Source organism: Streptomyces sp. NPDC002125 (assembly GCF_053593715.1).
In genome coordinates, this window is the sequence record NZ_JBSFDD010000002.1 from 1 (window position 1) to 57,671 (window position 57,671).

Below are 57,671 nucleotides of genomic sequence, written 5' to 3' on the forward strand. Positions count from 1 at the left end.
GTTGATAGGCCAGATGTGGAAGCCCGGTAACGGGTGGAGCTGACTGGTACTAATAGGCCGAGGGCTTGTCCTCAGTTGCTCGCGTCCACTGTGTTAGTTCTGAAATAACGAACGGCCGTGTTTACACCGGTGTTGGTTAATTTCATAGTGTTTCGGTGGTCATTGCGTTAGGGAAACGCCCGGTTACATTCCGAACCCGGAAGCTAAGCCTTTCAGCGCCGATGGTACTGCAGGGGGGACCCTGTGGGAGAGTAGGACGCCGCCGAACAAATATTACGGACTAGCCCCGTGCCCTTGTGGCACGGGGCTTTTCTGCGTTTCCAGGGATGTATGGAGGCCCCTGACGGGGGCCGGTCGAGCATGCCCTCCTCGGACGACGGGTGTTGGGCGGCGTCTACAGTCGGCCGGCTGCCTTGAGGGCGAGGTAGGCATCAGCCAGCGCGGGGGCCAGGTCGTCCGGGCCGGCATCGACAACCGTGACGCCATGGCGCCGAAGCTGGTCCGCAGTGCGGCGGCGCTGGGCCTGGGTCTGTTCGCCGGCTGCGGCCTCGTAGGTGGCGTCCACTGTTCCCCGTGCACCTGTCATCGCTTCGACCTGCGGGTCTGCGACCGCGGCGACGAGGACCGTGTGTCGCTGGGTGAGCTGAGGGAGGACGGGGAGGAGGCCCTCCTCGATGGGCGCGGCGTCCAGGCTTGTCAGCAGGACGATGAGGGACCGCCGGGGGGCGCTCGCCAGTGCGGCGGTGCTGAGCCCGCGGGCGTTGGTCTCCACGAGCTGCGGTTCCAGCGTGGCAAGGGCACCGACGACCGTAGAAAGGACATCCCCGCCCGCGGCCCTGCCCTGCACCTGGGCCCGGACACGGCGGTCGTAGGCGAGCAGGTTCACGCGGTCGCCCGCACGCGTGGCAAGGGCGGTGAGGAGCAAGGTCGCGTCCATGGCGGCGTCGAGCCGCGGTACGTCGCCCACTCGGCCCGCCGATGTGCGGCCGGTGTCGAGAACGATGAGAATGTGCCGGTCCCGCTCGGGCCGCCAGGTGCGCACGGCGACTGCCGACTGGCGTGCGGTGGCCCGCCAGTCGATGGAACGGGTGTCGTCCCCGGGCACGTAAGGGCGCAGGCTGTCGAACTCGGTGCCTTCCCCACGGGTGAGCACGCTGGTCCGTCCGTCGAGTTCGCGGAGCCTGGCGAGGCGCGAGGGGAGGTGCTTGCGGCTCGTGAAGGGCGGCAGGACCCGGACCGTCCAGGGGACACGGTGATATCCCTGGCGGGCCGCGAGTTTCAGGGGGCCGAAGGACCGGACGGTGACGCGGTCGGCTTGGCGGTCTCCACGCCGTGACGGACGGAGGTACGTGGTGAGTCGTCGTCGCTCGCCGGCAGGCACGGTGAACTGGTGCCGGGAGGAGGTCTGCTCAGTCTCCGACGACCAGCTGCTGGGGGGCCAGGCGTCGCGGAGATGTGCGCGGAGCCGCCGCCGGGAAGGATTGGTCACTGTGAGTTGCACCGTCGCAGTGTCACCGAGTCGAACGGATGTATCACCGGTTCGGGTGAACTGCAGCGTACGTACTGGCGCTGCCAGGGCGTAGTCGCACAGAATTGCCAGTGAGAGCGGCGCGTTGACCGCGAGCATGCCTGTCCAGCTCGGCGCCAGGATGCCTACAGGGAGTGACCCCAAAGCAGCCAGGAGTGCAGTTCTTCCGGTGAGGGCCATGGTCACCGCCTCACCGGGGGACGGGGACGTGAGCCAGGACAGCGGTGATGACGGAGTCGGCGGTGACTCCCTCCATCTCGGCTTCGGGCCTCAGTTGGATGCGATGACGGAGCGTGGGCAGGGCGAGGGCCTTCACATCGTCCGGGATGACGTAGTCCCGGCCGGTAAGCCAGGCCCAGGCGCGCGCGGTGGAGAGCAGTGCGGTGGCTCCTCGGGGGGAAGCGCCGAGGGTGAGTGAGGGGGAATCACGAGTGGCACGGCAGATATCCACGACATAGGCGGCGATCTCGGGAGAGACCGAGGTCTTGGCGACGGCGGCGCGTGCCGCTTCGAGGTCGGCCGTGCCGGCCACGGGCTTAATGCCTGCTGCTTTGAGATCGCGCGGGTTGAACCCGTCCGCGTGGCGGGTGAGCACGTTGATCTCGTCCTCGCGCGTGGGCAGGGGCACGGTCAACTTGAGCAGGAAGCGGTCCAGCTGGGCCTCGGGCAGGGGGTAGGTGCCCTCGTACTCGACCGGGTTCTGGGTTGCTGCGACCAGGAAGGGGTCGGGCAGCGGACGCGGGGAGCCGTCGATGGTGACCTGACGTTCCTCCATGGCTTCCAGGAGGGAGGACTGCGTCTTCGGCGGGGTGCGGTTGATCTCGTCCGCGAGAAGGAGATTGGTGAACACCGGGCCGGGCTGGAAGGAGAACTCTGCGGTGCGGGCGTCGTAGACGAGCGAGCCCGTGACGTCGCTGGGCATCAGGTCGGGGGTGAACTGGACGCGTTTGGTGTCCAGTTCGAGAGAGGCGGCCAGTGCTCGGACGAGCAGTGTCTTCGCGACTCCAGGGACGCCCTCGAGAAGGACATGGCCCCGGCAGAGAAGCGCGACAACTAGTCCTGTGACAGCCGGGTCCTGGCCGACCACGGCCTTCGCGATCTCGGAACGCAGAGCTTCCAGGGATGCGCGGGCACGGTCGTCGTGCACCGGGGCCGCGAGGGTCCCTGAAGTGACTGCGGGCCCGGCGTGCTCCGGGGTCGGGACGCTCATGAAGTGCGTACCTCTCTTTCGAGGGCGTCGAGTTGATCGGTCAGAAGGACTAGCGCGGCGTCGTCGGCCGGAGCCGGGCCGAAGAGAAGGGCACCGAGATCACCGTCCGGCGTGCGGAGACGCGCGGCGACGGCGGGCAGGAGTACCTCGCGGGAATCGGTGTCACGGGGGGAGATACCGACGAGGGGTGAGATGCGGGCGCGAGTGGCGGAGCGCAGCGTCGCGGCTGCGCGGTCGCGGGCGTCGGCCTTGCGGTAGAGACGGGCTCGTCCCTCGGTGGATTCGGAGGCCCGGATGACCACCGGCAGGTGCTCGGTGACAAGGGGGCCGAGACGGCGTGCGCGCCAGATGGCTGCGAGGGCGGCGGCGAGGGCGAGTTGGAGGGTGCCCCAGAGCCAGCCGGAAGGGATGAGACCGATGAAGCCGCTTTCTCCTGAGGCTTCTTCGTCACTGCCGTCGTTTCCGCTGCCGGTACCAGTGCCGCCTTCGTTGGCGGAAGGATCGTCGAGAGAGGGGAGGTACCAGACTAGATGTGGGCGGGATCCGAGGAGCTGCAGGGCCAGCGACGCGTTGCCCTGCTGGTCGAGACGGTCGTTGTAGAAGATGTCGGGGGAGCCGAGCAACACGGTGTCGCCGGCTTCCTGTTCAGGCATGACGAGGAGGGTGGCCGGGCCGCTGTCCGGGTAGCAGGCGGTGGCCCGGCGTGCGTCCGTCGTGTAGCGGATGCCGCCCATGTCAGCGGTTCCCGCGGCGCGGGCGGCGGGGAGGTCGCAGCGCGGTGGGCGTGCGATCACGGGGCCGGACGCATCACTGTGTGCGCCGGGGGCGAGCCGGGGAACGGATGTGCCGCCCGCAGCGATGAGGACGGTACGGCCCAGGGAGCCGGCGGTCGCCATGCGGAGGCGTTGTTGCTGGTAGGGGGTGAGCACGTTGGGGCCGGCCACGAGCAGGGTGGTGTCGGGGCCCGCGGCACCGGCGGCCTCGTCGAGGGTCGTGGCTACGTCGACGGATATGCCGCGCGCCTCGAGGAGTTCGGCCACGGCGCGGCTGCCGTAGGGGTCCGGGGAGCGGGGATCGAGCCGGCCGTGCTGTCCGCCGGAGCGGAGCGCGGCGAGCGCCAGCCCTGCGATGACGAGGATGAGCACGGCGAACAGCAGTCCCCGGGTGCGTTGCCAGATCTGGTGCGGGGTGCGGGACGCCGACGTGGCAGGGACGGCGGTGATGGTGGTCATCCGGCGGCCCCCCGTGCTGGTGCGGCGGTCATCAGAGGCTTGGCGGCTTCGAGGTCCTGGTCGAGTGTGCACAGGCTCAGATACGCGTTCTCGTCGGCGGTCCGGCCGCCGTACGTGACGTCGTCGAAGACCCGGGCGGCAGCTCGCAGCCTGTCGGCGTGTGCGGGCAGCAGCCGGCCTGCTTCGGAGGCTGCCTCGTCGGCGGTCCGGCCGGGCCGCGGGTCGAGCACGGCTCGGTCCTCCAGCGAGCGTACGAGGGCGCGCATCCGCTCCTGGACGGCTTCGGTCCAGCGGTGGGCCTCGGCGTGCGCGGCGGCGGCGTCCCGGTGTCCGGCCGCGCTGAGGGCCGTGCCTCCGAACAGGGTTTCCGCAGAGCGGACGGGGCGCTGCGGTGTGCCGAGCCTCCACCAGAGGGCGGCGCCGAGGCTGATGACCGCCAGGATGATGACGATGAGACCGAGCGGGCCGCCGGGGGCGGCTCCGGCGGCGCCGTCCATGAGGTCGCCGACCCAGTCCCAGAAGCGGTCCAGGCCTCGTTCGAGAAGATTCGGATCGTGCTCGTGGTACATCGGGTCGGACAGTTCGTCCTCCGCCGCTTCGCGGGCGGGGACGCGCGGGATGTCCACGGGTATGTCCTCGCCCGCGCCGATGAGCCGTGCCGCCAAGGTGGTGCCCCCCGCCCCCGTCACCGCATCAGCTCGTGGGGGTGTCGTAGCCGGGTACCCCGGCGGCCCGGGCGAGGTCGAGGTCGAGCGCCTCGCGACGGATGCGCTGGTCGACGTAGAGCAGGGCCATCACTCCCGCGGTGAAGGGGTAGGCGAGGGTCGAGATGATCACTTCGCCGATGCCGGTGACGATGAGGAAGGGCCAGCCGAAGTCGGTCGAGCTGCTGTTGAGGAATTCGGTCAGCCCGTCGCTGTCCACGGTCATGGCGATGATGCCGAACGGGATGGTGATGATCAAGGTGAGGACGATGACCAGCACGTAGGTGAGCGCCAGGATGCCGAAGGTCCTCCACCAGCTGCCCTTGACCAGCTTCGCGGACCGGCGCAGCGAGGTGACGACGGGCTGTCGTTCCAGCATCAGGGCCGGTGCCGCGAGCGTGAAGCGGACCATCAGCCAGATGACCACGACGAAGGCGGCGATGAAGCCGAGGAGGGTCAGTGCGAGGCCGGTGGGGCCGCTGCCCAGCAGCAGCCCGGGGAGAATGCCCACGGCCATGATTCCGACGCTCATCAGGCTGATCAGGAGCGTCAGTCCGAGCAGCGGAAGGATCCGGGGGCGTGCCTCGGACCAGGCTTCGGAGAGGGTCACGCCGCGGCCGAGCACGGAGCGGCTGATCACCACGGTGAGGACCGAGGTGGTGATGAGCGTGGCGATCATCGCGACGAGTGTGCTGGGGGCGCTCGTGATCAGCTGCGACTGCGCCGAGTCGGTGGCCTGACGGAGGGCCTCGGCACCGACGGCGTTCGGGTCGATCGACTCGGGCTGGGGCAGCAGATAGCGCTGCACCAGGATGATCACGATCTCGGCGATCACGGAGACGGTGAGGCTGACTCCGAGGACCGTGCGCCAGTGGGTGCGCATGGTGGACACCGCGCCGTCGAGGATCTCACCGACCCCCAGCGGGCGGAGTGGGATCACGCCGGGCTTCGCTGCCAGGGGGGCGCCGCCCCATCCGGGTCCTTGCTGTGGTGCTCCTCCCCAGCCCGGCGCTGGCGGCGGCGCGCCCGGGCCCTGGCCGGGGGCGCTCGGAGGGGACCACTGCCCTGGTGGGGGCTGTGCAGGAGACCACTGACCGGAGGGGCCGCTTCCGTCAACGGGCGAGGAGGGGCGGGGGATGCCCGTCTCCTGGCCGTCGGAGGGGGCGGATCCGGGCGAAGCCCAGCCCGGAGAGTCGTTCATCGTCGCTCCTTCACAGTCCTGCCCGCTCATCGGGGCGGCAGGTTGCCAGCCATCGTGCCACGCGCCGGTCCGGTGCGGGCCAGGCCTCGTATCTCCTTCTTGCCTTCGTGTGCGGGCGGTTCAGCGGGCAGACTGGGCGGATGGCTGATCAGGAAGCGCAAACAACGGCGGGCATCGAGCCCCCGGCTCTCTCCGTGCTCCGCTGGGACGAGCCTCCGGAAGGCCCTGCGGTGGTGCTTCTCGACCAGACGCGGCTGCCCTCGGAGGAGGTGGAGCTCGTGTGCGCCGATGTGCCCGCGCTGGTGCGGGCGATCCGGTCGCTGGCAGTCCGGGGTGCGCCGCTGCTGGGCATCGCCGGGGGGTACGGGGTGGCGCTGGCGGCTGCCCGGGGCGAGGACCCGACCGTGGCCGCGAGGCTGCTGGAGGGGGCGCGGCCCACCGCGGTGAATCTCGGGTACGGGGCGCGGCGGGTCGAGCGGGTGCACCGGTCCGCCGTCGAGAGCGGGGCCGCTCCGGGGGCTGCCGCCGCCGCGGCGCTGGCCGAGGCGCGCGCTCTGCACCGGGAGGACGCGGCGGCCAGCGGGCGGATGGCGCAGTACGGCCTGGCGCTGCTGGCGGAGCTCCTGCCGGGGTCCGGGCATCGGCTTCTCACCCACTGCAACACCGGGGCGCTCGTGTCGGGTGGTGCGGGCACGGCCTTCGCGGTGGCTCTGGAGGCGCACAGGAAGGGGAGGCTGCGGCAGCTGTGGGTGGACGAGACACGCCCTCTGCTCCAGGGTGCGCGGCTGACGGCGTACGAGGCGGCGAGGAACGGGATGCCGTACAGCTTGCTCACGGACAGCGCGGCGGGTTCGCTGTTTGCGGCTGGGGAGGTGGATGCCGTACTCATCGGGGCGGACCGCATTGCCGCGGACGGCTCGGTGGCCAACAAGGTGGGGAGCTATCCGTTGGCGGTGCTCGCGAAGTACCACCATGTTCCGTTCATCGTCGTGGCTCCGACGACCACGGTCGATCCCGAAACGGTGGACGGTACATCGATCGTGATCGAGCAGCGCTCCGCGGCCGAGGTGACGGAGGTCACATCGGTGCTCGGTGTGGCAGCCGGTGGCGAAGGGGGTGGGACGGCCGTCGCACCCCCGGGAACCAAGGCGTACAACCCCGCATTCGACATCACGCCGCCCGAACTGGTCACGGCGATCGTCACGGAGGAGGGCGTCATTTCCCCGGTCACGGGGGTCGGACTGGCAGAGCTGTGTGCCAGGTCATCGCAGGTAACGATTAGCTAATGGGATGATGTCGTTTATGAAGGGACGCGTCCTTGTCGTCGACGACGACACCGCACTGGCCGAGATGCTCGGCATCGTGCTGCGGGGAGAAGGTTTCGAGCCGTCGTTCGTAGCGGACGGCGACAAGGCACTGGCCGCATTTCGTGAGGCCAAGCCGGACCTGGTGCTGCTGGACCTCATGCTGCCCGGTAGGGACGGCATCGAGGTCTGCCGGCTGATCAGGGCCGAGTCGGGTGTGCCGATCGTCATGCTCACTGCCAAGAGCGACACGGTGGATGTGGTGGTGGGCCTGGAATCCGGGGCCGACGACTACATCGTCAAGCCGTTCAAACCGAAGGAGTTGGTCGCCCGGATCAGGGCGCGTTTGCGGAGGTCCGAGGAGCCCGCGCCGGAGCAGCTGACGATCGGTGACCTGGTCATCGATGTCGCCGGCCACTCGGTGAAGCGGGAGGGGCAGTCCATCGCCCTCACCCCGCTGGAGTTCGACCTGCTGGTCGCCCTCGCCCGCAAGCCGTGGCAGGTCTTCACCCGTGAGGTGCTGCTCGAGCAGGTGTGGGGTTATCGCCACGCCGCCGACACCCGTCTGGTGAACGTGCATGTCCAGCGGCTCCGCTCGAAGGTCGAGAAGGACCCCGAGCGGCCGGAGATCGTCGTGACCGTCCGCGGTGTCGGCTACAAGGCCGGACCGAGCTGACATGACCCTGGGCAGCGCTGCTCCGCCTCCCGGGGGTCCCGGGGCCCGTACGGAGCGGGCTGCCGGGCCGGTGCGGAGTACTCCCCGTTTCGGCCGGGTCCTGCGGGGCGGCCGGTTGTTCCGCGACCGGGCGCCCGGCGGCCCCGTGCCCCGGCTGCTGATGCGCTGGATCCGCGGGCCGCTCCTGCCCGCCGTCCGGCTCTGGCGGCGAAATCTGCAGCTCCGCGTCGTCGCGGGCACGCTGCTGATGTCGATCGCCGTGGTGCTGCTCCTGGGCTTCGTCGTGATCGGGCAGGTCCGCAACGGCCTGCTCGAAGCGAAGGGCAACGCCGCCCAGACCCAGGCTGCCGGAGGCTTCGCCGCCGCCCAGACGAACGCGAACGCGCCCCTGGTGCCGGGAGACCAGAGCGAGGAGGGCGCCGACGGCATGACGGCCAACACCTCCTGGCGTACCGAGCTCGTCGACCAGCTCGCCAGCGGTGGCACCAACGCGTTCAACGTGGTGGCGCTCAGCGTGGACTCCGCCGACAGCGGTGTCACCAGCCGTGCCCCCCGGGGTTCCGGCAGCGTGGAGGCATCCAGTGTCCCGCAGAGGCTGCGGGACGACGTGGGCAAGGGACAGGGGGCGTACCAGACGTACTCGCTGATCCGGTACTCGTACGGAAAGGACCCGGAGCCCGGTCTCGTCGTGGGCAAGAGGCTCTACGACGTCGACCACAATCCGTACGAGCTGTACTACCTCTTCCCGCTCACGCAGGAGGAGAAGTCCCTGACGCTTGTCACGACGACGCTGGCCACGGCCGGTCTGTTCGTGGTCGTGCTGCTCGGGGCCATCGCCTGGTTCGTGGTGCGGCAGGTCGTCACACCCGTACGGATGGCGGCGGGGATCGCCGAGCGGCTCTCCGCGGGCCGGCTCCAGGAGCGGATGAAGGTCACGGGCGAGGACGACATCGCGCGCCTCGGTGAGGCCTTCAACAAGATGGCGCAGAACCTCCAGCTGAAGATCCAGCAGCTGGAGGAGCTCTCCCGCATGCAGCGGCGCTTCGTCTCCGACGTCAGCCATGAGCTGAGGACCCCGCTGACGACGGTGCGGATGGCCGCCGACGTCATCCACGAGGCGCGTGTCGACTTCGACCCGGTGACCGCCCGTTCGGCGGAGCTGCTGGGGGACCAGCTCGACCGTTTCGAGTCGCTCCTGTCCGACCTTCTGGAGATCAGCAGGTTCGACGCCGGAGCCGCGGCCCTCGAAGCCGAACCGATAGATCTGCGGACGGTCGTCCGGCGCGTGATCGGCGGAGCCGAGCCGCTGGCGGAGCGGAAGGGCACCCGGATCCGGGTGGTCGGTGACGAGCAGCCCGTCGTCGCGGAAGCCGATGCCCGCCGTGTCGAGCGTGTCCTGCGCAACCTCGTCGTCAACGCCGTCGAGCACGGCGAGGGCCGGGACGTCGTCGTGCGGATGGGCGTCGCGCAGGGCGCCGTGGCCGTGGCGGTCCGGGACTACGGCGTGGGACTCAAGCCCGGCGAGGCGACCCGGGTCTTCAACCGCTTCTGGCGTGCGGACCCGGCACGCGCCCGCACGACGGGCGGTACCGGCCTCGGGCTGTCGATCGCCGTCGAGGACGCCCGGCTGCACGGAGGGTGGCTCCAGGCATGGGGCGAGCCCGGTGGCGGTTCGCAGTTCCGGCTGACCCTGCCGCGTACGGCGGACGAGCCCCTGCGCGGCTCGCCGATACCGCTGGAGCCCGAGGACTCACGGCGTAACCGGGAGGAGCGCGAGCGTGCGGAGGCGGTGCCGGCAGCGGCCGATCACCGGTTGATGTCCGTGCCGAGCCAGGCCGGTTCCGCGGCCCGGTCGCAGCTGCCCGCGCCGGTGCACGGCGCGGTGGCGTCGCGTACGCAGGCGTCGGTCGATCCGGCCGCACTGCCGGGCAACGGGGCGCGTGTGGTGTCGCGTCCGGCCGGGGAACGGCCGGGAGCGGGCGGCGACCCGGAGACGCAGTACCCAGAGACGCAGGACCCGGAGCGGGGGGACACGGCACGTGGACACTGACCGTCGTCGGGGCGGCCACGGCCGGGCGGTGCGGCTGACCGCGCTGCTCGGCTGCGGCGTCGTGGTGCTCGCCGGATGCGGAGCGATGCCGGTCACCGGTGATGTGAAGGCGGTCGACGCCTCGCAGCCGGGTGACTCCCAGGTGCAGGTCTACGCCGTGCCGCCCAGGGAGGGTGCGTCGCCCCTCGAGGTCGTCGACGGCTTCCTGGAGTCGATGACGAGCGACGACCCCGATTTCCGTACGACGCGGAAGTATCTGACCGCGGAAGCGGCGCGTACCTGGCAGCCGAGCGAGGGCACCACGGTGCTGGCGAAGGCCCCCAACCGCAACGGGCCGACCATCCACGACAAGGCGCGCAAGACCACCGAGACCACGTACACCCTGACCGGCGACCAGGTGGCGTCGGTCGACGCGCAGAGTTCGTACCGGCCGCTGGCCCCGTCTGAGTACGCCCAGACGTTGCACCTGGTCCGGGAGAAGGGGGCGGACGGCAAGCAGGAGTGGCGCATCGACATCGTGCCGGACGGCCTGGTGCTCGGGCAGTCCGACTTCAAGCGTCTCTACCGTTCCGTGAACAAGTACTACTTCGCGGCGGGGCGTACGGACGAGAAGCCGGCGCTCGTCGCCGACCCCGTCTACGTGCGCAACCGTACGGACCCCGTGACGCGGATGGACACGGCCACGCAGACGGTGCGGACGCTGCTCGCGGGGCCGTCGAACTGGCTGCGTCCGGTGGTCGACTCGCGCTTTCCCGCCGGCACGGCGCTGAGGAAGGGGGTCACCTCGCTGGCACCCGACGACCAGAACGTCCTGAAGGTGCCGCTGAACAAGAAGGCCGACAAGGCCGGGCAGGGTGCCTGCCGGATGATGGCCGCCCAGGTGCTCTTCACCCTGAGGGACCTGACGTCCGCCCGGGTGGGACAGGTCGAGCTGCAGGGTGCGAGCGGTCCGCTGTGCTCCCTCGGGGCCGACGAGGCCGAGGACTTCTCCTCGGACCACGGGTCCGACGCTCCCGACAGCCAGTACTTCGTCGACGACAAGGGCCATGTGCAGCGCATCCCCGGCAGCAGCAAGGGCAGCGGTGACCCGGAGCCGGTGACCGGACCGCTCGGCGACGGGGCGGTGGCCCTGAGCGCCGTCGGTGTGGCCCGGGACGAGCAGCTGGCCGCCGGGGTCTCCGAGAACCAGCAGAACCTCTACGTGTCCTCCCTCGTCGTGGAGAGCGAGCCGGCGGCTCCGGTGGTGACGAGCAAGGCCAGGAAGCCCGGGGACCGGCTGTCGGCGCCCAGCTGGGACGGCAACGGCGATCTGTGGGTCGCCGACCGCGATCCGGCGGATCCCCGGCTGCTGCGCCTGGCCGACGGCGCGGGCGAACCGCAGGAGGTCGCGGTGCCCGGCCTGAACGGCGGGCGGATCGAGGCGCTGAGGATGTCGGCCGACGGCGTCCGGATCGCCCTGCGGGTGTCGAAGGGCGGGCACACGACGCTGCACATCGGCCGGGTCGAGCGCCACGGTTCGGGTGAGTCGGAGCAGGTCTCCGTGGAGGACCTGCGCCGGGCGGCACCCCAGCTGGCGGACGTGTCGGCGGTTTCCTGGTCCGGTCGCAGCCGTCTCGTGGTGGTCGGCAAGGAGGAGGGCGGTGTACAGCAGGTGCGTTATGTGCAGGCCGACGGCTCCACCTCGTCCTCCGGGGTCCTGCCGGGTGTGAACCAGGTGACCGCGGTCGCGGCGGCGGACGACGAGCAGCTGCCGCTGATGGCGGACACCGAGAGCGACGGAATCGTCAAGCTGTCGCCGGGCGACAACTGGCAGACGGTCCTCAAGGACGGATCCTCGCTGGTCTACCCGGGCTGAGGCGGGCAGGCGCGTCGGCCGGGTCCCGGCCGGGCTCGCTGCCGGGCTGTTGCCGCCGGGCGGGTCCCGGCCGGGCGGCGGCACCGGGCTGTCGCCCTCCGCTGTCCGGTGCTCTTGCAGGGCGTCCTCATCGGCCCTGTCGTGCGGCCGATTCCGGTTGTCCACAGGGGTTTTCCACAGGGGTGGCAGGGCCTCCGCTGCCCGGGCACAGTGGGATGGTGCGGGGATGGCGACGCGAGTTCGTGGGCCTGGTCCTGCCCGTGGCCTGCGGTGGCTGCGGCAGGCCACGGGCGCTGCTGTGCGAGGAGTGCGCGGAGGATCTGGCGAGGGCACCGCGCAGGGTGAGACCGGCGCCCGAGCCGGCGGGTCTCCCCGTGGTCCACGCGGCCGCGCCGTACGAGAACGCGGTACGCGCCGTGCTGCTGGCCCACAAGGAGCGAGGGGCACTCGGCCTTGCCGGGGCGCTCGGAAGGGCGCTGGCGGGCGCCGTGCGGGCCGGAGCGGGGCAAGTGGGTGGCGCTGACCCCCTGCTGCTGGTGCCCGTGCCCTCGGCGAGACGCGCGACGGCCGCGCGCGGGCATGATCCCGCCCGCAGGATCGCGGTCGCGGCGACGGCAGAGCTGAGGCGCGGGGGGACGAGGGCCCGGGTGCTCCCGGTGCTGCGGCAGCGGCGCGCGGTGGCCGACCAGGCGGGGCTGGGCGCGCGCGAGCGGCAGGCGAATCTGGCGGGCGCGCTGGTGGTGGCGGAAGGCGGCCGGAGACTGCTCGGCGGCGGTCGGGTGGTGCTGGTGGACGACCTGTTGACGACGGGGTCCTCGCTGGCCGAGGCGGCACGCGCGGTCCGCGCGGCGGGGCCGGCCGCGGACACGGCGGCGGCAGGGCTTCGAGCTGCGGTGGTAGCGGCTTCTCCGTCTGCTTTCGAATTAAACCGGAACTGACAGATTACTTCCATCGTTGCAGGTGGTGAGTGGGTAATGGGCCCTGATCGGAGGTACGCGTGAGTAGCGGGTGCCGACACGGCGGTGGGCAGGCTATGTTCGGTTGTGAGGCACGGTGAATGCCGCACCTCGACGAATGCACCACCAGGTTTCGGGCAGGTAACTCACCGGTACGCCAGAAGCATGGAAATCGGTGGGGGTGGATTCCCTGCCGACGGGGGAGGAGGAGGTGAACGTCACCGAGTCCGATGCTCCGGCGATCACCGGAGTCTGGTGCAAAAGGGAGATGCTCCGCCGCCGAAGCGGAGCGATCCGGGAACGGAGTTCTGCGTGGACATCGTCGTCAAGGGCCGCAAGACCGAGGTGCCCGAGCGGTTCCGCAAGCACGTGGCCGAGAAGCTGAAGCTGGACAAGATCCAGAAGTTCGACGGCAAGGTGATCAGCCTCGACGTCGAGGTGTCCAAGGAGCCGAATCCCCGTCAGGCCGACCGTGCGGCAAGGGTGGAGATCACGCTCCGCTCGCGTGGGCCGGTCATCCGGGCGGAAGCGGCGGCAGGCGACCCGTACGCAGCGCTGGACCTGGCCACGGACAAGCTGGACGCACGGCTGCGCAAGGAGCACGACAAGCGTTACAGCCGGCGCGGCAACGGCCGGATCTCCGCGTCCGAAGTGGCGGAGGTCGTACCCGGCGCCGCCTCGTTCAACGGGGACGGTGAGCTGATCCCCGAGGAGCCGGCGTCGTCCGTGCCCACCACCAGGATGGGTTCGCTCGAGGTCCAGGGCGAAGGCCCTCTCGTGGTGCGCGAGAAGACGCACGTCGCAGCACCGATGACGCTCGACCAGGCGCTCTACGAGATGGAGCTGGTCGGACACGACTTCTACCTGTTCGTCGACTCCGAGACCAAGGAGCCCAGTGTCGTCTACCGGCGACATGCCTATGACTACGGTGTCATCCACCTGAGGACCGATCCGCTTGCCTCCGACGGGGCGGGCGGCGCGGGCGGTGCGCTCGGCGGCTGACACGCCACCATCCACAGCTGGTACACGGTGCCCCTGGAAGCGTCTGCGCGCCCCCGGGGGCACCGCGCGCGACCACGCGGGGCACCGCTTCGGCGGCCGGGCATGAAAGCATGGCGTCCCAGGCCAATCGGTGCTCTGCGCACTGGCGTTGGCGGACAGCTTGTGACCTCGGGCAGTGGCCTTCAGGGGGAGGAACGATGGCGGACACCTTCGGGCCCGTGCGCGGGGCGAAAGATGCCGACAGCGCTGCCGGTGCGGAAGCCGTGGCGGACGACGGGAGTTCCCGCAAGGAACCCATCAGGGTGCTGGTCGTCGACGACCACGCGCTTTTCCGCAGGGGGCTGGAGATCGTCCTCGCGCAGGAGGAGGACATCCAGGTCGTCGGGGAGGCGGGGGACGGCGCCGAGGCGGTCGACAAGGCCGCGGACCTGCTGCCCGACATCGTGCTGATGGATGTGCGGATGCCCAAGCGCGGCGGGATCGAGGCCTGCACCTCCATCAAGGAGGTGGCGCCCAGCGCGAAAATCATCATGCTGACGATCAGCGACGAGGAGGCCGACCTCTACGAGGCGATCAAGGCGGGCGCCACCGGTTATCTCCTCAAGGAGATCTCCACCGACGAGGTGGCCACGGCCATTCGCGCGGTGGCCGACGGGCAGTCCCAGATCAGCCCGTCGATGGCGTCCAAACTGCTCACCGAGTTCAAGTCGATGATCCAGCGCACCGACGAGCGCCGGCTCGTGCCCGCGCCGCGTCTGACCGAGCGGGAGCTGGAAGTCCTCAAACTCGTGGCCACGGGCATGAACAACCGCGATATCGCCAAGGAATTGTTCATTTCCGAGAACACCGTGAAGAACCACGTCCGCAATATCCTGGAGAAGCTCCAGCTCCACTCCCGCATGGAAGCGGTGGTCTATGCCATGCGGGAGAAGATCCTCGAGATCAGATAGCGCGGTAGCCGCAGGCCGAGGGCTCAGCCGAGGGTGCGCGCGATCTCCGCGAGGAGCGGCTCGCGGAGCTCCGGTGCGTCGACACGCTCCAGCCGCACATCCGTGCAGCCGACCCAGGACGCCGCTTCGACGAGCGCCTCGGCCATCGGCGCCACGGACTTCACGCCGTCCAGCGACACCTGGCGTGCGACGAGCGTCGTCCCCTCTCTGGCCGGGTCGACCCGGCCGCGCAGCCGTCCGCCCGCCAGCAGGGGCATCGCGAAGTAGCCGTGGATCCGCTTGGGCCGCGGGACGTACGCCTCCAGGCGGTGGGTGAAGCCGAAGATCCGCTCCGTACGCGCCCGTTCCCAGATGAGGGAGTCGAAGGGCGACAGCAGCGTCGTGCGGTGCCGGCCGCGGGGCTCGGTGGCCAGCGCCTCCGGGTGCGCCCAGGCGGGCTTCGCCCAGCCCCGTACCGTCACCGGGACGAGCCCGGAGTCCGCCACGACGGCGTCGAACTGTTCGCCCTTGAGCCGGTGGTAGTCGGCGATGTCCGTGCGGGTGCCGACCCCCAGTGAACGCCCGGCCAGGGCCACCAGGCGCCGCGCGCATTCGGCGTCGTCGAGGTCGTCGTGGAGCAGGGCGTCCGGGATGGCCCGCTCGGCCAGGTCGTAGACCCGCTTCCAGCCGCGCCGCTCGGTGCACACCACCTCGCCGTACATCAGGGCGCGTTCGACAGCGACCTTGGACGCGGACCAGTCCCACCACTCCCCGCCGTTCTTCGCGCCGCCGAGCTCGGTCGCCGTCAGCGGGCCCTCGGCGCGCAGCTGCTTGATCACCGTCTCGTACGCCCCGTCGGGCAGGTCGTGGTGCCAGTGCGGCCGGGAGCGGTAGGAGCGGCGGCGGAACGCGAAGTGCGGCCACTCCTCGACCGGCAGGATGCACGCGGCGTGCGACCAGTACTCGAACGAGCGGCCGCCCGACCAGTACGCCTCCTCGACCGTACGGCGGCCGAGCGCGCCGAGGCGGGCGTAGGGCACGAGCTCGTGGGACCGGGCGAGGACGGAGATCGTGTCGAGCTGGACGGCCCCGAGGTGGCGCAGCACTCCAGGGACCCCGCCCCGGCGGTCGGGGGCGCCCAGGAGGCCCTGGGCGCGCAGGGCGATCCGGCGTGCCTGGTCGGCGGAGAGTTCCAGAACGGGCTGCGGCACAGACGTCATGCGTCGAACCCTAGAGCGCGCCACTGACATCGCGGGCCGGCAGATGGGGAAGCGTCCCGGGCAGCCCCATGTCGGCCGGGAGCAGTGCACCGGTCCAGGTGTCGCGGCGTACGCCCTTGTTGAGCAGGGCCGCCCGTTGCTCGCCCTCCATGCGGAAGCCCGCACGCAGGGCGACCGCCCGTGACGGGGTGTTGCCGATCTCCGCCCGCCACTCCACCCGGTCCGCGCCCAGGGCGGTGAAGGCCCAGCGTGCCGCGCCGATCACCGCTTCCGTCGTGAAGCCGGAGCCCCGGTGCTCCCTGGCCGTCCAGAATCCGATCTCGTACGTTCCCGGGTGGTCGCGGCGGGTGAGCCCGAGCGCGCCGACGAGGGGACCGCCGTCGCGCGGCAGCACCGCGAAGTTGTACATCGAGTCGTCCTGCCAGCCCGCGGGCGACAGCTTCCGTGTCCAGAGCTCCGCGTCGGCACGGGTGTACGGGGAGGGGACGACCGTCCAGCGCTGGATCGCCGGATCCTGGCATTCCGCGAACACCGCTTCCGCGTCGCCGGGCTCGAAGGGCCGGAGGAGCAGGCGCTCGGTGGTGACGGCAGTGGGTTCCATGGAGGGATTCTGGTGAGGACGGAGGCGGGATGCGAGCTCTTTTCGGGCTGCCCGGCACCTTCCGTCCCCTCTGTCCGTTGTCCTGGGAGGGTGCGGCGGGGACAACGCGGCAGCAGCCCTCCCGGCGTGGTGGGGTCCTCGCTTACGATGGCCGTTGCGGTGGGGCCTACCTGCCGTGCCCGCGCCAGAGTCCATCACACGACCCAGTGCCAGGCCCGACCGGCAAGGAGACCAGCCTCAGTGTCCGTCTTCAACAAGCTCATGCGTGCAGGCGAAGGCAAGATCCTGCGCAAACTGCACCGCATCGCGGACCAGGTCAGCTCCATCGAAGAGGACTTCGTCAACCTCTCCGACGCCGAGCTGCGGGCGCTCACCGACGAGTACAAGGAACGGTACGCGGACGGCGAGAGCCTGGACGACCTGCTTCCCGAAGCATTCGCGACCGTCCGTGAGGCCGCGAAGCGCGTCCTCGGACAGCGCCACTACGACGTACAGATGATGGGCGGCGCCGCCCTGCACCTCGGCTATGTGGCCGAGATGAAGACCGGTGAGGGCAAGACCCTCGTCGGCACCCTGCCCGCGTATCTCAACGCGCTCTCCGGCAAGGGCGTGCACCTGATCACGGTCAACGACTACCTGGCCGAGCGCGACTCCGAGATGATGGGCCGGGTGCACAAGTTCCTCGGCCTCGAGGTCGGCTGCATCATCGCGAACATGACTCCGGCCCAGCGCCGTGAGCAGTACGCCTGCGACATCACGTACGGCACGAACAACGAGTTCGGCTTCGACTACCTCCGCGACAACATGGCGTGGTCCAAGGACGAGCTCGTCCAGCGCGGCCACAACTTCGCCATCGTCGACGAGGTCGACTCGATCCTCGTCGACGAGGCCCGTACGCCGCTGATCATCTCCGGCCCGGCCGACCAGGCCACCAAGTGGTACGGCGACTTCGCCAAGCTGGTCACGCGTCTCACCAGGGGTGAGGCGGGCAACCCGCTGAAGGGCATCGAGGAGACCGGCGACTACGAGGTCGACGAGAAGAAGCGGACCGTGGCCATCCACGAGCCCGGCGTCTCCAAGGTCGAGGACTGGCTCGGGATCGACAACCTCTACGAGTCGGTGAACACCCCGCTCGTGGGTTACCTCAACAACGCGATCAAGGCCAAGGAACTCTTCAAGAAGGACAAGGACTACGTCGTCATCGACGGCGAAGTCATGATCGTCGACGAGCACACCGGCCGTATCCTCGCCGGCCGCCGCTACAACGAGGGCATGCACCAGGCCATCGAGGCGAAGGAAGGGGTGGACATCAAGGACGAGAACCAGACCCTCGCCACGATCACCCTCCAGAACTTCTTCCGCCTGTACGACAAGCTCTCGGGCATGACCGGTACGGCGATGACCGAGGCGGCCGAGTTCCACCAGATCTACAAGCTGGGCGTCGTGCCGATCCCGACGAACCGGCCGATGGTCCGTGCCGACCAGTCCGACCTGATCTACCGCACCGAGGTCGCGAAGTTCGCCGCGGTCGTCGACGACATCGCGGAGAAGCACGAGAAGGGGCAGCCGATCCTGGTCGGCACGACCTCCGTCGAGAAGTCCGAGTACCTCTCGCAGCAGCTCTCCAAGCGCGGTGTCCAGCACGAGGTCCTCAACGCCAAGCAGCACGACCGTGAGGCGACGATCGTCGCCCAGGCCGGCCGCAAGGGCGCGGTCACGGTCGCCACGAACATGGCCGGCCGAGGCACCGACATCAAGCTCGGCGGCAACCCGGACGACCTCGCCGAGGCGGAGCTGCGCCAGCGCGGTCTCGACCCGGTGGACCACGTCGAGCAGTGGGCCGCCGCGCTGCCCGCCGCGCTGGAGAAGGCCGAGCAGGCCGTGAAGGCCGAGTTCGAGGAGGTCAAGGAGCTCGGCGGCCTGTACGTGCTGGGCACCGAGCGGCACGAGTCGCGGCGTATCGACAACCAGCTGCGCGGTCGTTCCGGCCGTCAGGGCGACCCGGGCGAGTCCCGGTTCTACCTCTCGCTGGGTGACGACCTGATGCGGCTGTTCAAGGCGCAGATGGTCGAGCGTGTGATGTCGATGGCCAACGTGCCCGACGACGTCCCGATCGAGAACAAGATGGTGACCCGGGCGATCGCCTCCGCGCAGTCGCAGGTGGAGCAGCAGAACTTCGAGACGCGTAAGAACGTCCTGAAGTACGACGAGGTGCTCAACCGGCAGCGTGAGGTCATCTACGGCGAGCGTCGGCGCGTCCTGGAGGGCGAGGACCTGCAGGACCAGATCCGTCACTTCATGGACGACACGATCGACGACTACATCCGCCAGGAGACGGCGGAGGGCTTCGCCGAGGAGTGGGACCTGGACCGGCTGTGGGGCGCCTTCAAGCAGCTCTACCCGGTGAAGGTCACCGTCGAGGAGCTTGAGGAGGCCGCGGGCGACCTGGCCGGGGTGACCGCCGACTTCATCGCCGAGTCGGTGAAGGACGACATCCACGAGCAGTACGCGGAGCGTGAGAAGACGCTCGGCTCGGACATCATGCGTGAGCTGGAGCGGCGCGTGGTGCTGTCCGTCCTGGACCGCAAGTGGCGCGAGCACCTCTACGAGATGGACTACCTCCAGGAGGGCATCGGCCTGCGGGCCATGGCGCAGAAGGACCCGCTAGTCGAGTACCAGCGCGAGGGCTTCGACATGTTCAACGCCATGATGGAGGGCATCAAGGAGGAGTCCGTCGGCTATCTGTTCAACCTGGAGGTCCAGGTCGAGCAGCAGGTCGAGGAGGTCCCGGTGCAGGACACGGCGGACCGTACCTCGCTGGAGAAGCAGGGTGCTCCGGTGGCGGCCGCGGCCGGGCGTCCGGAGATCCGGGCCAAGGGCCTGGACGCGCCGCAGCGTCCGGACCGGCTGCACTTCTCCGCTCCCACGGTGGACGGCGAGGGCGGGGTCGTCGAGGGCGACTTCTCCAACGGCGACGCCGCCCGGTCCGAGAGTGACGGGCTGACGCGTGCGGAGCGCCGCAAGGCGCAGAAGAGCACGGGCGGACGGCGCCGCAAGAAGTAGCGCGCGGCTCGTCCGATGACGACGGCCCGGCCCGGACACCACTCGGTGTCCGGGCCGGGCCGTTTCCACGGCCTTTGCCGGGCGTCTCCTGGCTTCTCCCGGCTCAGGGTGGGTGACCGGACAGCTCGGGGCGGAAGGGGCGTCAGCGGCCCGCTGGAGCCGTTCTGCGGCGTTGGCGGGGTTGTGCCCTGGGTCGAAGGGCGGGCTCGGTCCGTGACCGAGGACTGGGCGGCGGATCGGTCCGCCGTCCGGCCGACCCCGGCCCCGGGTTGGGATCGGTCCGCCGTCCGGCCCCGGGTTGGGATCGGTCCGCCGTCCGGCTGCCGGGTGGGCCGGGTCCGCCTCGGCGGCCGAGGACTCGGGTTGCCGCCGGCCGCGGGGTGGGCCGGGTCTTCGTCCTTCGCGGCCTGGGTGCGGCCGAATCTTCGTTCTCCGGCGTCCGGGTGCGGCCGAATCTTCGTTCTCCGGCGTCCGGGTGCGGCCGATCTTCGTCCTCCGGCGCCAGAATGGGCCCCAGCGGGCAGGACGTGCTTGACCGTCCTGCCCGCCTGGGGCCCGGTCCGCTACCTGACCGCCGGGAGGCGCTCGCCGCCCAGGTCGATGGCGGCGCAGCGCCAGCGGAGGTCGCGGCCCTGTTCCAGCCGGAAGGCCATGGCGCGGACCTGCTCGCCCGTGGCGATGCTGGCGAAGGCCTCGACCACGCCGTCGGCCGGCTGGCTGCCGTAGCAGGTGCGTACGACCGGGCGCCTGCAGCCCACCCCCAGCGGGGCGTTCGGGGCGAGCTCGGCGAGCTGGTCGTAGGCCTCGCCGATGGTGTGGCCGAGCATCCAGTGCACGGGCCGCTGGCCGCTCAGGACGGCGAGCAGGCGTTCCGCGAACCACTGGTGCGGGCGCAGGGGCCGCCGGGGCCGTTGCACCGGCACGGTGCCCGGCCTGCTGCGGTCGTGTCGTCCGGCCGGCCTGGTCCTGTCCTTGATCATGCGCGTAGCCCCCGTGGCTGCTGTCCGGTGCCCGTACGAGTACCGGGCGGTAACTTCTGCTGGGGATCTTCTACGGGGCCCGTCGGGGGCCCCGCAAGCGCGGCGGCGACACGGCAGGGCGCCCGGCGGGATCACCTATCCAGGTGATGGGCCCGGCGCCGCAAGGGATCGGCGGGGGTGACGGCCGCCGCGCGGTGGACGGCAGGGGGTGGATCGGCAACCCCGAAGGGGGACGCCGCACGTATCCTGAGGGCGTCATCGACTACGAAAGCGGTCAGCCATGCGTGTGTACGTCCCCCTGACACTCTCCGGTCTCGCCGCGGTGCACGGGGCGGGCGAGGTCGGTCCGGGGCCGCTGACCGCCTATGCGGTGACTCCCGGACTGCGTGAGTGGTACGTCTCCGACGACATCGAGGAGCTGGAGTACGCGGCGCTCAACCGGGCCGCGGCTGCCTCGCTGCGGCTGATCGCGGGCAAGCCGGACGAGACGCGGCGCCGGGTCGTCGTAGCGCTCGACGTCCCGGACGGGGCCGCGGTCGCCGATCCGGACCACGTCCTGGACACGTCGTCGCTCGGCGAGGTGCGGATCGCGGACCCCGTGGCGCTGTCCAGGGCCGCCGCCGTGCACGTGGACGCTGACGACGCCGAGAAGGCTGTCGCCGCCGCGGCCGCGGCCCTGGGTGCCGCGGATCTCGGGGACGACGACGCCCGGTTCACCGTGGACGGCGCGGAGGACCACGAGCTGCTGTGGTTCGGTATCCAGGAGATCCCCGGTCTCATTGCCTGAAGCACCCGGAGCCAGACGCATCCGGAGCACCCGGAGCCGGATACATCCGGAGCCCGAAGCGCCCGGAGCCCGAAGCGCCCGGACCGTCTGTCGGACCCGGCGGGTATTTTTCTGTGCATGGCGACATCCGGGAAGCACCGCACCCACCTGGTCTGGGACTGGAACGGCACTCTGCTCGACGACATCGAAGCGGTCCTCGGGGCGACGAACGCCGCGTTCGCCGAGGTCGATCTCGCTCCGCTCACGCTGGAGCAGTACCGCGAGACGTACTGCGTGCCGATACCCAAGTTCTACGAGCGGCTCATGGGCAGGCTGCCCACCCCCGCCGAGTGGGAGCGGATGGACGGTCTCTTCCACCGCCACTACACCGAGCAGCGGGCAGCCTGCGCACTGACCGCGGGTGTCGAGGAGCTGCTCGCCGGGTGGCTGCGTACGGGCGGCAGCCAGTCGCTGCTGAGCATGTACGGCCATGAGCACCTGGTGCCCGTGGTGCGGGCGTACGGCATCGAGCGTCACTTCCTGCGCGTCGACGGCCGCACGGGCCCCTCGGGCGGCAGCAAGGCGCAGCACATGGAGCGGCACTTCGAGGTGCTCGGCGGCATCGCTCCCGAGCGCGCTGTCGTCATCGGAGACGCGGTCGACGACGCCGTCGCGGCGGCGCACGTCGGGGCGCGTGCCGTGCTCTACACCGGCGGTTCCCACAGCCGCAGCAGTCTGGAGGCGGCGGGTGTGCCCGTGGTGGACACCCTGGCCGAGGCCGTCGCCCTGGCCCGGCTGATGGCGGACTGAGCGGCCCGGGCGGGCCGGCTCCCGGTCACCTTCCCCGCCGACGGGACCCGGGGACCGGGCGCGCGGATGCCGGTCGCGACGTGGACCGGGCGAACGGATGCCGGTCGCGACGTCGGGGCCGACCGGACCGACGCCTGGTCGCGACGACGCCGGAGCAGCCCCTTCTGCCGAACGCCGCGCTCGCTTCACCCCCGGTATGTGTCCGTTACGTGTCGCGAAGGTCCCCTGCGATGTCCAGAGTGTCAAAGTTCGGGTCCTTCTTTTGTACATATGCGGCTCATGACGTTTGTGGGTGAGAGAGGGATAGCCTGGGGCCGTGATCAGCGCGATACGCCTCGGGGGCAGCGAAGCCCCCGGCCTGCGCCCGGAGTGCCACAGCACCCGGGCCATCCGTGATCTCCGTGTCCCGGGCGGTCTGCCGAAAACGGCCGATGCGGTCCCGGGCGTCTCCCCAGGCGGCATGGCGTCGATCCAGACCGGAAACCCCGCGTCGTGGCGTTACGTCGCCTTTTACACCTACGTCACGCAACGGCGCGCGACAGGAGCCAGAGGACATGCAGACCAAGCTGGACGAAGCCAAGGCCGAGCTGCTCGCACGGGCGGCCCGGGTAGCTGACAACAGTCCGGGCGGTGGTGCCGGTGCCCCGGGAGGTGGCCTCCGGGTGCACCTTGCCGAAGCGCAGACCGGTACCGGAGCGGAGACCACCGAGGCCGGCCGGGGTGAGCCCTCGGCCCGGGACATGCTGCTCGCCTATCTCCAGCGCTACTACCTGCACACCGCTCCGGAGGACGTCACCGACCGCGACCCGGTCGACATCTTCGGTGCCGCTTCCTCGCACTACCGGCTCGCCGAGAGCCGCCCCCAGGGCACCGCGAACGTCCGGGTGCACACCCCGACCGTCGAGGAGAACGGCTGGACGAGCAGCCACTCCGTCGTCGAGGTCGTCACCGACGACATGCCGTTCCTGGTCGACTCGGTCACCAACGAGCTGTCCCGGCAGGGCCGCGGCATCCACCTCGTGATCCACCCGCAGGTCGTCGTACGCCGCGATGTCACCGGCAAGCTGATCGAGGTGCTCCCCGAGGACCGCCCCCGGCGCGAGGCCGCCAAGGGGCCCGGAGGCTGCAAGGAGACGCGTGCCGAGCTGCCGCACGACGCGCTCGTCGAGTCGTGGATCCACGTCGAGATCGACCGGGAGACGGACCGCGCGGATCTGAAACAGATCACCGCTGATCTGCTCCGCGTCCTGTCCGACGTACGGGAGACCGTCGAGGACTGGGACAAGATGCGCGACGCCGCCCTGCGGATCGCCGACGACCTTCCGGGGGAGCCGCTCGACGAGCTCGCCGACGAGGAGGTCGAGGAGGCCCGGGAGCTGCTGCGCTGGCTCGCCGCCGACCACTTCACCTTCCTCGGGTACCGCGAGTACGAGCTCCGCGACTCCGACGCCCTGACCGCCGTCCCCGGCACCGGACTCGGCATCCTGCGCTCCGACCCCAAGCACAGCGAGGACGAGGCCCACCCCGTCAGCCCGTCCTTCGACCGGCTGCCCGCCGACGCCCGGGCCAAGGCGAGGGAGCACAAGCTCCTCGTCCTGACGAAGGCGAACAGCAGGGCGACCGTGCACCGCCCCAGCTACCTCGACTACGTCGGCGTGAAGAAGTTCGACGCCAAGGGCAATGTCGTCGGGGAGCGGCGCTTCCTCGGGCTGTTCTCGTCCGCCGCGTACACCGAGTCGGTGCGCCGGGTGCCCGTGGTGCGCCGCAAGGTCGCCGAGGTGCTGGAGGGCGCGGGCTTCACGCCCAACAGCCACGACGGCCGCGACCTGCTCCAGATCCTGGAGACGTACCCGCGCGACGAGCTCTTCCAGACGCCCGTCGACCAGCTGCGCTCCATCGTCACCTCCGTGCTGTACCTCCAGGAGCGCCGCAGGCTGCGGCTCTACCTGCGCCAGGACGAGTACGGGCGCTACTACTCCGCCCTCGTCTACCTCCCGCGCGACCGCTACACCACCGGTGTGCGGCTCCGGCTGATCGACATCCTCAAGGAGGAACTGGGCGGCACCAGCGTCGACTTCACCGCCTGGAACACGGAGTCGATCCTCTCCCGGCTGCACTTCGTCGTCCGGGTCCCGCCGGGCACCGAGCTCCCGCACCTCACCGACGCGGACGCCGACCGCATCGAGGCGCGCCTGGTCGAGGCCGCCCGCTCCTGGGCCGACGGCTTCCAGGAGGCGCTGAACGCGGAGTGCGGCGAGGAGCGCGCCGCCGAACTGCTGCGCCGCTACGGGCAGTCCTTCCCCGAGGGCTACAAGGCCGACCACTCGCCGCGTGCGGCCGTGGCCGACCTGGTCCATCTCGAACAGCTCAAGAGCGCGCGCGAGGACTTCGCGCTCAGCCTGTACGAGCCGGTCGGCGCGGGTCCCGCCGAGCGCCGCTTCAAGATCTACCGGACCGGCGAGCAGGTCTCGCTCTCCGCCGTCCTCCCCGCGCTCCAGCGGCTCGGTGTCGAGGTCGTCGACGAGCGTCCGTACGAGCTGCGCTGCTCGGACCGCACCCACGCCTGGATCTACGACTTCGGGCTGCGTCTGCCCAAGAAGGCCACGGGCAACGGCGACTACCTCGCCGACGACGCGCGGGCCCGCTTCCAGGAGGCCTTCGCGGCCATCTGGACCGGTGAGGCGGAGAACGACGGCTTCAACTCCCTGGTCCTGGGCGCCGGGCTCGACTGGCGCCAGGCCATGGTGCTGCGCGCCTACGCGAAGTACCTGCGCCAGGCGGGTTCGACCTTCAGCCAGGACTACATGGAGGACACCCTCCGCAACAACGTCCACACCACCCGGCTGCTGGTCTCCCTCTTCGAGGCCCGGATGTCCCCCGCCCGCCAGAAGGCGGGCACGGAGCTCATCGACGGCCTGCTGGAGGAGCTGGAAGGGGCCCTGGACCAGGTGGCCTCGCTGGACGAGGACCGGATCCTGCGGTCCTTCCTCACGGTCATCAAGGCCACGCTGCGGACCAACTACTTCCAGCTGGCCGACGACCACGAGCCGCACAACTACGTCTCGATGAAGTTCGACCCGCAGGCCATCCCGGACCTCCCCGCGCCGCGCCCGGCGTACGAGATCTGGGTCTACTCGCCGCGTGTCGAGGGCGTCCACCTGCGCTTCGGCAAGGTCGCCCGCGGCGGGCTGCGCTGGTCGGACCGGCGGGAGGACTTCCGTACGGAGATCCTCGGCCTGGTCAAGGCACAGATGGTCAAGAACACCGTGATCGTGCCGGTGGGCGCCAAGGGCGGCTTCGTCGCCAAGCAGCTGCCGGACCCGGCCGTGGACCGCGACGCCTGGCTCGCCGAGGGCATCGCCTGCTACAAGATCTTCATCTCGGCCCTCCTCGACATCACCGACAACATGGTGACGGGCGAGGTCGTGCACCCCGCGGAGGTCGTGCGCCACGACGAGGACGACACGTATCTCGTCGTCGCCGCCGACAAGGGGACCGCGAGCTTCTCCGACATCGCCAACGACGTCGCCGTCGCGTACGGCTTCTGGCTCGGCGACGCCTTCGCGTCCGGCGGCTCGGCGGGCTACGACCACAAGGGCATGGGCATCACCGCCCGCGGTGCCTGGGAGTCCGTGCAGCGGCACTTCCGGGAGCTGGGCCACGACACACAGACCGAGGACTTCACGGTCGTCGGCGTCGGCGACATGTCGGGTGACGTGTTCGGCAACGGGATGCTCCTCTCCGAGCACATCCGGCTGGTCGCGGCCTTCGACCACCGGCACATCTTCATCGACCCGACCCCGGACGCCGCCACCTCGTACGCCGAGCGGCGCCGGCTGTTCGAACTGCCGCGCAGCTCCTGGGCGGACTACAACACCGACCTGCTGTCCGCGGGCGGCGGCATCCACCCGCGTTCCGCCAAGTCGATCCCGGTCAACGCGCACATCCGCGCGGCGCTCGGCATCGACGCCAAGGTCACCAAGATGACGCCCGCCGAGCTGATGCAGAACATCCTCAAGGCGTCGGTCGACCTCCTGTGGAACGGCGGCATCGGCACCTACATCAAGTCGTCGGCCGAGTCGAACGCCGATGTCGGCGACAAGGGCAACGACGCGATCCGGGTCAACGGCGCGGACCTGCGGGCCCGTGTCGTCGGCGAGGGCGGCAACCTCGGGGCGACCCAGCTGGGCCGCATCGAGTTCGCCCGGGCCGGCGGCCGGATCAACACCGACGCGATCGACAACAGCGCCGGTGTGGACACCTCCGACCACGAGGTGAACATCAAGATCCTGCTCAACGGTCTCGTCAGGGACGGCGACCTGACCGTGAAGCAGCGCAACAAGGTGCTCGCGGAGATGACCGACGAGGTCGGACAGCTCGTCCTGCGCAACAACTACGCGCAGAACGTCGCGCTCGCCAACGCCTGCGCCCAGGCGCCGTCGCTCCTCCACGCCCACCAGCGCTTCATGCGCAGGCTCGGCCGCGAGGGGCACCTGGACCGGGCGCTCGAATTCCTCCCGAACGACCGTCAGATCCGTGAACTGCTGAACCACGGCAGGGGCCTCAGCCAGCCCGAACTGGCCGTGCTGCTGGCGTACACCAAGATCACGGCGGCCGACGAGCTGATCTCCACCAGCCTGCCGGACGACGCGCATCTGCAGAAGCTGGTGCACGCCTACTTCCCCAAGCAGCTGAGCGAGCGGTTCCCCGAGGCCGTCGACGGGCATGCGCTGCGCCGCGAGATCATCACGACGGTGCTGGTCAACGACACGGTGAACACCGGTGGTTCGACGTTCCTGCACCGGCTGCGCGAGGAGACGGGGGCGTCGCTGGAGGAGATCGTGCGGGCCCAGTTCGCCGCCCGTGAGATCTTCGGCCTGTCGGCGGTGTGGGACGCCGTGGAGGCGCTCGACAACAAGGTCGCCGCCGATGTGCTGACCCGCATCAGGCTGCACTCGCGCCGGCTCGTCGAGCGCGGTTCGCGCTGGCTGCTCGGCAACCGGCCTCAGCCGGTCGAGATCTCGGAGACCGTCGAGTTCTTCCGCGACGGTGTGGAACGCGTCTGGAACGAGCTGCCCAAGCTGCTCAGGGGCGCCGACACCGAGTGGTACCGCTCGATCCTGGAGGAGCTCACCTCGGTGGGGGTCCCCGAGGAACTGGCGGTGCGGGTGGCCGGATTCTCCTCGGCCTTCCCGGCGCTGGACATCGTGGCGATCGCGGACCGTACGGACAAGGACCCGCTGGCCGTCGCCGATGTGTACTACGACCTCGCCGACCGGCTGGGGATCACCCAGCTGATGGACCGGATCATCGAGCTGCCGCGGGCCGACCGCTGGCAGTCGATGGCCCGCGCCTCCATCCGTGAGGACCTGTACGCCGCGCACGCGGCGCTCACCTCGGACGTGCTCTCCGTCGGCGACGGGGCGTCGACGCCCGAGCAGCGGTTCACGGCCTGGGAGGAGAAGAACGCGGCGATCCTGGCGCGTTCGCGCGCCACGCTGGAGGAGATCCGGAGCTCGGAGGCCTTTGACCTGGCGAACCTGTCGGTGGCCATGAGGACCATGCGGACGCTGCTGCGTACGCACGCCTGACCCGGAGCGGCCGAGCGGGCCGCGACGGAAAGCCGTCCGCCGGACGGGCCTCCTCGGCCCGTCCGGCGGACGGCTTTCACGGCTTTCAGGACAGTCCCGGGTTCACTTCTTGGCCTTCCTGGGCTTCACGGGCCCGGTGAACTCCTCGTACGCCGCCACGACCTCCTTGGCGGGCCCGTCCATCCGCAGCGTGCCCGCTTCGAGCCAGATCGCCCGGTCGCAGGTCTCGGTGATCGACCTGTTGCTGTGGCTGACCAGGAAGACCGTGCCGGCCTCCTGGCGGAGCTCCATGATCCGGTCCTTGCTGCGCCGCTGGAACTTCGCGTCGCCGGTGGACAGGGCCTCGTCGATCAGCAGGACGTCATGGCTCTTGGCCGCCGCGATGGAGAAACGCAGCCTGGCCCCCATGCCGGAGGAGTAGGTGCGCATCGGCAGGGTGATGAAGTCGCCCTTCTCGTTGATGCCGGAGAAGTCGACGATGTCCTGGTAGCGCTCGCGGATCTGCTCGCGGGTCATGCCCATGGCCAGGCCGCCGAGCACGACGTTGCGCTCACCGGTCAGGTCGCTCATCAGGGCCGCGTTCACGCCGAGGAGCGAGGGCTGGCCCTGGGTGTGGACCCGGCCCTTCGACGGGGGCAGCAGGCCCGCGATCGCCTTGAGGAGCGTGGACTTCCCGGAACCGTTGGAGCCGATCAGGCCGATGGCCTCGCCCTTGTACGCGGCGAAGCTGACGCCCTTCACGGCGTGCACCTGGCGTGCGCCCCGCGGCTCCCGGCGCGAGACGATCCGGTTCAGGGCGGAGGTGGCGCTCCCCCTGCCGGTACGGGCGCCGTTGACCGTGTAGGTGATGTGGACGTCGTCGACGACGACGGTGGGCACACGGGAATCGAGGGTGTCAGCCACGTCCGTACCTCTCCTCGGCCTTCCAGAAGTAGACGAAGCCGCCGATGCCGCAGAGCAGCGCCCAGCCCGCCGCGATGGCCCACACGTGCGGGGGCAGCTGCGCGCCGGTGAAGCTGTCGATCAGGGCGTAGCGCATCAGGTCGATGTAGACGGCGGCCGGGTTGCACTCCAGCGCCAGCAGGGCGAGGCGCGGCACCCGGTCGGCGGTGAGCAGGGTGTCCAGGCTCCACATGACGCCCGAGGCGTACATCCAGGTGCGCAGGATGAAGGGCGTCAGCTGGGCGATGTCGGGGGTCTTGGCGGCCAACCGGGCCATGACCATGGAGACGCCCGTGTTGAACAGCGCCTGCAGGGCGAGCGCCGGGATCGCCAGCAGCCACGACGGCCGCGGGTACTGGCCGAAGACCAGCAGGATCATGAAGAGCGCGCCCAGCGAGAACAGCAGCTGCTGGAGCTGCTGGAGCGCCAGGGCGATCGGCAGGGACGCGCGGGGGAAGTGCAGGGCCCGGACGAGTCCGGTGTTGCCGCTGATGGCCCGGGTGCCGGCGGTGATCGAGCTGGCGGTGAAGGTCCAGATGAAGACGCCGGTGACGAGGAAGGGCACGTAGTCGGGGACTCCGTGCTTGGTGTTCATCAGGACGCCGAAGATGAAGTAGTAGACCGTCGCGTTGAGCAGCGGGGTCATGATCTGCCAGATCTGGCCCAGCTTCGCCTGGCTGTACTGCGCGGTCAGCTTGGCCGTGGCGAAGGCGGTGATGAAGTGCCTGCGCCCCCAGAGCTGCCGGACGTACGCCCCGAGGGTCGGCCGGGCCCCGCTGACGGTCAGCCCGTGCTTCGCCGCGAGTGCGGCCAGCTCGCCGGGTTCGTACACGGGGAGGAGGGCGGAGGGCGCGGGGTCCACCGGGGCCGGCGGGGCTGCTGTCTGGCTCACCACGATCGCTTTCGACGGGGGCGGGGGGAACAGGGCGGACGAACCAGGGCCCGATGGGACGGCACCGTATCGTCGCAACGCTGAGACTAGGACGTTTGTGCGTCGCAACGCAACCGTTTCGTCGTTACGGTCTATCATTCGGGCCATGACCACCGAACGGCGAACCGGGCGCCGCACCCCGGCAGGTGCCGCGGTGCTGCGCGAGGACGTGACCGACGCGATCCGCGGCGCCGTCTTCGAGGAGCTGGCCGCCGTGGGATTCGCGCGGATGTCGATCGAGGGCATCGCCCGGCGGGCGGGGGTGGGCAAGACCGCCGTCTACCGCCGCTGGAAGTCCAAGCTCCATCTCGTCCTGGACCTGGTCGCCGCGGTGGCCGCCCAGGGCATGCCGGCGCCCGCGACGGGTTCGCTGTACGGGGATGTGCGCGCCGTGCTCGAACTGGCCTCGTACGCCCTGCGCCACCCCGTGGCCTCGCAGGTGATCCCGGACCTGCTCGTCGAGGCGGCCCGCAACCCTGAGATCTCCGACGCCATCAAGGCGGCGCTGCTCGACCAGCAGCAGGGTGTGGCCGCCGTGCTCGTACGGGCGGCGGTGGAGCGGGGCGAGCTGCCCGAGGGCAGCGACCCCGACCGGGCGCTGGATCTGATCGTCGGCCCGCTGTACTGGCGCCTGGTCGTGGTCCGGGGCGATCTGCCGAAGGGGTATCTGGACGACCTCGCGGCCTCGGCGGTCCGGGCGCTCAAGGTCTGAGGGGCGCCGTCCCGCGGAGGCCCCGGGCCTCGTCGAGGAGCCGGTCCGCGACGCGGCGGGCCGCCATGCCGTCGGCCGGGCCGCAGTGGTCGCGGCGGAAGCTCTCGTACGCCTCCGCGTGCGCCGCCGCCGACCCGGGCAGGGTCCGCAGCGCCTCGGCCACCTCCTCGGTGGTGACGAGCAGGGGGCCGGGGGCGCGGGTCTCGAAGTCCAGGCAGAAGCCGCGCACGGTGTCCCTGTAGTGCTCCAGGTCGTAGGTGTGGAAGAGCATCGGGCGACCCGTGTGCGCGAAGTCGAACGCCAGCCCCGAGTAGTCGGTGACCAGCACGTCGGCGATCAGCAGCAGTTCGGCCGCGTCCGGGTGCCCGGACACGTCGCGCAGGGCGGGGTGCGCCGGCACACTGCCCGTCACCCGGGGGTGCCTGCGGACCAGCACCGTGGTGCGCCCGTCGAGGGCGTGCGCCAGCGCGGCCGGATCGAGCGCGGGATCCCAGCGGTACAGCGGCGCCGAACCGGTGGGCACGCTGCCCGGCGGGTGCGCGAGATGGTCGCGGTACGTCGGCGCGTACAGCACCACGCGGTGCCCCTCGGGGACACCCAGCCTCCGGCGGACCCGCTCGGCCGTCTTCTCCCCGCCCGGTGCGCACAGCAGGTCGACGGCGGGGGAGCCCGCCTCCAGCACCTCGCCGCCGTAGCCCAGGGCGCGGCGGAGGTGCGGGGTGGCGAAGCCGCTCGGGGAGACCAGGACCGACCACTGGGCGGAGCGGTGCGCGAGCCCGGCGAGGTGCTGGTGGTCGGCGTACAGGCTGCCCGAGAGGTCCAGGCCGAAGCGGCCGAGCGGGACACCGGGCCAGGTCCGCACCACCGTCTGGTCCTGGCGGCGCTCGAACCAGGCGGGCAGCGGACCGCCCGCGACGATCCGGCGGGACCGCGCCAGCGCCTCGTACCAGGCGGTGCCGCCCTCCACGACGGGTACGGCCGTCGGCGGGACCCGGGCCGCGGCCCCCGCCGATCCGTCGGTGACCCAGAGGTGCTCGACATCGGTGCTCCGGCGCACGAGCTCGGCGTGCACGGCGCGCGAGGAGCCCTCCCCGGTGTAGAGCACGGTGTTCCGCAGGGGGAGCGCGCGCTGCGCCGGGTAGTGCTCCGTCCGCAGCCGGGCCTGCCGGTACGCGCTCCGTTCGGCGTCCCCGAGCGCCGGAGCGCACCGCACGGTCAGCCGGTCGCCGTGGCGGCGGTCCAGCCGGAAGCGCGCTCCGGCGGCGCCCACCGGCAGCCGTGCGGCGAGCGCGGCACCCACGCGCACGGGCCTGCCGTCGAGGAGCACCTCCCAGTCGCCCTCACGCGGCGGCTGGGCGAGCAGGGCGGCGAGGCGGCCCTGCCCCTCGTGTACGACGGGGACGGTCACCGTCTCGCCCAGGGCGCTGTGCCGCAGGACGAGCGCGCCGGCCCCGGGGGCGCCGCCGGGGCCGGGACCGTCGTCCGTCCCGGGCGCGGCTCCCGGCCGGGTCGTGCCCCCGGGGGCGCCGCCACCCCCGACCTCGATGCGGAGCCCGCCGTCCGGCGCGGGCCCCGCGCCCGTCAGGAGCGGGTCGCCGGTCACGTCCACCACCAGAAGGCCCTCCGGGTCCGCGAACACCGGCGGCGGCAGGTCCGGGCCCGCGGCGAGCGGCACGCGGGTGCCGTCGGCCGTCCGGAGCGCGGCCCGCCAGCGCCCCCGGGCGAGGCCGGCCGCATCACCGGGCTCCACGGGCGGCACCCCGGGCTCCACGGGCGGCACCCCGGGCTCCACGGGCGGCCCCCCGGCCTCCACGGGCCCGGCCGCCGAAGACGACGCCACCGGAGACGACGTCACCAGAGCCGGCAGCGGAATCCGGGCGGTGAATCCGCCCCCGTCCGTCACCCGCACCGGGCAGACGCGCTCCGCGGCCCCCTCGCGGGTCAGCACCAGGTCCGTGGGCCGCGTGGTCCCGTACAGCTCGCCGGTCAGCTCCAGGTCGCCGCTCCCGCTGTCGTGGGCGACGGCCAGCGCGGGCAGCCGCGTCACCGCCAGTTCGAGCCGCCCGTCCCGGTAGCCGAGCACCGCGCGCAGCCCGCCGCCCAGGTCATGGACCAGCGGGTGCGCTACCGCCGCCTCCACCGCCCGGAGGGCCGCCCGCCGTACGACGCCGTGCCCGGCCACCACCACGCCCACCAGCCAGTCGCCCGGCCCCAGGCGGCGGGGGTCGAGGACCGCCTCGAAGCCCGCGTGGTCGTAACAGTGCAGCTCCTGGCCGGAGTCGGCGGTGGCGCGGTCCGACCGGACCGTGCGGACCCGCACGGCCCGCGTCCGCCCGCTCGTCGCCTCCCGCACGAGGCCCGCCTTCAGCGACTGCCGGGCCGTGGCTGCCGGGAGGTTGCGGATGTACGCGTACCCACGCAGCCGCAGCAGGCCGTCCTCGCCCCAGGACGACTCCACCAGCCGCGCCACCGCCGGGAGATCGCCCCGGCCGAGCCGCGCCGGGACGCCCCGGCCCGCCAGTGCCCCGGGGTGCGCCGCGCGCCGCCGCCCCGGCACGCCCTCGACGGCGAACGTCCCCGTGCCGTTGGCCCGTTCGAACTCAAGGACAGCCAGCAGATCGTCGAGCCTGCGCTCCCGCACCAGCCGCCACCGGATGCGCGCCTCGGCGGGCAGCCCGGCCAGAGCGGCGTCGCCCGCCCGGTCGAGGAAGGCGCCCGCGTCCTCCATGAACGCCGAGCGGTAGGCGGGGCCGCCCATCGGCAGCCCCTCCAGGAAGTACACGAAGTCGTCGCGCAGGCACGAGGCGTCGTAGCGCAGCCGCTGCGCGGGGTCGCGGTCCGCGAGGAACGCGCTGACCTGCTCGCAGGCCGCGATCCGGTCCCGTACGCCCCGGACGTCCGTGCGCCGGCGGGTGATCGAGCCCTCCCGCACCCGCCAGTGGTAGACGTGCCGGTGCAGCACGTCGACCGATCCGGCGAGGTAGTGCGCCGGGATCATCACGGGGGTGTCCTCGTAGAGCTTGCCCACCGGGAAGGCGAAGGCGTGCCGGTCCCAGAACGAGCGCCGGAACACCTTGTTCCAGGCGACACGGTCGGCCAGCAGCCCGGTGTCCCTGGTGATGTGGGTGCGCGGGCGGTCGGCCGTCAGCCAGCGGTACTGCCAGGCCTGCTGCCTTCCCTGGTCGTTCAGCCGCCACACATTGCCCGTGACCAGGTCCGAGCCGGTCGACTCCAGCGAGGCCACCATCCGTTCGTACGCGTCGGGGACGACCAGGTCGTCGCTGTCGGCGAACGCCAGATAGGGAACGCCCGGGGTGGTGTGGGCGACCCCCGTGTTGCGGGCCGCGCTGAGGCCCGCGTTGGGTTGGCGGACGCAGCGGAAGCGGTCGTCCCGGGCGGCGAAGTCCGCCGCGATCGCGCCGCTCCGGTCCGTCGACCCGTCGTCGACGAGCACCACCTCGATGTCCCTCAGGGACTGGCCGGCCAGCGAGCCGAGGCACTCCTGAAGGTAGTCCTCTACGTTGTGCACGGGGACGACGACGCTGAGGCGTGGCTTCATGTACGGCTCAACCCGGGGGAGCGCCCCGGGTCACGCCGTTGACCCGAACGGGTGAAGGAACCTGGGGGAGTCCACGCACCGCGCATTACGCTCGGCTGCCATGCTCCTCAGTGTCGTCATGACCGTCCACCGCGTTCAGGGGTATCTGCGGGCGGCCCTGGAGTCCGTGACCGGGCAGCCGGCGGCGCGCGACTTCGAGGTGATCGCCGTCGCCCCGGCCGATGGCGGCGTGGACCTCGGCATCGCGCGGGAGTTCGAGGCGCGCGACCCCCGGGTGCGGGTACTTCTCCTCGACCGGCCCTGGGACAGGGGCGCCGCCCGCGACGCCGGCGCCGCGACGGCGCGGGGGACATATCTGCTCTTCCTCGACGGGGACGACCTGCTCCTGCCGGGCGCGGCCGGGGAGATCGCCGCGCGGCTGAGGACCGGCCGCCCCGACGTGCTGCGCCTGGGCCACGACAGCACCGACCACTGGGGCGGCACCCGGCCGGGCGACGCGCTCCCCGACGCCCGGAACCAGGTCCTGCGCAGGGCCTTCCTGGAGGCCCACGCCCTCCGCTTCACCGAGGGCCCGTACGACGACGTCGTGCCCGTCCACCGCGCCCTGTTCCTCGCGGCGGACGCGGGCACGCTCGAAACCCTCGACCGGATCTGCGTCCGCCACCGGCTGCGCCGCGCCGGCCCCTCCGCCCCCGCTCCGGGCCGCGCGCACTTCGCCGTCATCGGCGCGTACGAACGGCTGGCCGACGAGACGGGCGGGGACCCACGCGTCCCCGCCGCCCGCACCGCGCATCTGACGGCCGTCCTCGACGACCCCGGGCGGATCGCCCCGGGGGACCGCGCCGCCTTCTTCCGCGCCGCGGGGCTGCCCGGCAGCTACCTCGCCCATCGCGCCCGCGAGGCCGTCCGCGCCGTGCGCACCCGGGCGCGGAGCGCCGTGCGCGCGGGCCGGAAGTCGCTGCGCGCCCGCGTGATGAAGGCGGTCTACCGCGCGGATCTGCACCGGCCGCTGGACCCCTGCCTCGCGGTCTACGGCGCCTACTGGAACCGCGGTGTCGCCTGCAACCCCGCCGCCGTCTACGCCAAGGCCCGTGAACTCGTCCCGTACATCCGCGGGGTCTGGGTCGTGTCCTCCCGCCACCGCGACCGGATGCCGCCGGGTGTGCCGTACGTCATCGAGGGCTCCCGCGCCTACTGGCGGACCATGGCCACGGCGACGTATCTCGTCAACAACTCCAGCTTCCCCGGGGGCTTCACGAAGCGGCCCGGCCAGATCTACCTCCAGACCCATCACGGGACCCCGCTGAAGACCATGGGTCTGGACCAGCTCCCCTACCCCGCGCTCACGGGCGGCGTCAGCTTCGAGCGGATCGTGGCCCACACCGACCAGTGGGACTTCAGCCTCTCCTCCAACCCGCACAGCACCGAGATCTGGGACCGGGTCTACCCGTCCTCGTACGAGCACCTGCCCTACGGCTACCCGCGCAACGACGTCCTGTGCGCCGCCACCCCGGAGCGGTCGGAAAAGATCAGGGCGGAGCTCGGCATCGCGCCCGGCAGCACCGTCCTGCTGTACGCCCCGACCCACCGCGACTACCGCACGGGCTTCCTCCCCCGGCTCGACCTGGAGGGCCTCGCCGACGCGCTGGGCCCCGGCTGGGTGCTGCTGGTGCGGGCGCACTACTTCTACGGGCGTACGTCCGGGACGGCGGCGGGGGACCGGGTCCTCGACGTCACCGGGCACCCGAGCACCGAGGAACTCTGCCTGGCCTCGGACGCGTTGATCACCGACTACTCCTCCCTGGTGTTCGACTACGCCTGTCTGGACCGTCCGGTGATCACCTACGCACCCGACTGGGACGCCTACCGCGCGGCCCGCGGCACCTACATCGACCTGCTGTCCGGTGCCCCGGGCGACACCCCGGGGGCGGTCGCGACCACGGAGGACGGGCTGCGCGAGGTGCTGACGAGCGGCGCGTGGAGGGCGCCGGAGGCGGAAGCGCTGCGCGTCGCGTTCCGCGCCCGCTTCTGCCCGTACGACGACGGGCGCGCGGCCGAGCGCGTGGTGCGGCGGGTCTTCCCCGTGCGTGCGAACTGAGCACCGGAGTCACCCGTACGGGGCGCTCCCTCCGCATCCCGCCGTCGTTGTCCTCAACAGCGCGCGCACACGGCAACGTTGGGAGACGTCATGCACCGGTCCGCCTACGAGCAGATGCGGCTCTGCATCGAGGAGTATCTGCCCACGTCCCGCAGGCACCGTGTGGTGGACCTCGGTTCACGGATCTCGGGCAAACAGACCCGTACCCACCGGGGTCTGCTGGCCGGCCACGACATCGACTACTTCGGGGTGGACGTCCAGGACGGCCCCAACGTCGACGCCGTCATGAAGCGCCCCTACCGCATCCCCGCGAAGTCCCGGAGCGCCGATGTGGTGCTGTCCGGGCAGGCGTTCGAGCACATCCCCTTCTTCTGGGTGTCGATGATGGAGATCGCCCGGGTGCTCAAGCCCGGCGGCCACGCCTTCATCACCGCGCCCTCGCGCGGCCACGCCCACGACGCGCAGGACTGCTGGCGCTACTACCCCGACGGGTTCCGGGCGATGGCCGCGCACTCGGGCCTCGAACTCCGCGAGGCGTACACGGACTTCCCGCCCACGAAGGGCATCTGGCACGACTACCGGTCCATCGACGCCAAGGCCGCCTACTGGGGCGACTCCGTCGGTGTCTTCCGCAGGCCGGTGAACTATCCCCGGCTCACCATGTTCGCGGTGCGCGAGACGGCCGTCTGGTGGGCCAACCGGGTCGGGGGAGTGGACCGGGTCCCGCTGCCGCGTCCGCTGGACGGCAGGGAGCGGTGCGGTCGGCCGGACACCCGTGCGGTCACATCAACGACAGGTTGACGAAAGATGACATGAGCCGCATAACGCGCGTACTGTCCCGCCCCATGGCTTGGCGCAACGCCGTCAACGGCGTCCTTCAGCAACTCACCGGATACCAGCTCAGGCGCGCGACCCTGCCCGCTCCCCGCCCCGCCCCGGCGGCGGTAGCAAAGCCGCCCGCCCGGAAGACCGTGGCGAAGAAGCCGCCGCAGTTCCCCGCGGACTACGACGACGAGGCGAAGGACATCATCCGCGCGGTCAAGCCGTACACGATGACCTCCCCGGAGCGGCTCAACGCCTTCGTCCTCGCGACCCGGCACGTCGTCAAGCACGGCATCCCCGGGGACATCGTCGAGTGCGGTGTATGGCGCGGCGGTTCCATGCAGGCCTGCGCCAGGACGCTGCTGTCGCTCGGTGAGACGGGCCGCGACCTCTACCTCTTCGACACCTACGAGGGCATGACCCCGCCCACCGCCGAGGACCTGAGGCGGGACGGCAGGCCGGCCCAGGAGCTGCTGGACGCCCAGGCCAAGGACCGGCCGATCTGGGCCGTGGCCTCCCTGGAGGACGTACAGGCCGGCTTCGAGCAGGTGCCGTACCCGAAGGAGCGCGTGCACTACGTGCGGGGCAAGGTCGAGGACACCGTCCCCGGGCAGGCGCCGGAGCAGATCTCCGTCCTCCGGCTGGACACCGACTGGTACGCCTCGACGAAGCACGAACTCCAGCACCTCTACAGCCGTCTGGTGAGCGGCGGGGTCCTCCTGATCGACGACTACGGCTACTGGCAGGGGTCCCGCCAGGCCGTGGACGAGTTCCTGGAGGAGACCGGCGAGCGGCTCCTGCTGCTGCGCATGGACGAGGGCCGGATCGCCGTCAAGCCCTGAGCGGACGGCCCCCGTTGCTGAGCCCCGTGCCTCCCCGGCACGGGGCTCGTTCCACATAGAGGAAGTCCGTCAGTCCGTCCGGAAGGATCGTGCGCAGAGCCATGGCACCCCGTCTCACCGTCGTCGTCCCGCTCTACAACGTCGAGGAGTACCTAGGAGCCTGCCTGGACTCGCTCGCCGGGCAGACCATGGACGACCTGGAAGTCGTCATGGTCGACGACGGATCGACGGACAACAGCGCCGACGTGGCCCTGGAGTTCTCCCGGAGCGATCCGCGCTTCCGCCTGATCCGGCAGGAGAACGCCGGGCTCGGCGCCGCGCGCAACGCGGGCGCGGGGCAGGCCCACCCGGACGCGGAGTTCCTGGCGTTCGTCGACAGCGACGACGTCGTGCCGCAGACGGCCTTCGCCCGGATGCTGGGCGAACTGGACGCCTCCGGCTCGGACTTCGCGACCGGCAATGTGCTCAGGCTCCGGGCCGGCGGTGTGCTCGAACAGTCCCCGATGTTCCGCAGGCCGATGGAGAAGCCGCGCAGGGGTACGCACATCACCCGCGACTGGGTCCTGCTCGGCGACCGTATCGCGTGCAACAAGGTGTTCCGCAGGTCCTTCTGGGACGAGCACGCCTTCGCCTTCCCGACGGGCGTGCTGTACGAGGACATCGCCGTCGTCCTGCCCGCCCACTTCCTGGCCAGGAGCGTCGACGTCGTCGAGGCCCCGGTCTACCACTGGCGGGACCGCGACGGCTCGATCACGACCAGGCGCGCGGTGGCCAAGGGCATCCGCGACCGGGTCACGGCGGTCTCCACCGTCAGCCGCTTCCTCGCGGACCGCGGCATGGGCGAGGCGAAGCGGCGGTACGACGAACACGCCCTCTCCGGTGACCTGTGGCTGTTCATCGAGGCGCTCCCGGAGGGCGACGAGAGCTTCCACGAGGCCTTCCTCACCCATGCCAACGCCTTCGCCGACACGGTCGACCCGGCCGTCCTCGACGGGCTGCCCCTGCATCTGCGGGTCAAGTGGCAGCTCATCCGGGAGCGCAGGACGGCGGAGCTGCTCGCCCTCCTGGCCCACGAGTCCACCGACCGCGACACCTTCCACGTCCGGGGGACGCTGCGGCCACGGGCGCAGTACCCGGGCATCGTGGCCCCGCTCCCGCCCGCGGCCACCGCGCTGTCCGCCGGTGACCTCCCCGTGCACGCGCACCTCACCGAGGCGGTGTGGCGGGACGGGCTGCTGCACCTCAAGGGGTACGCCTACGTCCGCAACGCCCCGGGCCGGTCGGCCGGGACGGGCTGGCTGAGGTCGGGCCGCCGGCTGGTCCCGCTCAGGCTGCGGCGGACCGTGACGGACGAGGCGGCGGCCCGCTCGGGCCGCTCGCTGCACCGCTACGAGCGGTCCGGCTTCGAGACCGTCGTCGACCCGCGCCGGCTCGCCGCCCGGAACACCGCGCCCGGAGCGAGGACCCTCTGGAAGCTCGAATCCGTCGTGTTCGGGGCGGGCCGCCCGCGCCGGGGACCCATGCGGCTGCTCGGCAATCCGGCCGCCCCCGCCGTGCGTTACGTCGACGCGCGCACCCGGGTCGTCCCCCTGCTCTCCGGGAACAAGCTGGAGCTGCGCGCCGAGCGGATCGACGCGGTGCTGGCCGGGCACGGCCCCACGGAGGCCGGGGACGGGATCAGGATCGCGGTCCGGCTGCTGGGTGCTGAGACGCCGAAGGCGCTGCGGCTCCAGGAGTGGCGTACGAAGGAGACCAGGGAGTTCCCCCTGGTCCCGGACGGGAGCATGGACGGGCGCAGCGTCCACGCCGACGTCCCGCTGGAAGTGTTCGGGGGCGCCGACGCCGACTGGGGCGTCCAGCTCGTCGGCGGGGCGCGCAGGCTGACGGTCGCCGCCCGCCCGGAGACCGAGGCCGGGCGCTACCCGCTGGCGGACGGCCGCGAGGTGTACGCCGCCGCCAATCCCTCGGGCGACCTGGTGCTCACCGACCGGGCCGTGTGCCCCGTCCTCACGCGCGTGGCCTGGACGGACGGGGCGGGCCTGTTCCTGGAGGGGACCTTCCCCGCGTGGCGGGACCGCCCGGCCGAGCTGGTCCTGCGTCACAGCGGCCACGGGGAGGAGACCGCCCTCGCGGTGGAGCGCTCCGGGGACACCTTCCGCGCGGAGCTCTCCCCAGGTGCCGTCGAGGGCCCCGGCGGCACGCTGCCGCTGGCCGAGGGCCGCTGGTACCCCTTCCTCCGGGAGCCGGGCGAGACCGACCCGGAGCGCTATCTGCCGCTGCGGCTGGTGCCCCAGCTCCACGCGGGGCTGCCGCTGCACGGTGAGTCGGGTGGGCGCCGCTTCACCCTGGAGCGGCGCTTCCACGACCGGCTCTGCCTGGAGTCGGGCAGCGCCCTGCCGCTGCCCGACCGGGGAGCGTACGGACAGCGCCGGCTGCGCGCCGGGTACGCGGGCGCGCGCGGCCGGGAGCTGCGCGACACCGTGCTGTACTCCAGCTTCGACGGGCGGCAGTTCTCCGACTCGCCCCGCGCCGTCCAGGAGGAACTGGCCCGCCGGGAGACCGGCGTCGAGCACCTCTGGGTGGTGCGGGACCAGCAGGCGGCCGTGCCCGCCGGGGTGCGCGCCGTGGCCCTGCACAGCGCCGAGTGGCACGAGGCGCTGGCCCGCAGCCGGTGGATCGTCACCAACACCCAGCTGCCGGAGTGGTTCGAGCGGGCGGAGGGCCAGTTCGTCGTCCAGACCTGGCACGGCACCCCGCTCAAGCGCATCGGCCGGGATCTGGCGGGCACCGCCTTCGCCGACACCGCGTACATGGAGTCGATGCCCCGCCGCGCCGCCCAGTGGAGCGTGCTCGTCTCACCGAACAGCTTCTCCACGCCGGTCCTGCGCCGCGCCTTCGGCTACACCGGCGAGGTGCTGGAGTGCGGCTACCCGCGCAACGACCTGCTGTACGCCCCCGACCGGGCGAAGGTCGCCTCCGCCGTCCGGCAGTCGCTCGGCGTGCCCGACGGCAGGCGGGTCGTGCTGTACGCCCCCACCTGGCGCGAGGACCGGCCCAAGCGGAGCGGGCTGTACGGGCTGGACCTCCAACTGGACCTGAAGCACGCCCGGGAGGCGCTCGGCGAGGGCCATGTGCTGCTGGTGCGCCGCCACTACCTGGTCGGCGGGAGCATCCCTTCGAGCGACTTCGTCCGGGACGTGTCGCGCTGGCCCGACGTCGCCGAGCTGATGCTGATCAGCGACGCGCTCGTCACGGACTACTCGTCCCTGATGTTCGACTTCGCGCAGACGGGCCGGCCGATGCTCTTCCACACGTACGACCTGGAGCACTACCGCGACACCCTGCGCGGCTTCTGCTTCGACTTCGAGAACCGGGCGCCCGGCCCGCTGATCACCGATTCGGCCGGGATCGTCGAGGCCCTGCGCGACCCGGACGCCGCGACGGCCGGGCACCGCGAGGCGTACGCGCGCTTCCGTGAGACCTTCTGCGACCTCGACGACGGGACGGCGGCGGCCCGGGTCGTGGACCGGATGCTGAAGGGGGCCCAGGCATGAGCGCGCCCGGTCTCAGCTGTGTGATCACCGCCGCGGAGGGCGGCCAGGAGGAGCTGCGGGCGTCCGTGGAGTCCGTCCTCGACCAGAGCATGCGCGCCGTCGAGGCCCTGGTCGTGCTGGACTCCGGCGCACCGGCGGAGCTGCGGAGGGCCGCCGAGTCGCTGGCCGGGCGCGCCCCGGACCGGGTGCGTGTCCTCGACGGCGGCGCCACGTCCGTCGCCGCCCTGCGCAACGCGGGTCTGGACGCGGCGCGGGGCACCTACGTCCTGGTGCTCGGCGTCGGCGAGCGCCTCCATCCGCACGCGGCCCGCAATCTCTGGGAGGCCGGCACGCGCACCGGTGCCGACCTGGTCGCCGGGCGATGGAGCCGCCTCACCGGGGACGGTGCGAAGGAGCGGGAACCTTCCTGGCAGCACACGCTGTTCCACCGCTCCCGGACCGTCGCCCGCTTCACCGACGCCCCCGAACTGGCGGTGCACGACGCCCTGGTGACCGGCTTCTGCCTGCGGCGCGAGGCGCTGGAACGGCACGGGCTGCGTTACGAGGAGGACCTCACGCACAGCGCGGTCCTCCTCGGTCCGCTGGCGGCGGCCGTCGTCGGCCGGATCGCGCTCGTACGCCGCCGGATCGTCAACGGCCGTGCCGCGCCCGACGCGGGCCGGGACCTGGCCGGGCTCGTGGAGGCGCACCGGAGGGTCTGCCATGTGCTGGTGGCGCAGGGGCTGGCCGAGCTGCGGGAGGAGCGGGACCGCGCCTTCCTGGTGGACCGCCTCGTGCCGCTGGTGCGCGGCTGGCCGCAGCTGCCGGCCGCCGAGCGCGGCCGGATCGCCGCGACCGCCGCGCGGGTGCTGCCCGACTGCGTGGACGAGGGGGCCCTGTCCGGCCTGCCGCCCGTCGAGCGTGTCGGCGTCCGGCTGCTGGCGGGGGGCGACGCGGACGGGGTGCTGGCGGCGGCGTACGCCCTGCGCAGGCGAGGCACCGTGACCGCGCCGCTGACCGTGGGCGACGACGGGCGGGTGTACTGGCCGGGCGGCCCCGACCCGCTGCTGGACGTCACCGGACTCGGCCATCAGTACCGCGGGTTCGGCGAGCTGAAGCTGATGAACAGGCTCACCCGCTACGAGGCCGAGGGTGGCCGGGTCCTGCTCGGGGGCCGGATCGTCCTGCCCTCGCACACCGGACCCGACCCGGCGGGCACCCTCACGGCCCGGCTGGAGTTCCGGGTCCGGGACGGCTCCAGCACCTTCCGCGCCCCCGTGGAGACGCTGCGCCCCGACGCCACGGGGATCAGCTGGTCCGCGCGCCTGGATCTCACCCGGCTGCTGCGCGCCTTCGGGCCCCGCGACACCGTGTGGGACGCCCGGATGGTGGTGGAGGACGGCCGGACCCGCTCGGTCAGCGACCTCTTCGCCGCCCACGATCTCGTCGGCCCCGCGGACCGCTCTCCGGCCCGGCCCAGGCTGGGGACGCTGACCGGGGACACCTGGCAGCCCTACATCACCCTCCGGGACCATCTGGCGCTCCGTCTGGAGGCCCGGCGCCGGCCCGCCCGCACCGCGCGGCGCCTGGTCCACTACGCCACCCACTTCCGCCCCGCGCGCCGGGCCAGGCTGCTGCTGCGGTCCCTGCGCAAGCGCCGGGACCGGCTGCACGCCCGGGGCCTCAAGGTCTCCGTGTACCGCTCCTGGCTGCTCCGGCTGCCCGTGCGCAAGGGCTCCGTGGTCTTCGAGAGCCACATGGGCACCTGTTACGGCGACAGCCCCCGGGCCGTCTACGAGGAGGTGCGCGCCCGGGGTCTGCCGCTGCGCGGCATCTGGTCGTACGCCGAGTCCCCGGAGGGCTTCCCGTCCGGCGCCAGGCTGGTGCGCCGCTGGTCCTGGCGCTATCTGTGGGCCCTGGCCAGGGCGGAGTACTGGGTCGACAACCAGGGCTTCCCGCAGAACCTCGACAAGCCGTCCGGTACGACGTACCTCCAGACCTGGCACGGTTCGGCGTACAAGCGCATGGGCTTCGACGAGACCCGGGTGCGGATGCAGAACGCTCCGCAGCGTGAGCGCCTCCAGCGGGCCGTGCACCGCTTCGACCACTTCCTCGTCCGCTCGGAGCACGATGTGAGCACCCTGGCCCGCGCCTACCGGCTGCCCGAGAAGACGCTGCTGCGCACCGGATACCCGCGCAACGACGCCCTCGTCGCGGCGCGTGCCCGGGACGAGGCCGAGGGGCGGCTTCCCCGTCCGCCGCTCGCGGCCGAGCTCGGTCTGCCCGACCACCGCAAGGTCGTGCTGTACGCGCCGACCTTCCGGGGCGGTCCCGGCAAGCGCAAGCGGCAGCGGCTTCTGCTGGACGCGGCGCGTTTCGCGGAACGCTTCGGCGACACGTACACGCTGCTGGTGCGGGCGCACTACCTGGAGGCGGCGAGCCTGCCGGTCTGCCCGCCGGGGACGGTGGTGGACGTGTCGGGGCACCATGACGTCAGCGAACTGCTGGCGCTCGCCGACGTGCTGGTCACGGACTACTCGTCGATCATGTTCGACTACGCGCTCCTGGACCGCCCGATCGTCCTGTTCGCCCCCGACCTCGACGCGTACGCCGCCGAGCGCGGCAGCTACTTCGACCTCAGGGAGAAGGCGCCGGGGCCGGTGACGGCGACCGAGGAGGAACTGTTCGGGGCGCTGGCCCGGCTGAAGACCGCGGACACCGGCTTCCACGAGGAACGCGCCGCCTTCGCGGAGGAGTTCGGTGCCTTCGACCGGGGCGACGCCGCCCGCGCGGTGGTCGACGCCGTGTTCACCCGGCACCTCGTCCCGTCCCGTACCGCCCGCACCGGGGAGGCCCGCCGATGAGCCGCAGCCGCGATGTCTTCCTCGTCGCCAACAGCGCCGACGAACTCGGCGGTGTGACCGGCTGGACGCACCGGACCGCCCAGCTGTTCACGGAGGCCGGCCACCGGGTCCACATCATCGGCGTGTACGCCGCCGAGCGGAAGATGGCCCTGCCCGAACCGCCGGTCTGTCCCGTCACCGCGCTCCACCCGGCGCATCCCGTGACCCCCTGGGCGCCCAAGGGTCTGCGGGACCGCTTCCGGATCGCCGAGCGGCGGAGGGAGGCGGCCCGCGCGGCGGAGAAGCGGCGGGCCGTCGAGCGGCTCTCGGAGATCTTCCGGACCGCCCGGCCCGGCGGGGTGGTGATCGTCAGCCAGGTCTGGGCGATGGAGTGGGTCGGCGAGGCGGACACCACCGGGCTGCGGGTGATCGGGATGAGCCACGAGTCCTACGACTACTCCCGGGCGAGCCACCGCTACCGCTGGATCAGGACCCACTACCCGCCGCTGGACCGCTGGCTCGTCCTGACGGAGGAGGACGCCGACATCTGGGCGGGCGACGGGATGAACAACGTCGGCTTCATGCCCAACGCGCTGGCCTCGCTGCCGGAACTGCCCTCCCCGCGCAGCGAGAAGTCGGTCGCCAGCATCGGCAGGCTCACCGACCAGAAGGGCATCGACATGCTCCTGGACACCTGGGCGCTGGTGGCTCCGCAGCGCCCCGACTGGCGGCTGGACGTGTACGGGACGGGAGAGGACGAGGCGGAGCTCAGGGCGCGGTGCACCGCGCTCGGCCTGGACGGATCGGTCGGCTGGCGGGGGCGCACCGACGATGTGCCCGGAGCGCTGGCGGCCTCGTCCGTCTTCGTCCAGTCCTCACGGGGCGAGGGCTTCCCGCTGGCGCTGCTGGAGGCGATGGCGAGCGGGGTGCCGTGCGCGGCGTTCGACTGCGCGCCGGGCGTACGCGAGATCGTGCGCGACGGCGAGGACGGGCTCCTGGCGCCGGCGGGCGACATCGGGGCGCTCGCCGACCGGCTGCTCCGGCTCACCGGCAACCCACGGATGCGGGACGCGATGGGGGACCGGGCGCGGACCAACGTCCAGCGGTTCGACGAGGCGGAGATCATGCGCCGCTGGGAGGAGCTGTTCGCGCTCCTGGAGCGCTGAGAAGGGCTCCGGGGCCGCCGGCAGCGGGCCCCGGGGGCCGCTGAAGGGGTCTCCGGGGCCGCTGGGATGAGAGCTGCCTGCCGGGACGGGCCCCGGGGTCCCCCGGGAGAGCCCCCGGGGTGCCCGGCGCCCGTCGGGCCCGCCTCATCCGTTGGTGTACTCCCGCACCGGCACCTGCCGGGGCACCCCCGTTGGCCCCCGGCCCGTGAGCGGTGCCGGCAGCGGCAGTCCCGAGGTGTCGCCCAGGAAGACCCGGCGCACCACCCGCTCCGACGCGTGCCCGTCGTCGTACGGGCAGAAGCGCGCCCTGAACGCCGCCCTGCGCTGCGCGGACCGTGGCCCGCGCCAGTGGTCGGTGGCGAAGATCTCGTGCAGCTCCTCCTGGTCACGGGCCACCGCGCCGGGCGGGAACGCCGCCGGGTCGAAGTACGTTCCGCGCGCCGCCTCGTACGCCTGCGCGTCCTCCAGGTGCAGGACGACCGGCCGGTCCAGATTGACGTAGTCGAACATCAGCGAGGAGTAGTCCGTGATCAGGCCGTCCGACGCGAGGCAGAGTTCCTCGACGGAGGGGTGCGCGCTGACGTCGATGATGCGCGGATGCGAGGTGTGCCCCGCGGTCGCGCGGGCCGTCTCGTCCAGGTAGTGGGCGCGGGCCAGGATCACGAAGTGCGGGCCCAGGACCCGGACCAGCTGGTCCAGGTCCAGGGAGTGCCGCTGGGCGCGCCGGTAGTCGCGGTGGGTCGGGGCGTACAGCACGGCGGTGCTGCCGGCCGGGATGCCCAGCAGCGCGCGGAGCCGGGCGGTCTCCTCGGGGCCGGTGCGGTGGAAGACGTCGTTGCGCGGGCTGCCGTACTCCAGCGTGGTATAGCCGGAGGGGTAGGTGCGTTCCCATACGAGGGTCGAGTGCTGGTTGGCGGAGAGGGAGAAGTCCCACTTGTCGACGTTGTCCAGCAGCTGCTCGAAGTCCATCGAGCCGGCCGCGGCCGGGCGGTGCACGAGGTCGGTGCCCATGGTCTTCAGGGGCGTCCCGTGGTGCGTCTGGAGCAGCACCTGCCCGCGTCTCTTCACGAGTCTGCGGTCGAAGTTGACGTTGTTCACGAGGTACTTGGAGCGCGCCAGCGCCGTCCAGTACGCGGCGGTCCCGGGGTGCAGCACCCGGGTCGCGGCCGGCACCGTACGGGCGTCCTCGGGGCGGCAGATCCAGAAGGTGCGCAGTCCCGGCACGAGGCGCCTGGCGGCCTCCTCCAGGGCCGCGGGGCTACAGGTGTAGCCGCGGTGCCAGTAGGCGGCGAAGACCGCGTCCCCGGGCCTCACGGGCAGCCTGAGCTGGACGCGGTAGTGCAGCTGGAGGGCCGCCCCGCGCACCGCCCGGCGCGTGGCCGACGCCGCGCGCCCGAGCCGGCCGCGCAGCCGCTGCGCGCCCCACAGGGCGCGGTAGGTCCGGTGGGCGCCGAGCCGGAACAGGGCGTGGCGCAGGCGGGTGCGGCGGGGCACGGGGGCGCCGGGGGTGCGGTAGAGCCGGCAGTGGGCGCGGGCCCGCCGGAAGAACGCGGCGCGGGTGCCGCGTGGCAGCCGCCCCCGTGAGGTGAAGAGGGTCGAGAAGTGGTCGAGCATCCGGCGGAACATCACCGGGCGCCAGACGGCGAGTTCGGGACGCGAGTCGATGAAGGCGAAGACCCGGTCGTACTGGTCGAAGACGTCGAAGTGGCGGTGGGTGGTGGTGGAGAGGATGTTGCCCCTGCGCCGCTGGCGGTACCCGACGCAGACCGTGTCCAGGACGGCGATCGATCCGGCGGCCATCAGCACCGGATAGGTCCAGGGGGTGTCCTCGTAGTAGCCGGGCGGGAAGGTGAAGCCCTCGGACTCGATGAACTCGCGGCGGTAGGCCTTGTTCCAGACGACCATCAGGACCTTGAGCAGCTCGGGGCGCTCGGCCAGCCGGAAGGAGGCGGGGCCGGTCTCGGAGAGGTGCTCGGCGAAGATGTTGCGGACGCTCTCGCCCGACCAGTACGTACGTGCGTAGTCGTAGACCAGGACGTCGGGGCCGCCGGTGGCCTCCAGGCGGTCGGCGATCGCCTGGAGCGCCTCGGGGGCGAAGGTGTCGTCGCCGTCGAGGAAGAGCAGATAGTCTCCGGTGGCCCCGGCCACACCGGCGTTCCTCGCGGGCCCCAGACCGGAGTTGACGGGCAGGTGGACGACCCGGACCCGGGGGTCGCGGACGGCGTACTCGTCGGCGATCGGGCCGCAGGCGTCCGGTGAGCAGTCGTCGACCACGATGATCTCGTAGTCCTTGTACGACTGGTTCAGCACGGAGTCGAGACACGCGTGCAGATACGCCTGGACCCGGTACGCGGGCACGATGACACTGAACCGGGGCACAACACATCCAGGGGTCGCTCGCGGGCGGGCAGGTGGCCCGCAAACGGCCGATGGAGTGACTTGGTTACGCCGGATGTGGCATTCGGGGGAAATACGAGGTAGGGCGGCCCGATCGGGAGTGAACGGGCCGCCCTGGTGTTGACGAACGTATGTGCTGTGCCGTCTCGCCTACTTGACGGCGCCCGCCATCACCCCGGAGACGAACTGCCGCTGGAAGGCGAAGAAGACGGCCAGCGGGATCACCATGGACACGAAGGCGCCCGGCGCCAGTACGTCGATGTTGTTGCCGAACTGGCGGACCTGCTGCTGGAGCGCCACCGTGATCGGCGGGGACTCCGAGTCCGCGAAGATCAGGGCGACCAGCATGTCGTTCCACACCCAGAGGAACTGGAAGATCCCGAGCGAGGCGATCGCGGGGCCTCCGAGCGGCATCACGACCCGGGTGAACAGCCGTATCTCGCCCGCGCCGTCCAGCCGGGCGGCCTCCAGCAGCTCGCGCGGGATCTCGGCGAAGAAGTTCCGCAGCAGGAAGATGGCGAACGGCAGACCGAACGCCGTGTGGAACATGATCACGCCGAAGGTCGTCTCGAAGATCCCGATGGTCCCGAAGAGCTCGGAGACCGGGATCAGGGCGACCTGCACGGGCACCACCAGCAGCCCCACCACGACCAGGAACCACCAGTCGCGGCCGGGGAACTCCATCCAGGCGAAGGCGTATCCGGCGAGCGAGCCGATCACGACCACCAGGAAGGTGGCCGGGACGGTGATCATCACCGTGCTGAAGAGGGAGTCGGTGATCGTCGAATTGTCCAGCAGGCGCTGGTAGTTGTCGAAGGTCAGCTCGGACGGGGCGGTGAAGACCTTCCACCAGCCGGTCGCCGCGATGTCCTCCGGCCCGCGCAGCGAGGAGAGCAGCAGGCCGATGGTCGGCATCAGCCAGAACAGGCCCACCAGGACGAGGAAGACCCGCATGGCCCCGCCACCGGCCCGTGCGGCCAGCCGCGCCCCGAGCGACGGCCCGGCCTTGGTGACGGGCTCGGCCCGCGGAGCCTTCTCGGCCTCGGTGACTCCGGTCGTCGTCGTCATCGCCGCCCCTCCTTCCGCATCCGGCGGATGTTGAACAGCATCACCGGGATCACCAGCAGCAGCAGGAGCACGGCGATGGCGCTGCCGACCCCGAGATCCGCGTCCGTGCCGAACGAGGACCGGTAGAGCTGGAGCGCCAGGACGTTGGCGTCGTCCTGCGAGGAGCCCGGCGCGATGATGAAGACCAGGTCGAAGATCTTCAGTACGTTGATCATCAGCGTGACCAGCACCACCGCGAGCACGGGTGCCAGCATCGGCACCGTGATCCGGCGGAAGACCTGCCACTCGTTCGCGCCGTCGACCCTGGCCGCTTCGAGCAGTTCGCGCGGCAGGCCCGCGAGACCGGCGGCGATCAGCACCATCGCGAAGCCGGCCCACATCCAGACGTAGCTGCCGATGATCCCGGGTGTCACGAGGGACGGGCCGAGCCAGTCGACCCCGTTGTACGGCTCCCGGAAGTTGTCCGCCGGAAGCCGCAGCTGGGCGCCGTCAGCCGAGGCGGGCAGGGTGAACACCCCGTTCGCGCCCGCCGTCGCCGAGGCGACGACCTTGCCGTCCTTGACCGCCTCGACGGTGATGCCCTTGAGGCCGAGCTCCTTCGGATCGACGACGTTCGGCTTGCCGCCGCCGCCCTTGGTGAAGTCGAGCCAGGCCGTCCCGGTGATCCCGTCACCGGAGGCGGCGGGCACCTTCGCGGGTTCCGCGTCGCCCGGCATCTTCGCCGGGACCACGCCGACCAGCGGCAGGCTCACCGGTTCACCGGCCCGCACGGTCTCCTTGGTGACGAAGGAGCCGCCGCCGCCCGCCTTCAGCGGATGGACCGGCAGCGGATGCGCCTTGGGGAAGCCCGACGATTGGGCGAACGTGTCGTGCACGCCCACCGCCACGGCGTTGGCGACGCCGCGTTCCGGCGCCTGCTCGTACACCAGCCGGAAGATGATGCCGGCGGCCAGCATCGAGATCGCCATCGGCATGAAGACGATCAGCTTGAACGCCGTACCCCACCGGATGCGTTCGGTCAGCACCGCGAAGATCAGGCCGAGCACGGTGGCGACCGTCGGCGCGAACACCACCCAGATCGCGTTGTTCTTCACCGCCGTACGGATCGTGTCGTCCGTGAACAGCGCCTTGTAGTTGTCGAGACCCGCGAAGCCCGTGCCCGCCTGGTCGAGGAAAGAGCGGTAGACGGAGTACACGATCGGATAGACGACGAGGGCGCCGAGCAGCACCAGCGCGGGCAGCAGGAACGCCGCCGCGACGGCTCGCCGGGTGCCGGTCACACTGCGGCGCGTGCGCGTGCCCGCCTTCGTCCCTGGACGCTTGTCGGCGGGGGGCGCGCTTCCCGCGCCCCCCGCTGTCGCTGTGGTCATCCCGTCAGCTCGTGTACGCCTTGGCCGCGTCGGACTCCAGTTTCGCCTGGGTCCCCGCGATGTCCTTCGGGTTCTTCAGGAAGTCCTGGAGCGTCTTCCACTCGCCCTTGCCGGGCGTCCCGCCGAACGACTGCGGGGCCTGGTCGGACATGTCGAACCGGACGTCGTCACCGGCCGCGATCAGCGCCTCGGCGATCTTGCGCTGCACGTCGTTGGGGTAGGCCGCCGCGTCCAGCGACTTGTTGGGCGAGATGAACCCGCCGGCCTCGGCCCAGATCTTCGCCGCGTCGGTCGAGGCGAGCCAGGTCAGCAGCGCCTGGGCGCCCTCGCCGTCCTTGAGCGCCACCGCCGCGTCCCCGCCGGTCACCACCGGGGACTCCGCGCCGACCGCCGGGAAGGGGAACACCTTGGCGTCCGTGCCGATCTTCGCCTTGGTCTGCGCGATGTTGATGGAGACGAAGTCGCCCTCGAAGACCATCGCGCCCTTGGGCTGGTCACCGCCGGTGAACGTCTGGGTGACGGACACGGGGAACTCCGTCTGGAGCGCGCCGTCGGCTCCGCCGGAGATCAGGCTCGGATTGCCGAAGAGCTCGGCCAGGGTGGTCAGCGCGTCCTTGACGGACGGGTCCGTCCACTTGATCTCGTGCTGGGCGAGCTGGTCGTACTTCTCCGGTCCGGCCTGGGAGAGATAGATGTTCTCGAACCAGTCGGTGAGGGTCCAGCCGTCCGCGCCGCCGACGGAGACCGGTGTGACACCGGAGGCGGAGACCGTCTCGGCCGTGGCGATGAAGTCCTTCCAGGTCTTCGGCTCGCTCGCGCCCGCGTTCTCGAACGCCTTGGCGTTGTACCAGATCAGGGACTTGTTGGCGGCCTTGAAGTAGACGCCGTACTGGGTGCCGTCGACCGCGCCGAGGTCCTGCCAGACCTTGGAGTAGTTCTGGCCCAGCTGTGCCCGCGCCTCGTTGCCGACCGGCTTGGCCCACTTCTTGGCCACCGCCTGCTGGATGGCGCCCACCTGCGGGATCATCGCGACGTCCGGGGGCTGGCCGCCCGCTATCTTCGTACCGAGGAAGTTGACGATCGGGTCCTGCGCCGGGACGAAGGTGACCGTGGCCCCCGTGCGCTTCTCGAACTCGTCCAGCACCTTGGTGAAGTTGGCCTGCTCGGGTCCCGTCCAGACCGCCGCCACCGATAATTTCTGGCCGTCGAGCTTCGGCAGGTTCACGCTCGACGCACTGTCCGAGCTCTTGTCCGGCCCCTTGCTCGCCTTGTCCTTGCCGCCGCCGTCCCCGTCACCACCACAGCCGGTGAGGGCCAGCGCTCCGATCGCGGTGAACACCAGTGCTGCCCTACGCATTCGAAGGGTTCTGCGCATCCCTTGCCCCGTCTCTCCTGCGCGCGCATGTGTGCGGACCGGCACCCACGGTGGGACTCTGCGGTGCCGCTCACGTCACACATCGCGCTGTTCACGTCGTCCGTGCGCTCAGTCCTATGCCCGGCGTCCCGGGGCCGCAATACCGCCGCCGACCCCAACTCACTGATCGTGATGGGCTCGTGACGTCGCGCCGGACCTGCCCCAGGAGGGGCTCCCGGGGCCCCGGCAGGCTCTCAGGAGGGCAGGGGGTACGGGACCAGCGGGGGGAGCCGCTCGGCGTTGACCGAGCGGGCCGCACGCTCCAGGGCGCTGGCGAGCAGGGCCAGGTCGGTGGGTCCGTTGCCCAGCTCGCGGACGGGTCTGCGGGTCGGCGGATCGCCCATCCGCTCCCACTCCAGCGGTACGACGGTCGGGCGCAGGGTCGCCGTGCGCGGGATGCGCCCGGTCACCCGGCCGCCCTGGAACGGCGTCACCCGGCCGTCCGGATGCCCCAGACGGCCCCGGCCGGGAGCGGCCTCGTCGGGGGACGGGGGAACGACCGGCGGATCGAGCACGATGCGCAGCCTGGCGCCCCTGGCCAGCTCCGTGTCCTCGGTGCGGTCCGGGCGGCCCGAGGCGGCGACGAGATGGACGCCGAGGCGCCCGCCGTCCCTGGCCACGGCCTCCAGCACCCGCACCACGGAACCGGCGGACGGGCGGCCGGGGCTGCCGAGCGCCGGGGCGACCAGGGCGTCGAAGTCGTCGGCCAGGACGACGAGCCGCGGCAGGGGCGAGGGGCCCGGGTCCACGGGACGGGCCGCGGCCGGCCGCAGCCGCAGGGTGCCGCTGGCAGGCGATTCGATGTCACCGCGCTGCTCGGCGGCGCCCGGGGCGTGCCGGCCCCCGAGCGTCTGCGACTCCTCGTACCGCGCGTGCCATTCGGCGAAGTCCAGGCCGCCGAGCAGCTCCGCTCTGCGCTTCAGCTCGCCGCCCAGTGCCTGGGCGAACTCCCTCATCCGTACGGGGTCGGAGGCCACCAGACGCGTGAAGACGTGCGGCAGCTCCAGGCAGGGGCCGAGGCCCTCGCCGTGCTCGCCTCCCGCTCCGTCGATCAGCAGTATGCCGAGCCGGTCGGGGCGTGCGGCCGAGGCCAGGGACGCGGCGACGGCGCGCAGCAGCTCCGTGCGCCCGCTTCCGGGAGGCCCCTCGATCAGCAGGTGAGGTCCCTCGTCGGCCAGGTCGACGGAGAGCGGGCCGCGGGGCCCCGCGCCGAGCACGACCACGGGCCGTCCCGCGTAACCGCCGGCGGGGGCCGCGGGAGCGGGGGCCCCGCTGTCGCGTCTCTGCGCGCCGATCCGGGGGGAGCCGCTCGCGGCCGCCGGAGGATAGACGGAGCGGCCCGGACCCGAGCTGGTGGGCCCGGTGCCCAGGAAGGGGGTGCGCTCGGAGTCCGGGGACTCGCGCTGCGCGCCCACCCGGGGGCCGGTGCTCAGGGTGCGGCCCGAGCTCGTCGTGTTCAGGTCGGCGCCGGGCTGGGGAGCCGCGCGCACCGTCGCGCCCGGCTGGACCTCGGCGGTGGAGGCCCAGCGCGCCATCAGGGAGGCCGGGGTGGCCCGCGCGAGGCCCAGCTCGTCCAGCAGCCGGGCGGACGGGGGCAGGGCCGCCGCCATGGGCCGGCCGGGCAGGGCGGCGGCGCCCTCGTCGCGAAGCGGGGCGAGGGCGCGCCCGAACCGCTCGGCCCAGGCCGCCGACACGGCGTCCACCGAGGCGACCGTGCCGTGGCCCGCCGCCTGGCCGCCCGCCGTGCGCAGCAGCCGCAGCGCGGTCGCCACATCGCCGCTGAGCATGGCGACCGCCCCGCACTCACGGAAGGCGATCGAGGCCCGGCACGCGCTGTCGTAGGTCGCGGTGACCGGGGACGTCGGGGAGGCTGCCGGGGTCTCGGCCAGACAGATCAGATGGATTCCGGCGGCGGCTCCGGCCCCGGCCAGCGCGGCCGTGGTCTCGCGCAGCGCGGCGGAGCCCGGGTCGCCGTCCACGATCACCACGGTGTACGGCCCGGTGTGCCGGCGGGCGGCCTCGGCGACGGTGCTCCGGTCGGCGCTGGCCCAGCCGGGGCCGAGCGGGCTCTCCTCCAGGCGGCGCACCAGCTCCGCCGCGCGGGCGCCCGCCTGCTCCCGGTCGTACGCGAGGAGCAGACGGCAGTCCTGGCCGTGCATGGGGCGCAGATGGGGCAGCCAGCCGAGCCAGGACCACTCGCGGCGGCGCTCCTCGGGGCTCCGGGCCCGGTCCGTGCTGATCAGCACGATCTCCAGGTCGAAGGGGGAGTGCAGCGCGGCGAGCTGCGCGACCGTCGAGCGGGCGAGCCCGGACAGCCTGGCCCTGGGTCCCGCGAGGCCGAGCGAACCGGCCTCCCGCAGTCCCACGGTGACCGGCACGGCGGGCAGGTCGGCGCGCTCCGTCGTCCCGAGCCGCACGACCAGGGCCTCGGGGTGCGAGGGGTCGCGCTCCCACAGCCGGGGCCCGGGGCCGAGCGCGGTGAGCAGCACGGTGGCGGGGTCCGGCCAGGTCCCGGCGGGGGCCGAGGGGGAGCGGAGGGGCTCGGACGGGGGGTGCGCGGCGGGTCCGGTGGCCGGGGCGGTGCCGGCGGGCGTTCCGGGAGCCGGTTCGCCCTTGCCGCCGGTGAGGCGCCGGGCCCAGGCGCCTATGCCGCCGCGCCGGGGGGTCTCGCCCTGCGTGGCGTCGAAGCCGCGGCCGTGGGTGACCTGCGGCAGGTCCGCGTCCCGGTGGGCGTCGTGGCCCGCCGGGCCCTCGTCGTACGGATCGTGCGGGCCGTGGTCCGCCGGAGCGGGGCTGTAGGCGTGGCCGTGTCCTTCGCCGCCCGTGTCCGCGCCGCCCTCGGCGTCCGGTGCCCGGCCGCCGCCCGCATCGGGTCTGGCCACCCTCAGATGGCCCTCGCCGTCGGGTGTGGTCGTCAGCGTGGGTGTGCGGGCGCCGGGCGTGAGCCGGAGCGTGGACTCGCCGAGCCGCAGCAGGGCGCCCGGCACGAGCCGGACCGGGCGGTCGCGGACCTCGGTGCCGTCGAGCGAGGTGCCGTTGGTGGAGCCCAGGTCGGCGACGGAGACCCTGCCGTCCTCGGAGACCGTCACCGCGCAGTGCAGCCGTGAGACGTCGGGGTCGTCGAGCGGGACGTCGGCCTCGGCGGAGCGGCCGATGCGGATCTGCCCGCCGTGCAGCAGATGGACCCCTCCGGCGTCCGGTCCCGCGATCACGTGCAGCCTGGCCGGAACCGTGTCGTCCACGGCCTCGCCCTCCCCGGGCACCTGGAGGGAGAGCACCGCGCCGTCCACCAGCGGCGGCTCGCCGAGGGCGCAGCGCTGCGGGTCGAGCCGGTCCCGCCCGGCGTAGAGCACGGTGGCGCCGCCGCCCAGGGAGCCCTCGGGGCCCGCGACCGCCGTGGCCAGGCCGGAGGCGACGGCCGCGAGGGCGGTCCCCGCCGGGGCGGTGACGAGCACGTCGCAGGCGCGCGCCGCGGTCTGGCCGCTGCGCGGCGCGAGGACGGTCAGCCGGATCTGCATCGCCGTCAGCGGTCCCTTCTGCGCGGGGTGCCCGGCAGGGGGAGATGCCCTGTGATTCCCCCCACCCGGCACGGACGCGTCGTCCGGTACAGGTCGTCACGGAGGGTGAGGCTCCCGACCCCACAGTTCCGTGCTGGAGGCATCCTCGCACCTGCCACTGACAACACGCCCGGGGGTGGCCGCTCAGTGATCATGAATGGCCGAGTGTGGGCGTAAAAGTGCCTGCTTGGTCCTGCCGGAAAGGTCCTGCACACTCGTTCGGCAACCATCTCTTTCGTGTAAGCGTCTTCCCCTGAACACAGCAGGAACACGACCGGAGTACGACCGGCCGGTGCCCTGTACGGCGGCACTAGAGTGGGCCGGAACATCCGGCGGGCCCCGGGGGACCGCGAGCACATCGATCAGCAGGGAGCGCGTGACGTGCGGCCAGTCGGCAGCAAGTACCTGCTCGAGGAGCCGCTCGGACGCGGCGCCACGGGCACCGTCTGGCGAGCCCGCCAGCGGGAGACCGCGGGCGCCGAGGCGGCCGTCGCCGGGCAGCCCGGGGAGACCGTCGCGATCAAGGTGCTCAAGGAGGAGCTCGCCAACGACGCGGATGTCGTGATGCGCTTCCTGCGCGAGCGCTCCGTGCTGCTGCGGCTCACCCACACGAACATCGTGCGCACCCGGGACCTCGTCGTCGAGGGCGATCTGCTCGCCCTCGTGATGGACCTGATCGACGGTCCCGACCTGCACCGCTACCTCCGCGAGAACGGCCCGCTCACCCCGGTCGCCGCCTCGCTGCTGACCGCCCAGATCGCGGACGCGCTCGCCGCGAGCCACGCCGACGGCGTCGTGCACCGCGACCTGAAGCCCGCCAACGTGCTGCTCGACGAGCGCGACGGCGGCATGAAGCCGATGCTCACCGACTTCGGCATCGCGCGCCTCGCGGACTCCCCGGGGCTCACCCGCACCCATGAGTTCGTCGGCACGCCCGCCTATGTGGCACCCGAGTCGGCCGAGGGCCGGCCGCAGACCTCCGCCGTGGACATCTACGGCGCGGGCATTCTGCTGTACGAACTGGTCACGGGCCGCCCGCCGTTCGCCGGGGGCACCGCGCTGGAGGTGCTGCACCGGCACCTCAGCGAGGAGCCCCGCCGCCCCAGCACCGTCCCGGAACCGCTGTGGACGGTCATCGAGCGCTGCCTGCGCAAGGACCCGGACCAGCGGCCCAGCGCCGTGAACCTCGCCCGCGCGCTGCGTACCGTCGGCGCGGGCATCGGGGTGCACGCCAACTCGGCGCAGATCGCCGCCGCCGAGGGCGTGGGCGCCCTGCTCGCCCCCGACCCGGCGCCCGCCGCCGTCCCGGACACCCCGGGCGCTGCCGACCCGACGCAGGTCCTGCCGAGCAACGCGGGTTCGTACGACCCGGCGGCCCCGACCAGCGTGATGCGGCAGACCCCGGGCGGCGGGGCCGACCCGACCGCGATGATGCCGCCCGTGCCGCCGCGCCCCGACGGTCCCCCGCGCCCCGACGAGCCGCACCCGTGGCAGTCCCAGCTCCGGGCGGCCAGGGACCGCAACGAGCAGACGCAGGTCCAGTACCTCGACCCGAGCCAGGACCCGCTGCGCCGCCGCCCTCAGCGCCAGCAGCAGCCGGGGGCCCAGCAGCAGCGCCCGCAGCAGCAGCGCCCCCAGCCGCAGCGCGCGCAGCAGTACCAGCCGCAGCAGCAGCCCCAGCCCTACCAGCAGCCGCAGCAGCGCCGGCCCCAGCAGCCGGCCCCGCGCCAGCAGTACGCGCCCCCGCAGCAGCCCCCGCCCCAGCAGCCGGCCCCGCGCCAGCCCAGGCAGCGCAGCGCCAACCCGATGCGCATCCCGGGCCTCGGCTGCCTCAAGGGGTGCCTGTTCACGGTGGTGCTGCTGATCGTCGCGGGCTGGCTCATCTGGGAGCTGACTCCGCTCCAGGACTGGATCGCCCAGGGCAAGGGCTACTGGGAGGCGATCGGTGACGGCATCTCCGAGGTCACCGGCTGGTTCGAGAGCCTCGGCAGCAGTTCGAACGACCTGACCGGACAGTAAGAACACCAGCTCTGTGTCTTTGTCGACTTCTGCGGGCCCAATTCGCCCGCAGAAGTGAAGGTTGGCGCCATCCAGGGCACGCAACACCCCGTTCGCCGCGTAACTTTGTCGACCGGGGGTCAACGCCAGCCGCTGAGGGAGCAGTCTTGGCACGGAATATCGGCAGCCGGTACACCGCCCACCAGATCCTGGGGCGCGGCAGCGCCGGCACGGTGTGGCTCGGCGAGGGGCCGGAAGGCCCCGTCGCCATCAAGCTGCTCCGCGAGGACCTCGCGTCCGACCAGGAGCTCGTGGGCCGCTTCGTGCAGGAACGCACCGCGCTGCTCGGGCTCGGGCATCCCCACGTCGTCGCCGTGCGCGACCTCGTGGTGGACGGCACCGACCTGGCGCTGGTGATGGATCTCGTGCGGGGCACGGATCTGCGTACCCGGCTCGACCGCGAGCGCCGTCTCGCGCCCGAGGCCGCCGCCGCGATCATCGCGGACGTCGCCGACGGCCTCGCCGCCGCGCACCGCGCCGGAGTGGTGCACCGCGATGTCAAGCCGGAGAACATCCTGCTCGACATGGAGGGCCCGCTCGGCCCCGGCGGTTCGCACCCCGCGCTGCTCACCGACTTCGGCGTCGCCAAACTGATCGACACCCCGCGCCGCACCAAGGCCACCAAGATCATCGGTACGCCGGACTACCTCGCCCCCGAGATCGTCGAGGGCCTCCCGCCGC

At 72.0% G+C, this 57,671-nt stretch carries 36 protein-coding genes and 1 rRNA gene (1 of these 37 running past the window's edge); 21 read left to right on the top strand and 16 right to left on the bottom strand.

Annotation, left to right across the window (positions count from 1 at the left end; genetic code table 11):
- Positions 1-151: 151 nt before the first annotated feature.
- Positions 152-268: ribosomal RNA gene (rrf, locus tag ACWCQM_RS03165) — 5S ribosomal RNA — on the top strand.
- 126 nt (positions 269-394) lie between these two features.
- Here the strand turns inward: rrf and ACWCQM_RS03170 are convergent.
- The 5 genes from ACWCQM_RS03170 to ACWCQM_RS03190 are packed head-to-tail and all read right to left on the bottom strand — an operon-like array spanning position 395 to position 5,875.
- Complete coding sequence (locus ACWCQM_RS03170) at positions 395-1,708, bottom strand: DUF58 domain-containing protein (RefSeq protein WP_450913642.1); 1,314 nt, start codon at positions 1,706-1,708, stop codon at positions 395-397.
- A gap of 10 nt (positions 1,709-1,718) precedes the next feature.
- Entirely contained in the window at positions 1,719-2,738 is a 1,020-nt protein-coding gene (locus tag ACWCQM_RS03175; protein ID WP_450913643.1) for an AAA family ATPase, read from the bottom strand.
- The gene (locus ACWCQM_RS03180) at positions 2,735-3,970 is read right to left on the bottom strand and encodes a DUF4350 domain-containing protein (RefSeq protein WP_450913644.1); all 1,236 of its coding nucleotides are present in this window, start codon (positions 3,968-3,970) and stop codon (positions 2,735-2,737) included. The genes ACWCQM_RS03175 and ACWCQM_RS03180 overlap by 4 nt, the downstream gene beginning before the upstream one ends.
- Complete coding sequence (locus tag ACWCQM_RS03185; RefSeq protein WP_450913645.1) at positions 3,967-4,659, bottom strand: DUF4129 domain-containing protein; 693 nt, start codon at positions 4,657-4,659, stop codon at positions 3,967-3,969. The genes ACWCQM_RS03180 and ACWCQM_RS03185 overlap by 4 nt, the downstream gene beginning before the upstream one ends.
- Before the next feature lie 4 nt (positions 4,660-4,663).
- Positions 4,664-5,875: a DUF7544 domain-containing protein gene (locus ACWCQM_RS03190; RefSeq protein WP_450913646.1), complete on the bottom strand. Its 1,212-nt coding sequence runs from the start codon at positions 5,873-5,875 to the stop codon at positions 4,664-4,666.
- A gap of 140 nt (positions 5,876-6,015) precedes the next feature.
- Between ACWCQM_RS03190 and mtnA the strand changes: the two genes are divergently transcribed.
- The 7 genes from mtnA to ACWCQM_RS03225 all read left to right on the top strand — a co-directional run bounded on the left by mtnA (position 6,016) and on the right by ACWCQM_RS03225 (position 14,668).
- Positions 6,016-7,161 carry an S-methyl-5-thioribose-1-phosphate isomerase gene (mtnA, locus tag ACWCQM_RS03195; protein WP_450913647.1) on the top strand — a complete coding sequence of 382 codons (1,146 nt, stop codon included), beginning with the start codon at positions 6,016-6,018 and terminating at the stop codon, positions 7,159-7,161.
- 4 nt (positions 7,162-7,165) lie between these two features.
- A complete protein-coding gene (gene mtrA / locus ACWCQM_RS03200; protein WP_187282414.1) occupies positions 7,166-7,855 on the top strand; it encodes a two-component system response regulator MtrA in 690 nt (229 codons plus the stop codon).
- Between the two features lies 1 nt (position 7,856).
- Positions 7,857-9,905, top strand: a complete 2,049-nt coding sequence (mtrB, locus tag ACWCQM_RS03205) for an MtrAB system histidine kinase MtrB (protein ID WP_450913648.1) — start codon at positions 7,857-7,859, stop codon at positions 9,903-9,905.
- Positions 9,895-11,760 (top strand): LpqB family beta-propeller domain-containing protein, encoded by a 1,866-nt coding sequence (locus ACWCQM_RS03210; RefSeq protein ID WP_450913649.1) that lies wholly within the window; start codon positions 9,895-9,897, stop codon positions 11,758-11,760. The genes mtrB and ACWCQM_RS03210 overlap by 11 nt, the downstream gene beginning before the upstream one ends.
- A gap of 218 nt (positions 11,761-11,978) precedes the next feature.
- Complete coding sequence (locus tag ACWCQM_RS03215; protein WP_450913650.1) at positions 11,979-12,698, top strand: ComF family protein; 720 nt, start codon at positions 11,979-11,981, stop codon at positions 12,696-12,698.
- Between the two features lie 330 nt (positions 12,699-13,028).
- A complete protein-coding gene (gene hpf, locus ACWCQM_RS03220; RefSeq protein ID WP_267075351.1) occupies positions 13,029-13,718 on the top strand; it encodes a ribosome hibernation-promoting factor, HPF/YfiA family in 690 nt (229 codons plus the stop codon).
- A 197-nt stretch (positions 13,719-13,915) separates the two neighbouring features.
- Entirely contained in the window at positions 13,916-14,668 is a 753-nt protein-coding gene (locus tag ACWCQM_RS03225) for a response regulator (RefSeq protein ID WP_073746182.1), read from the top strand.
- A gap of 23 nt (positions 14,669-14,691) precedes the next feature.
- On the opposite strand, the gene ACWCQM_RS03230 is transcribed toward ACWCQM_RS03225, so the two are convergent.
- A complete protein-coding gene (locus ACWCQM_RS03230) occupies positions 14,692-15,867 on the bottom strand; it encodes a winged helix-turn-helix domain-containing protein (RefSeq protein WP_450913651.1) in 1,176 nt (391 codons plus the stop codon).
- 10 nt (positions 15,868-15,877) lie between these two features.
- Positions 15,878-16,468: a GNAT family N-acetyltransferase gene (locus tag ACWCQM_RS03235; protein WP_450913652.1), complete on the bottom strand. Its 591-nt coding sequence runs from the start codon at positions 16,466-16,468 to the stop codon at positions 15,878-15,880.
- 240 nt (positions 16,469-16,708) lie between these two features.
- Here ACWCQM_RS03235 and secA point away from each other — a divergent pair, with 240 nt between their 5' ends.
- Positions 16,709-19,531 (top strand): preprotein translocase subunit SecA, encoded by a 2,823-nt coding sequence (gene secA / locus ACWCQM_RS03240; RefSeq protein WP_450913653.1) that lies wholly within the window; start codon positions 16,709-16,711, stop codon positions 19,529-19,531.
- Between the two features lie 563 nt (positions 19,532-20,094).
- On the opposite strand, the gene ACWCQM_RS03245 is transcribed toward secA, so the two are convergent.
- The gene (locus tag ACWCQM_RS03245) at positions 20,095-20,511 is read right to left on the bottom strand and encodes an Rv3235 family protein (RefSeq protein ID WP_073746190.1); all 417 of its coding nucleotides are present in this window, start codon (positions 20,509-20,511) and stop codon (positions 20,095-20,097) included.
- 280 nt (positions 20,512-20,791) lie between these two features.
- Between ACWCQM_RS03245 and ACWCQM_RS03250 the strand changes: the two genes are divergently transcribed.
- The 3 genes from ACWCQM_RS03250 (at position 20,792) to ACWCQM_RS03260 (ending at position 27,678) form a co-directional block, all read left to right on the top strand.
- Positions 20,792-21,298, top strand: coding sequence for a DUF6912 family protein (locus ACWCQM_RS03250; protein WP_450913654.1), 507 nt, complete (start codon positions 20,792-20,794; stop codon positions 21,296-21,298).
- Between the two features lie 117 nt (positions 21,299-21,415).
- Complete coding sequence (locus tag ACWCQM_RS03255) at positions 21,416-22,087, top strand: HAD family hydrolase (RefSeq protein WP_450913655.1); 672 nt, start codon at positions 21,416-21,418, stop codon at positions 22,085-22,087.
- A 554-nt stretch (positions 22,088-22,641) separates the two neighbouring features.
- Positions 22,642-27,678 (top strand): NAD-glutamate dehydrogenase, encoded by a 5,037-nt coding sequence (locus tag ACWCQM_RS03260; protein ID WP_450913656.1) that lies wholly within the window; start codon positions 22,642-22,644, stop codon positions 27,676-27,678.
- Between the two features lie 102 nt (positions 27,679-27,780).
- On the opposite strand, the gene ACWCQM_RS03265 is transcribed toward ACWCQM_RS03260, so the two are convergent.
- Both ACWCQM_RS03265 and ACWCQM_RS03270 read right to left on the bottom strand, forming a co-directional pair.
- Complete coding sequence (locus ACWCQM_RS03265) at positions 27,781-28,581, bottom strand: ABC transporter ATP-binding protein (protein ID WP_450913657.1); 801 nt, start codon at positions 28,579-28,581, stop codon at positions 27,781-27,783.
- Positions 28,574-29,515 carry an ABC transporter permease gene (locus ACWCQM_RS03270; RefSeq protein ID WP_450913658.1) on the bottom strand — a complete coding sequence of 314 codons (942 nt, stop codon included), beginning with the start codon at positions 29,513-29,515 and terminating at the stop codon, positions 28,574-28,576. The genes ACWCQM_RS03265 and ACWCQM_RS03270 overlap by 8 nt, the downstream gene beginning before the upstream one ends.
- Positions 29,516-29,657: 142 nt before the next feature.
- Here ACWCQM_RS03270 and ACWCQM_RS03275 point away from each other — a divergent pair, with 142 nt between their 5' ends.
- Positions 29,658-30,263 carry a TetR/AcrR family transcriptional regulator gene (locus tag ACWCQM_RS03275; protein ID WP_450913659.1) on the top strand — a complete coding sequence of 202 codons (606 nt, stop codon included), beginning with the start codon at positions 29,658-29,660 and terminating at the stop codon, positions 30,261-30,263.
- On the opposite strand, the gene ACWCQM_RS03280 is transcribed toward ACWCQM_RS03275, so the two are convergent.
- Complete coding sequence (locus ACWCQM_RS03280) at positions 30,253-33,822, bottom strand: bifunctional glycosyltransferase/CDP-glycerol:glycerophosphate glycerophosphotransferase (RefSeq protein ID WP_450913660.1); 3,570 nt, start codon at positions 33,820-33,822, stop codon at positions 30,253-30,255. The genes ACWCQM_RS03275 and ACWCQM_RS03280 overlap by 11 nt on opposite strands.
- A 100-nt stretch (positions 33,823-33,922) precedes the next feature.
- Between ACWCQM_RS03280 and ACWCQM_RS03285 the strand changes: the two genes are divergently transcribed.
- From ACWCQM_RS03285 to ACWCQM_RS03310, 6 genes are all read left to right on the top strand, one after another.
- Positions 33,923-35,920: a CDP-glycerol glycerophosphotransferase family protein gene (locus tag ACWCQM_RS03285; RefSeq protein WP_450913661.1), complete on the top strand. Its 1,998-nt coding sequence runs from the start codon at positions 33,923-33,925 to the stop codon at positions 35,918-35,920.
- A 90-nt stretch (positions 35,921-36,010) separates the two neighbouring features.
- Complete coding sequence (locus tag ACWCQM_RS03290) at positions 36,011-36,721, top strand: methyltransferase domain-containing protein (RefSeq protein ID WP_450913662.1); 711 nt, start codon at positions 36,011-36,013, stop codon at positions 36,719-36,721.
- Positions 36,722-36,732: 11 nt separating this feature from the next.
- Entirely contained in the window at positions 36,733-37,584 is an 852-nt protein-coding gene (locus tag ACWCQM_RS03295) for a TylF/MycF/NovP-related O-methyltransferase (RefSeq protein ID WP_450913663.1), read from the top strand.
- Positions 37,585-37,685: 101 nt separating this feature from the next.
- Complete coding sequence (locus ACWCQM_RS03300; RefSeq protein ID WP_450913664.1) at positions 37,686-41,138, top strand: bifunctional glycosyltransferase/CDP-glycerol:glycerophosphate glycerophosphotransferase; 3,453 nt, start codon at positions 37,686-37,688, stop codon at positions 41,136-41,138.
- On the top strand, positions 41,135-43,981 hold the full coding sequence (locus tag ACWCQM_RS03305) for a bifunctional glycosyltransferase/CDP-glycerol:glycerophosphate glycerophosphotransferase (RefSeq protein WP_450913665.1): 2,847 nt from the start codon (positions 41,135-41,137) through the stop codon (positions 43,979-43,981). The genes ACWCQM_RS03300 and ACWCQM_RS03305 overlap by 4 nt, the downstream gene beginning before the upstream one ends.
- Positions 43,978-45,126 carry a glycosyltransferase gene (locus ACWCQM_RS03310; RefSeq protein ID WP_450913666.1) on the top strand — a complete coding sequence of 383 codons (1,149 nt, stop codon included), beginning with the start codon at positions 43,978-43,980 and terminating at the stop codon, positions 45,124-45,126. Before ACWCQM_RS03305 ends, ACWCQM_RS03310 begins: the two co-directional genes overlap by 4 nt.
- A gap of 144 nt (positions 45,127-45,270) precedes the next feature.
- Here the strand turns inward: ACWCQM_RS03310 and ACWCQM_RS03315 are convergent, their stop codons facing one another.
- The 5 genes from ACWCQM_RS03315 to ACWCQM_RS03335 form a co-directional block, all read right to left on the bottom strand.
- Positions 45,271-47,505: a bifunctional glycosyltransferase/CDP-glycerol:glycerophosphate glycerophosphotransferase gene (locus tag ACWCQM_RS03315; RefSeq protein ID WP_450913667.1), complete on the bottom strand. Its 2,235-nt coding sequence runs from the start codon at positions 47,503-47,505 to the stop codon at positions 45,271-45,273.
- Between the two features lie 168 nt (positions 47,506-47,673).
- Positions 47,674-48,591: a carbohydrate ABC transporter permease gene (locus tag ACWCQM_RS03320; RefSeq protein WP_450913668.1), complete on the bottom strand. Its 918-nt coding sequence runs from the start codon at positions 48,589-48,591 to the stop codon at positions 47,674-47,676.
- Positions 48,588-49,961, bottom strand: coding sequence for a carbohydrate ABC transporter permease (locus tag ACWCQM_RS03325; RefSeq protein ID WP_450913669.1), 1,374 nt, complete (start codon positions 49,959-49,961; stop codon positions 48,588-48,590). The genes ACWCQM_RS03320 and ACWCQM_RS03325 overlap by 4 nt, the downstream gene beginning before the upstream one ends.
- A 4-nt stretch (positions 49,962-49,965) precedes the next feature.
- Complete coding sequence (locus ACWCQM_RS03330; RefSeq protein WP_450913670.1) at positions 49,966-51,336, bottom strand: ABC transporter substrate-binding protein; 1,371 nt, start codon at positions 51,334-51,336, stop codon at positions 49,966-49,968.
- 233 nt (positions 51,337-51,569) lie between these two features.
- Positions 51,570-54,893 (bottom strand): FHA domain-containing protein, encoded by a 3,324-nt coding sequence (locus ACWCQM_RS03335; RefSeq protein WP_450913671.1) that lies wholly within the window; start codon positions 54,891-54,893, stop codon positions 51,570-51,572.
- A 420-nt stretch (positions 54,894-55,313) separates the two neighbouring features.
- Here ACWCQM_RS03335 and ACWCQM_RS03340 point away from each other — a divergent pair, with 420 nt between their 5' ends.
- Both ACWCQM_RS03340 and ACWCQM_RS03345 read left to right on the top strand, forming a co-directional pair.
- Positions 55,314-56,951, top strand: coding sequence for a serine/threonine-protein kinase (locus ACWCQM_RS03340; RefSeq protein ID WP_450913672.1), 1,638 nt, complete (start codon positions 55,314-55,316; stop codon positions 56,949-56,951).
- Positions 56,952-57,097: 146 nt separating this feature from the next.
- A protein-coding gene (locus ACWCQM_RS03345) for a serine/threonine-protein kinase (protein WP_450913673.1) crosses the window boundary here: on the top strand, positions 57,098-57,671 show its 5' end (the start). It continues 665 nt past the right edge of the window; the window shows 574 of its 1,239 coding nt (coding positions 1-574); the start codon lies at positions 57,098-57,100; its stop codon lies off the right edge, out of view.

Excerpts from the sequence above, each read along its gene's own strand:
- ACWCQM_RS03170 (WP_450913642.1), bottom strand. The coding sequence starts at position 1,708 with ATGGCCCTCACCGGAAGAACTGCACTCCTGGCTGCTTTGGGGTCACTC.
- ACWCQM_RS03175 (WP_450913643.1), bottom strand. The coding sequence starts at position 2,738 with ATGAGCGTCCCGACCCCGGAGCACGCCGGGCCCGCAGTCACTTCAGGG.
- mtnA (WP_450913647.1), top strand. The coding sequence starts at position 6,016 with ATGGCTGATCAGGAAGCGCAAACAACGGCGGGCATCGAGCCCCCGGCT.
- ACWCQM_RS03330 (WP_450913670.1), bottom strand. The coding sequence starts at position 51,336 with ATGCGCAGAACCCTTCGAATGCGTAGGGCAGCACTGGTGTTCACCGCG.
- ACWCQM_RS03280 (WP_450913660.1), bottom strand. The coding sequence starts at position 33,822 with ATGAAGCCACGCCTCAGCGTCGTCGTCCCCGTGCACAACGTAGAGGAC.
- ACWCQM_RS03300 (WP_450913664.1), top strand. The coding sequence starts at position 37,686 with ATGGCACCCCGTCTCACCGTCGTCGTCCCGCTCTACAACGTCGAGGAG.
- ACWCQM_RS03260 (WP_450913656.1), top strand. The coding sequence starts at position 22,642 with ATGCAGACCAAGCTGGACGAAGCCAAGGCCGAGCTGCTCGCACGGGCG.
- ACWCQM_RS03335 (WP_450913671.1), bottom strand. The coding sequence starts at position 54,893 with ATGCAGATCCGGCTGACCGTCCTCGCGCCGCGCAGCGGCCAGACCGCG.
- ACWCQM_RS03250 (WP_450913654.1), top strand. The coding sequence starts at position 20,792 with ATGCGTGTGTACGTCCCCCTGACACTCTCCGGTCTCGCCGCGGTGCAC.
- ACWCQM_RS03190 (WP_450913646.1), bottom strand. The coding sequence starts at position 5,875 with ATGAACGACTCTCCGGGCTGGGCTTCGCCCGGATCCGCCCCCTCCGAC.
- ACWCQM_RS03275 (WP_450913659.1), top strand. The coding sequence starts at position 29,658 with ATGACCACCGAACGGCGAACCGGGCGCCGCACCCCGGCAGGTGCCGCG.
- mtrB (WP_450913648.1), top strand. The coding sequence starts at position 7,857 with ATGACCCTGGGCAGCGCTGCTCCGCCTCCCGGGGGTCCCGGGGCCCGT.
- ACWCQM_RS03245 (WP_073746190.1), bottom strand. The coding sequence starts at position 20,511 with ATGATCAAGGACAGGACCAGGCCGGCCGGACGACACGACCGCAGCAGG.
- ACWCQM_RS03290 (WP_450913662.1), top strand. The coding sequence starts at position 36,011 with ATGCACCGGTCCGCCTACGAGCAGATGCGGCTCTGCATCGAGGAGTAT.
- ACWCQM_RS03225 (WP_073746182.1), top strand. The coding sequence starts at position 13,916 with ATGGCGGACACCTTCGGGCCCGTGCGCGGGGCGAAAGATGCCGACAGC.
- ACWCQM_RS03255 (WP_450913655.1), top strand. The coding sequence starts at position 21,416 with ATGGCGACATCCGGGAAGCACCGCACCCACCTGGTCTGGGACTGGAAC.
- ACWCQM_RS03305 (WP_450913665.1), top strand. The coding sequence starts at position 41,135 with ATGAGCGCGCCCGGTCTCAGCTGTGTGATCACCGCCGCGGAGGGCGGC.
- ACWCQM_RS03180 (WP_450913644.1), bottom strand. The coding sequence starts at position 3,970 with ATGACCACCATCACCGCCGTCCCTGCCACGTCGGCGTCCCGCACCCCG.
- ACWCQM_RS03235 (WP_450913652.1), bottom strand. The coding sequence starts at position 16,468 with ATGGAACCCACTGCCGTCACCACCGAGCGCCTGCTCCTCCGGCCCTTC.
- ACWCQM_RS03325 (WP_450913669.1), bottom strand. The coding sequence starts at position 49,961 with ATGACCACAGCGACAGCGGGGGGCGCGGGAAGCGCGCCCCCCGCCGAC.
- ACWCQM_RS03295 (WP_450913663.1), top strand. The coding sequence starts at position 36,733 with ATGAGCCGCATAACGCGCGTACTGTCCCGCCCCATGGCTTGGCGCAAC.
- ACWCQM_RS03310 (WP_450913666.1), top strand. The coding sequence starts at position 43,978 with ATGAGCCGCAGCCGCGATGTCTTCCTCGTCGCCAACAGCGCCGACGAA.
- ACWCQM_RS03320 (WP_450913668.1), bottom strand. The coding sequence starts at position 48,591 with ATGACGACGACGACCGGAGTCACCGAGGCCGAGAAGGCTCCGCGGGCC.
- mtrA (WP_187282414.1), top strand. The coding sequence starts at position 7,166 with ATGATGTCGTTTATGAAGGGACGCGTCCTTGTCGTCGACGACGACACC.
- ACWCQM_RS03230 (WP_450913651.1), bottom strand. The coding sequence starts at position 15,867 with ATGACGTCTGTGCCGCAGCCCGTTCTGGAACTCTCCGCCGACCAGGCA.
- ACWCQM_RS03285 (WP_450913661.1), top strand. The coding sequence starts at position 33,923 with ATGCTCCTCAGTGTCGTCATGACCGTCCACCGCGTTCAGGGGTATCTG.